The organism is Legionella sp. PC1000 (assembly GCF_014109805.1).
GTDB classification, from domain to species: Bacteria; Pseudomonadota; Gammaproteobacteria; order Legionellales; family Legionellaceae; genus Legionella; species Legionella resiliens.
Map to the genome: position 1 here is coordinate 2,067,814 of NZ_CP059400.1, position 57,671 is coordinate 2,125,484.

A 57,671-nucleotide genomic window follows, 5' to 3' on the forward strand; every position below is an offset into this window, starting at 1 on the left:
ATGACGCGGATCTATAATGTGTTCCGCCTCACTGAAATCGTAAACCTGCCTCCCCTCTGGGTTAAGAAGAATTTTTTCATTTCTCAAAACTTGCAGCGCTTGGGAAAAGCCGCGTTCTTGTAATCTTAAAGCTTCTATTTCACGTGCATGGTATGTGGGTGATTCATGTATCTGTTCCGGTTCATTTAATCGAACCCTGACCCGCTCAAGTAATTGTTGGAATAATTGTTCAGAAGTCTGAGGAGGCTGCTGGAGTTGAGTTTGATGAAAGGAAAGCCGATCTTCCAACATGCGAATTCTTCTATCAATACGTTCTTTAGTCAGCTGTACTTCTGTGGTATCACGTGAAGTGGGAGGAATTAGTGCTGTTTGCTGTACTCTAAGAGCGGCAAGTTGTGTTGTCAAGCTTGCTATTTGTTGATTTGCATGGGCAACATAGTGAGTCATTGGCTGATTATTGAATAGAGGTACTAGCAGATAGGCGTTAAGCTGATCCAGATCGTCCGTGAGATAAGCATGATTTTCTTCCATTAACAACACTTCTTCTTCAAGGGCTTCTAACTCTGCTTCTACTTCAAGTAAGTCTTCTTCTAATTTTCTTAGCTCTTTATCAAGCTCTTGAATCTTATTGGCACGTATGTTGGCGTCAACCATATTCGTAGCAATGGAGTTGTTGCCTTTTTTCCCTTCGGCTCTTGCTTCCTTAAGCTTTTGATCGATTTGTTGTTGTGTTTGTTCGCTCACATGTTCTGTTTGTGCTTTACTCTTAGCAATTAATGACATAAGAAGGAAAAGTAAACTTTGCTGACGGAGCAGTTCTTCTGCATTTTTTTCCCTGATAAATTGAATTTGTGCCTCTTCTTTCATGATTTCTTGAGCGATCATATTTATGGTTTCGTTACCGCCAGCTGTTTTAAGAAATTCAAGTACCTGGGCGGCATCTTTTAGTCCAAAACGAGCAAGAAATTGAGCTGCTAAAGAAGAAGTTGTTTCTGTAGTGGACCTATTGCCTTTTTCTATGTTTGCAAACCATTGTTCAAGCTGGCTTGAAGTCAACGCCATTGGGGAAGATTGAGTGGGTGAGGATGTAGTTGCCACGAGGAACTCCAGTATATAAGCCTGTTCAAATTATAAACTTTTTTGAACTTAAAGTAAAGCACTTGCTTTAGTAATAACCAGAGAAATCAAGATGTTAATTTATTGATACATAATTAGCGAAAGCTGGTTGCATTTTCCAGCGATTTTTCTATATCCCTTTGAAAAAGAAGTTTCTTCCATAAAATAGATAAGAGAGTAATAAACACCAAACACCCAATAATTAATGAATCATACTGAAGTAGTGATCCATATTTTAATGAAGCAGGGGGGGTAAAACTTACTGTAAGCGAAATGATGATCCCAATAAAACCCATAATAGAAAATAAAATAATGAACTTATAAAACTGCTTTTTTTCTTTCCATGCTAAACGTATTGCCCCTGCAAACAGGAGTCCATACATAAATAAATACATTTGTGTGGCCAGAGTAATCATGAACCAATAGGAGGTATTAATACTGGGAAATAGCAAAAAAAAAGTACTAATAAGGGATACACCACATGCTTGCATAACCAGGAATTTAGTAGAAGATTGATTTGTTGAGTTATCGAGTTCATTGCTCGCAAATAAAAGACCTTTAAGGGGCGCAATAAGCCAGTTATTCGCGCAACCAATACACCCGAGAACGATTAAGAAATTGACAACCAAACTCAGTTTTGCAAATTGGATTTGGGTAAAAAAAACTTGAAATAACTCAGGTATGCCGCTAATAAAATTCAGTTGCTGCGGGGAAAGCAATAACGCTAAAGTTAATGAGCCAAAAAGCATTGTAACAAAAATAATAATCACCGAGATTGCAATGGCTTTAGGCAAAGCACCGGGTTTGCAATCTTGAGCATGAACACAAGCAATTTCAATACCGCAAAAAGAAAGAATGATTGCGGTTAAAGAAGCCCATGAATCTTGATGAGAAGGTGTGATAAGTTTTAGGGATTGAGGATGGTAAATGATCCAAATAAGTCCTATACCCAAAATTAAAAGGAATGGAAGTAAAAGTCCAACTATGGAGCAAAAAACTGTTAATCGATTGGATAAATGAAGTCCTTTTATGTTAATCCAAGTTAAGCACCAAATAAGAAGATTGATCATAATAAAAAGAAGCGTTTTATTTCCAATAAGACTGGGGTCAATGCAAAACAAAAATGTCCCTGCTATAAAGCTGAAAAATGTAGGGTAAATAAGAATGTTTTGCATCCATTGAAACCAAATGGCGATAAAGCCCGGTTTTCTGCCCAGACTATTTTTTACCCACCCATAAATTCCTTCATGAGACTTAGAGGAAAACCATCCTGAAACAATGGCACTGGGTAATAAAAAGAAAAAAAATGCCAGACCAAAATACCAAAAAATTTCTGTGCCAACTAATGCTGCAGCAGGCAAATTACGAATGCTGTCTACTGAGCCGACAGTCATTAGGGTCAAACTAAAAATGGTCAGCTTTTTATTCATTAGAATCTCAATGATAAACAGCTTAAACCACCATCAATTTTACGAAACTCACTCACATCTACGAGGCTAATTTGAAAACCTGAACTCCGAACCATTTCTATGGATCGAGGGAAACCTTGAGGCATAATGACGCTGTTATTAACTCTAATGCAATTGGCTGCATAAGCTTCACTTTCCTCAACAATTAATTGTTCATATGAGGTAAAAGCAGAATGATTCACTAATTCACCATGGACCAGCAAGCATCCATTACCCAGATAGGAAATTCCTGTTTTTAAATGCAGAAATTTTTTAAGTTCTACGAATGTACTTTTATAGCCATACTGAGTCAACAAGGCAGACAGTTGACTTGCCCCCTCTCTGTTGGTACGTTGTGAAATACCTATATAAAAATGATCTTCAACTTGCAAGACATCTCCTGCTTCCAATGTTCCAGGAGCTTCTATGATATGGATTCGTTCTTTATAAAAGGTTTGGATACATGGTTCAATTAGATTAACCTCTCCTTGTCTTGATAGGGCTCCAGGGCGCGTAAGCAGTGCGAATCGATCTGTAAGAAGTGCAGCATCTTCAACAAAACATGAATCAGGGAACGTATCTGCTGCAGGTAAAACAGTTACTTCTAGACCACACTGGATCAATGTATTAATGTAATGTTGATGTTGGTTCAGAGCTTTTGAATAGTCAGGTTGACCTAACTCCGTTGTAGAGGTTAGCCCATGAATCAAATTAGGTGATGGTTTTCGCACTATTGCTTGTTGAAACATAATAATTCCCTTTAATAAAAAATAGAGAGCACTGCATTTGGATAGTCCCAAATCTTATCAATCAAATCAAGAAATATGTCTGTTTTTTAAGTCGAATGATATTTTGATTGAAGGGCGCTACACTCTGCTTCAACCTACATCGATTCTATTCATTCCTTAGCCAGAACTCGTTTTAGAGCGTAATAACTGCTGCTCCAGTAAACCGTCCGTGACGTAGATCTGCAAGTGCTTGATTCACTTCAGCTAATGGATACGTATGAACTTCCGTTTTAACGGGGATTTTCGGAGCTAATGACAAAAACTCTTCGCCATCCTTTCTGGTAAGGTTCGCGACAGAACATAGAGTTCGCTCCCCCCAAAGAATACTATAAGGAAAACTAGGGATGTCGCTCATATGGATTCCAGCGCAGACTACGACTCCACCTTTGATTGTGTTACGAAGAGCAAGAGGAACAAGAGCCCCTACAGGAGCAAAAATGATTGCGGCATCCAGTAAATTTGGCGAGGGCTTATCTGAGTCACCTGCCCAAGTTGCACCTAATTTGTAAGCAAATTCCTGGGCTTGTCTGTCTCCTGGACTGGTAAAGGCATATATCTTTCGATCTTGTTTTTGTGCTACCTGAATAAGAATATGAGCTGCTGCGCCAAAACCATATAATCCCAAATGTTTGGCCTTGTTTGTTTTCATTAAAGCGCGATACCCAATTAATCCAGCACAGAAAAGAGGGGCGGCTTGATCGTCGGAATAACCATCGGGTATAGGAAAACAAAATTGGTGGTTTGCCACACAATATTCTGCAAATCCGCCATCAATTTGATAACCCGTAAAACGAGCCTCATCACATAAGTTTTCACGTCCTGATAAACAAAATGCACATTTTTGACAACTTCCACCTAACCAGGGAACTCCGATTCGCTGTCCAATTGCAAACTGACTGACTGAAGCACCAACTTTTTCAATGATGCCTACGATTTGATGACCGGGAATAAGAGGTAGTTTGGGATTATTTAGTTCTCCATCGACAACGTGAAGATCCGTTCGACAAATACCGCAGGTTCGCACTTTAATGAGCACTTCATTTTCTTTGGGTTCAGGTTTTTTTACTTCCTTATAGATTAAATTTTGTCCTGATTTTTCCATAACCATAGCATGCATCATAATCATCTCTTCCTTAAATCATTTTGAACAATAAAATAAAATTATATTGATTATAATGTAGACTAAATATTGGAAATGATTTGACTTGACAATTTACTTTTGTATATCAAACTATACGTTGGTGTATTTTCAAATTTTATTAATGGATAAAAATTACATTCGACGGAGCATACCATGAATACGCTACTAAAATGGAAAAAAGGAAGCCCTTTTTTAATCGAAAATCCCCATAATCCTTTTTTAAATCTTCAACAGGAAATTGATAAAGCATTTCATGATTTTTATGATGTGTTTGCGTCAAATAAGAATTTATCACAATTTGAGAGTCTGAATCTTATGCCGTCAATGGATGTTGTTGAGGATAAGGATCATTTTACCATTCAAATGGAAATGCCCGGTATGGATGAAAAAGACATAAAAGTGTCTTTTAGCGGGAATGTACTTACGATTACAGGTGAAAAATCTACTTCTAAAAAAAATGAAAATAAAAAATATATTTCTCGAGAAATTGGTTATGGTAAATATGAACGCTCGGTCTCATTACCTTCTACAGTAGATATTGATAAGACTAAGGCTACTTTCAAAAAAGGAATGCTTTGGATTGATCTGCCTAAAAAAGCAGAAGCTAAGGGAAAATCTCGAGACATAAAAATCGAACATATAAAATAAATCTGTAAATTGTGCCTCAAGCCAAATATGAGGCACGCTCCTTTCATTTAAATGCAATAATTTTTTTAAATTGTTGCATCAACTTTTACATAGTGCAGGCAAACAGATGAGCTATATTGAAAATCATGTCTTTGACGAGCTTAAAATCGGCAAATCAGCGCAACTCATACGCACATTAACCCTAGAAGATATTGAGCTTTTTGCTATCGTGTCAGGGGATGTGAACCCGGAACATGTTGATGCAGAATATGCTAAAAGTCACATGTTTCATAAAATTATTGCTCATGGAATGTGGGGGGCATCACTTTTATCTACTGTTTTAGGAACTGAACTACCTGGGCCTGGAACCATTTATTTAGATCAAACTTTAAAATTTGAACATCCAGTGAGTCCTGGCGATACAATTACCGTAACACTGGAAGTGGTGAAGAAAATACCAAAAAACAATATTGTTGAGCTTGATTGTAAGTGTGTCAATCAATTGGGAAAAATAGTGATTCGTGGCCTTGCAACAGTTATTGCACCAACAATTAAAATAAAGAGAAAACGTATCGAGCTATCCACAGTAGAGCTGAAACCAAGACGGGAGCATTGGTATCATCGCTTAATTAATGCAAAAAACTCACTAAAACCCCTTAAAACAGCTGTAGTACATCCTGTAGATGTATTGTCACTTAAAGGTGCAATTGCTTCTGCCGAAGAGGGTTTAATTATTCCTGTTCTTATTGGTCCGAAGCAAAAGATTCTTGATGCTGCAAAAGAAGCCAATATTGATATTTCGTCATATGAACTCATTGCAACAGAACACAGCACTGAAGCAGCAGAAAAAGCAGTAAAATTGGCTATAACACAAAAAGTTGAGGCGATAATGAAAGGCAAACTTCATACCGAAGAATTGATGAAGCCAATTGTCGCCAAGGAAAATGGTTTGCGCACTGGGCGCCGTATGAGCCATGTATTCTCTCTCGAAGTACCGAATTATCCAAAGCCTATTTTTTTAACCGATGCGGCAATCAATCTATTCCCCAATCTCAGTGAGAAGCGTGACATAGTGCAAAATGCAATTGATCTTTTCCATGCACTCGAATTAGGTACTCCTAATGTTGCAATTCTTTCAGCAGTGGAAACTGTAAATGAAAAAATTCCATCTACACTTGATGCTACTGCTCTATGTAAAATGGCGGAGCGTGGTCAGATAACTGGGGGTATCTTAGATGGTCCATTAGCATTTGATAATGCTATTTCTATGGATTCAGCACGTGAAAAAGGTATTTTTTCACCAGTTGCTGGTAATGCGGACATTTTAGTAGTCCCTGATGTTGAGTCAGGTAATATGCTTTACAAACAAATGACTTATTTATCCCATATTGAAGCTGCTGGTATGGTATTAGGAGCCCATGTTCCTATTATTCTGACCAGCCGAGGCAGTGATGAATTATCGCGTAAAGCATCATGTGTTATGGCTTTATTATACGTACGAAGAAAAAAATAATAAAAATGAATCAATTTTTCAAACATTCTTAAAACAGAGTTTTTGAGGCTTATTAAGACAAATGAATAATATTTTAAACTTACATGGAGTGTAATTTTAAGCACATGAATTATTTGGAGAATGATGTATGCTTCAGGGGCTTTTAAGATTGTTTTTTGTGATATCAGGAGCTATTGCAAGTTGGTTTGTGGGACGTGAGGAACTGAAGTTTCCTGTTGTTCAAATGGTAGTTGCGGTTATTTTGTTTACCCTTATTATAAGTGTAATTGCTTTTTGGCCTGAGTTAAAAAGTTGGTTTAAACGAATCCGCAAGTAACCCATCCTAATAATTAAGTTGTTTATCATAATGACCAGTTTCTGGAAATTGATAATGTGATATAACTAAAGCGCCAGGAGAAGCAAATGAAACAACATTCACAGGGATTTTTAGCATTGGTAACAGAAGCAAAAAAACATATTAAAGAAATAGCCCCCAAAAAATTAAAAGAAAAAATTGATCGCCATGAGTCCATGCAGCTTGTTGATGTGCGCGAGATGAATGAATGGGAAACAGGTTATATTTCAACTGCAATGCACTTAAGTAAAGGCGTTATTGAACGAGATATTGAAAAGAAAATTCCTGATTTGAATACTCAAGTGATTGTGTATTGTAGTGGCGGTTTTCGAAGTGCACTGGTTGCAGACAACTTACAAAAAATGGGCTACACGAATGTTTCCTCATTGGAAACCGGTTTACAAGGCTGGCTTGATGAAGGGTATTCTTTACACAAATAAATGAGCCTTGGCTACTTTGATTCAGTATGGAGACGAGTAAATCCTAGCCCTCTCATGAGAGGGCTTTTCTCTTGAATATATTTCCTTAATGGGCAGGAATATGCTTAAAATTGATGGCATAAGTATTATTCCAATGCCAATTGTTTCTCTGACATGTGGTAATAACCATGGATCTTACTCTTTTTGTCTCTAATTTATTATTTTCCTTATAAAGTAATGAGAATTCAACAGTATTTTCAATAAGGGGTGAGAGCAGAAAAGTTGATTTAGCCATGTTGGAAACAAGACGGTAGTGGTTTGAGGTGCCATTGCCTAACTTCAGAGTGATTTGCAATTGTTGTGGTTTAAAGAGAATAGCTGCCACAACCCCCAATACCGTTGGTTTTAATTCAATTTCAGCAAACAGCAGCTGTTTGTCGGGTATATCAACTTGTTCCCCAAGGACATGGGACTCTCTTTTTAATAAAGTGAGGTTTGTGTGATGAGGATGATCCTTTTTACGGAGAAACAAAAAATGATTAGTTGAATGAGTGGGCTGATAAGCAGTTAGTAATAAGGGCCAGCTTGCACCATCCTCCAGTGAGGGAATTCGTTGGTCAATGGGTTCAATCTTAAAAATGATATTATCGGGTTTATGTTCTCCTTGAAGATGTTTTTTATTGTCTTCAGCTAAGCCTCGACTGAACACCGAGTAACTCTGAAAGATTGGACGCGGCGACCAAATATTTTGTGAGGATATTAGGTAGGTTTGATTGTATGAGTAAATGTCAGTAGTTCCCTGTAAAATGGGGAAGCCGGCTTGCTCCCGCAAGAAATTCATCGTGAAAGTAAAGTTCTTTTCTAGCCAGTAAGGGTCTTGTATTCTGCTTTTTAAACCATGCCAGGCAGTGGAGTAAGTAGAAATGAAATTATCGTGAATTGATATGTGGGTATACTGACTATTAATATAATACCAGCTGCTTAATGATACAAAAATAAGTAAATAACTGGGCCATGAATTAAAAATAAAGAGTAAAAAAAGGCCTGCAAGCAAGATAGAGGTTCCAGGTATAAATGCATGGCCAGAATGACGCGTAAAACCTGTTTTAAAAGAAACAAATAAAAAAACAAAATACATGCTCAGTAAGAATATTTTTGTTCCTCGTGGCATTTGTTTCCGCCATGAAATGGCTAAGAAAATTAATAAACAAGTAAGCAAATAGAAAATGACCTCATTTATATTTCCATCGGAAGACATTGCTTCAGTAAATCCTGATGCAATAAAGAAGGAACTGGTGAGATACTTAGGTAAAGAGGATAAAGGTTGTCCTGCTACAAGCCAAAATATAACGGTTGAAACTGCAGGGGCGACCAGGCAACTCAAAGCCAGTTCTTTTTTATTGTGCGCAAGAAAAAAGATAAAGCAAATAATAAGCGTAAGAAGGCAAATAATGAGCATTGAGCCTTTGATTAATGTCATTAAGCCAAATGGGGCAAATAGAAAAAAAGTAAATACAAAAAGATAATGATTTTCAATTTTATTCTTTAAAAAAAAGAGGATCTTAAAGCTGACTAATCCTGCAAGTAAGGGGTAAGAAAAAAATAGAGAATCTCGAGCATACATCATACCTAAAAAAGGCACACAATAAATTAGAGTCCAGTACCATCGACTTGGTTTCATTAAAAAAAGGAGATATACCCAGTAGGATAGAGCTAAGTAAAGACATCCAGTAATCATCAAAAAATCAGTTGCTGGGTGATAGGTTTTTGTATAAAGAGATGAATAAGGGCCTAGAGTAAATATTATCTCTTTGCCGAAAGCTAACCCTTGAGCAACTGCTTGATTTAAACCCAGTGCCCATGAAGGGTCAATTCCCGGAGCTGGCATTTTGGGGGAGAAGGGAACAAAAATACATACGATAATAAGCAACAGGATAAACTTACTGAACACATCAAATAATTTATTTGTAGTTTCAATGAGTATTCCTTGTGTATTCCTCAATGTAGACATCCATAGTTCCAATTTTTTAAACGTAGTTTAGCTGCTCTCAATCTTCTACACAATTCACCGAAAAGCTATTTTCAGCTAAATATGTCTCTCTCCCAAGATTCTTTACTTGAGCTAAGAGACTGAGAATTAAAAGAGGAAAGAGGCTCCTAATGAAACTGTATTGGAGATATCTGGAGAAGTACTTGTATCTTCAAGGGTTTTAAATGCACCGTAATCATGCTCATTTTCATATTCAACATATAAATTGATACCGGGGATAAGACGGTAATAGGGCCTTACAGTATAACGCATTTGATTCAAGCCACTGCCAATTTGGGCGTTAACTACCGTTTTGGTTGCTAAAATGCTGCGAATACCTGCTCTGATCAAGAAATTATTGGTAATTTGGGTATCCCGCGATAACTCAATATCAAATTTAGCGCTGCCACCATAAAAATAAGTTCTTATATCTGTATCAATAAAAAATGGCATTAACCCTTCAAGACCAAGGCCTGCTTGCCAATAAGGTCGCGTGGCAGGTTGATTAAAATAGTTCACACCCCCTTTTACTGCCCAAAATTGACTGATTAGATGCCAGTAAAATATATCAACATCAGCGTTTTCGACTGTGTCCTTATAAATTTCAGCGTCATTGATGAATAATTCTAATTTATTGTAGTCAGGACCATACATACCCTTGTAAGTAAGCTGTTGCGCATTATGCAAAGGATCGGCACTTACATCGACTAAAGTTGCAAACCAAAAACCTCCTCCATGGGCCATGGGATGCTTTAGTAAATGCAAATTAATCGGCCTCATTGCTTCATCGACCCGTATAATGGGGCGGTTATAATAATCAGTATTTTTCTCAATGTCTTCTGGTTTGGCTTTGTGTTCAGCGATTTCAACTATGGTTGTATATTGAAAGACTCGATTCATTCCAGTCATCATGTGATAAAGCATATGGCAATGGAAGAACCATTGGCCGCTTGCATCAGTGTCTACATCAGCAGTTATGGTACCTCCAGGGGGAACATCAAGTGTATGTTTCAAAGGATCAAAGGCATCCTTTCCCGTGCGTAGAATAAACCAATGGCCATGAATGTGCATTGGGTGATGCATCATGGATGTATTTGTAAATACAAAACGATACCGTTTGCCAGGTTTTAAGTGTATGGGCTTCGCCTTATAACCAGGAACTCCATTAATAAACCAAATAAATTGGCCCATGTAGCCAAATAATTCCAAATTAATTACTCCTTCTACAGGTTTATTGGGATTATTGGTTGGGATTGCGGCAGTTAAATCACGATAATTTGTTTCCAGTGAAGTCATATAGGATGAATCAGAAGGGGCTATGGTATCTTTAAATCGAGTGGGCTCAGTGGGCATTTTCATGCTCATGGAATGACTCATATTCATACTATGGTCCATTTTCATATTCATAGAGTGATTCTTATGCATTCTATGGTCCATTTTCATGGACTGCATTGGTTTCATTGAAGATTTTGCTTTATTTTGCCCTTGTTGCGTCATAGGTAGAGTGCCGTGATGCATGCCACCCATCATAATATTCATCATTTCTCTTGTGACCGGAATGGGTTCTGGGAATGGTTTTACTTGACTGTAGTCAACGCTTTGATTTGCTCCTGTTTTTAAAGCACCATAGACAGTTCCTACAGTATCTTTTGAACCTGCATAAATAATGTAGGGTTCATTTTTTTCTATTTTAACTAAAACATCATAGGTCTCAGCAGGTGAAATTGTTAATTCCTTAAGGGAATAGGGCTTTACATCGTTTCCATCAGCTTGCACGACTCTCATTATCGAACCAGGTATTTTGACTCGGAAAATCGTACTGCTACCTGCATCAATAAAGCGCAAGCGAACGACATCACCTACTTTAACGGGTGCGGTCCATGGATCTGCGTTAGGATGACCATTCATTAAAAACGCATCGAAAGCGACATCACTTATATCATAGAGACTCATACGCATTTGTTGCATGCTTTTATAATCATCAAGAAGGCTTCGTCGTTCTTTTTTAGATGCCATTTGATAATCATGAATAAATTTTACCAGCGATGGTTGTAGTGGGAAACGAGGAGAATAATAATCCCCATCTTTTTTAAGATTAGCTAAAACGTGCTCGGGTTTGGTATTAATCCAATCTGATAAAACAATCACATAATCTTTAGTATAAGCATAAGAAGACGGTTTATTGGGATCAATCAAAAAAGCGCCGTACAAACCCTGTTGCTCTTGTAAGCCGGCGTGGGCATGGTACCAATAAGTACCGGATTGCTTTAAAGTAAATCGATAGTGAAAAACACCACCCGGAGGAATCTCAGTTTGAGAGACACCTTCCACACCATCCATTTGCCAAGGAACCAAGACACCATGCCAATGCAGGGCCGTTCCTTTATCAAGGTGATTGTAAACATTAATCGTTACCTGATCGCCTTCTTTAAAATGTAAGGTAGGTGCAGGTATTTGATTGTTTACAGCAATCGCTTTAGCGGGCCTATTAGCGAAATAGACTGTTTTATAAGCGATGTCTAAATTAATGACTTTATTTATTGCGGATGCAGGAAAAGGGAGTAAAAGTGAAATGAAATAGAACAGAACAGTAAAATGATAATTTTTAATCTGTATGGCATGAACACTTCTTATCATTGCTTCGTCCCTTAAGATAAGGCTGATGCTTTGAACTTAAAACCAGTCCTAAAGTATTATAGACTTGTACAATAGCATTTGCACGATAAGGAAAACAGAGGAATGTTAGTTGTTTTTTTATAAGGAATTCTGTTTATGCATCTTTGGGTCTCATAATTATAGTGTAATACCGAAAGGAGGATCTGTCCTAACCACTTCAACAAGGGATTCATTTTCAAAGCCGTGTGCTTTTTTAATTGAAGCTACTTCGGTTATTGCATCATTTGTAGCAATTTCTATCTCTTGTGGGGATAATCGCAGATGTTGTTGTAACCTCAATAATCCTTGTGAAAAACTGCTTATTCTTCCGTTAGTTGCTTCTGTTAATGTTTTTCCTTGGAACGCGTTGTTAAGCATAGGAACAGAGTATTGTTCTAATCTTTTTGCAACACTCATTGCTTGAAATGATTGAAGACGTAAATCCAATCCAACCAAGTTAGTTTGATTTTGATATTTAAGAAGTTCTTGATAGACATTTGATAAGAGTAAGTAACCTGCAGATAAATGATAATTTGCGGCAATTTTGGCGTAGAGCATTATCTTTTCAGCAATTTTCTCATCAAATTTATGTTCTAATAAATCCAATCCACCTTTGCATAAAGCGTTTAAAGCAAAAAAACATCCATATAAACCTGAAGCGAGCAAATATTCTTCTGCATCCTTATAAAATTCTTCCGAATGCTCTATATCCTTATCCTTGAAAGTTCCCCTGAAAATCTCATAAAGATAAAGTCCTTTTAGTAAATCAAAACATGAGGGGATAGTGATCATCGGTTGATATTCGTGTACGGGTTCATGATTTAAGCCAGCAGCCTCTTTGGGATTAATGCCACAAAGACGCCATATGTCCTGCCAATAAGCTTCTAATTCAGATGATTTACATGCCTTATCGATTTCCGAGTTTATCATTGCAAGTCTAAAGACTAACGCTTGATCTAAGTTTTTAATTATTTCATTAGAAAAATCAGAACCAAATCGTTTTTGTATACTCAAAATCTTAATTTGCTGAACTCTTTCTTGAGTATTTAACTCAAGAAATTTAGCTAATTTCATGCCCGCATCCAAGTTGAGTTATGATGATCATAAGTATCAATGTCTAACAAAACATAAGAACTCAGCAAGTGAGTTCTTATGTCTTCATTCCGTCAACTAATTGTACACTATGTTCTGGAGTTTCCATAGCATCAGTTTTCAAAGATCCTTTATCTCCTACAACTGATGAAATAAAGACAGTTGCGTCATCGGTTCTTCTTTGTGTGCCAAGCCAGGCTAAGAGTAGCGGTTGCTTGGGTATCGGTGAAGCAATAGGCGTAGTCGTTACACTAGGTTCCGTGAACCAATTTTCTAGCGCATCCATATAAGCGCTCCGGCCAAATGTAAGAACCCGGAAAAAGCGGTCGTTGTTTTATCAAAACGAGAAAAAACACGCCGAAAGTGTTTGATTTTGGAGAAAAAAGCTTCAACTAAAAACCGCTCTTTGTACTGCTCTTTATCGATTTTTCTTGGGTTCTTCGCATTCTTTTTTGACGGAATGGTTGCAATACAGCCTTGACTCTCCAGTGTGTCAACAAGTGCCTGTGAATCATATCCTTTATCTGCAAGAACTATCGTGTCACGCTGCTCCTTCAATAGCTCTGCTGCTTGAGTAATATCGTTTCGATGTCCCCCGGTCAGGATAAACTTAATCGGATTCCCCAGTCCATCCACCAAAGCGTGAATTTTAGTGGTAAAACCTCCTTTACTGCGCCCCAATGCCTGAGCATCATTCCCTTCCTTGTCGTAACCAGATGCACACGCATGCGCGCGCACTATGGTGGCATCAATCATGACGGCTTGATCATCAACATCGCTAACTGAAGACATTAAGCCAGTCCAAATGCCGCGATCTGACCACATTTTATATCGCTTGTGAATTTTACGCCAATGTCCGTAATAGGGCGGGAGCAGGCGCCATTGACAGCCTGTACGTAATACATACCAGACTCCTTCCACAAAGCATCTTGTCTTCTCATTATTCTTAATGTGCAATCCTTTTACTCCTTGCAGAAAAGAATAAATTGTATCCCAGACTCGTTCTGATATATTATTATACATGTAGGCAGTTCCATTAGTGTTGTTAACGATCGCAATCGAATTTCACTATAAAAACTGCCTACTTTTCAAGTAATTAAAAAAATTGGTTCACGGAACCTAGGTGTTTTCAATACCAGATGTACATGTCCTTTGATCTCGATAATTTGATCCAGTTTATGAGTTTTCAAAAGTTCTGAAATTATTGAATGTGGAGCACCACAAGTACTTGTTTTTCTCCATTGTAATAATTCTTTTACAAATTGCTCTGCTTTTGTTTTTTCAACTCCTCCGCGCTCGAGAAATTCGATGATCAAGTGGTGACCGTCTATGTTCGCATTGATGCTGGTTGGCTTATGACCGCTCCAAAAGGAATAACATTTGATTTGTGCTCTGGATGGAGGCATTGAGCCAGGACCTACATCGCCCCCGATGTTCTCTGATTGGAGCCATTTCCATGTTGCATCCATATATTCTTTTTCCCGAACTGCCATTGCTGCTGCTCCAAAGAAAATAACTTTTTTATCTGCAGAGCACACATTAAGGAGCATGCCATTTTTATCGTAAACAAGTGACAGATCACCTTCTACTTCTTTACAAATGTTTCTCACAAGACTGTCATCTTGTCCAATAGAATAAATTAATTGGTCGCATTCCATATCAAATATTTTAATAGCTTGGCTGTCAGGCGATACACTTCTAAATGTTAATAATAATGTACCATTTGTTTGGAGTTCAATTTTGGTTAACTCAGCCTGTATTAACTCGTCACGTTTTTTAGCCGTAGTTAATGCTGTAGTAGCCAGTTTACCAGTACCTGCCTTGTCAAATTGCTTTGCTATCCAGACGACAGAGTTTTTTTGGGTTGTTTTATTGAATTCCATTGTTTCAGTATGCACATCATGGCCAAAAAAGCCTTTTCTATAGCAAGCAGCAGCTGTTCCCCCACCTCCGTAGATCACAATTTTTCTTGATGTCTTACTGTGTTCCTCTGTATCCGTTAAAATAAATTGATTGCCATCTACTACAGGCGTAAACCCTTTCGTTGGATTAAATTTGTTTAAGGACTCAAATTGCTTAGTAGGGATTAATGATCCTGAAATGGTGTTTCGTGCAGGACCAAGGCCTGTGCAAATATTTAGTTCATTGGCATAGATACTTTTTATTCCCTCAGGTGTTTTCACAATTAAGCGATATTCTTGTTCTGGAGCTTTCCAATCCCCTAAATGATTACTCCTTTTTTCAATTCTGACTATGGATGCACGCAATAACGGTGCTTCGGTAAAAGCAAGATTCACTTGATTTGCTTGATAGACATGTCGACCATTAGCATGAGGATTTTCTTGGTAATAATCTGTTGACAAATAAATAGAGGCATTTTCTTTTGCTGTTGGTCGCTCAAGGATACTATGAGGTTGCGCCAATGTGTAATCATGTCTCCAACTCCCTGCGTCTGAGCCGATTATTAAAACAGGAGGAAGTTGTCCTTTTTCTAATTGGCTTTGACTGGTCCCATGATGCTCTTTGAATTTCTCAAGCCAAAGGGTAGTCCCAGTATCACCAGACCCGATGATAATTTGTGGAACCACAGCAAAGTCTTTACCCTTCAATACATGCAAAATATCCTTACTGATTCGCTTTTCATTCTCTAATGCTATTTCAAGTCGATCATAACCCATTGTTACTTTAGATAAATCATCTTTGGGAAGAGGGGGAGATTCAACTTTATCTTTCTTTAGCGCTGCTGTCAGCGCAACTTTATGTTCCTCTTTTAAATTGATCTTATAAGCATACACATTGCTGTAGGATACAATTGCTTTTTTGAGTATTTCAAAACATTCTTCGGGAGTATAATTTTCTTTAAATATTTGTGGGTTTTTACGGATTTGTTCAATAATTTGGTCAAAATTAATTGTGAGGTCTTGAGTAGTGCGAACTGAATGATGATTTAATACGGTACAAATGCAATTTATTTCATTTTGACGTATATCTTGGGGAATAGCTGTTTTGCCCATTACTTACCTCTGTAAATAGGATTTAAATTGAACATAATGGGCTATGATTGTATCATTGAAATATTAAGAGATTATTAATTGATCATTTAGGATTGTTATTTTCCTTGGTACAATGAACGATTGTTTTACCGTTTTAATTATGAAATTTTGAAACTGTTGATATTTAAAATTTATCTTGAATAAGATAACCCTAAATTTTTAGAGTGGTTTTTACTAATGTCACGAACTGAGCGATTATTGGATTTAATTCAGCTATTAAGATGTCATCGTTTTCCAGTAAGCGGGGTATCACTTGCACAAGAGTTAGGGATTAGCCTTCGTACTTTGTATCGCGATATTTCAACTCTGAAAGGGCAGGGAGCTCCAATTGAAGGGGAGGCCGGTATGGGGTATTTGTTACGTTCAGGGTTTACCATCCCTCCGCTTATGTTTACTGCTGATGAAATCGAAGCCATAGTTCTTGGCTCACGTTGGGTTGCAGACAGGACAGACACCCAACTTAAATTTGCGGCACAAAATGCCCTGGCTAAAATTGCAGCTGTGCTTCCAAATGAATTACGTGAACAATTAGAAATCTCTGGGCTTCTCATTGCTCCTGGAAATATCGCTGAAAGCAAGGATGCTGATTTCATTCTGATTCGAAAAGCAATACGATTGGAGAAGAAACTTCAATTGACCTATCAGGATGTAAATGAAAACTTCTCCCAACGAATGATTTGGCCATTGGCTCTTGGATTTTTTGACCAGGTCCGTATTCTTATTGCATGGTGCGAACTAAGGCAGGATTTTCGACATTTTCGAACGGATCGCATTATTGAATTAAATCTCACAGAAACGAATTACCCTGAGCGTCGCCAAACCCTTTTACAAAAATGGAAGGCGCTGACCATGAACAAGTCCCCTTAATGGGTGATATAGAACAAATTAAGGTTAACCTTTCGCCGATGTACCGTGCCTAAGGCGACGCGGGACGTAGAAAAATTTAAAGCAGTACGTAGAGAAACTTAAGTGGTACATGATAAATTTAAAAAACTGACGATCGTTCAGGGCTTGTCCGCGTGATCCAGAAGATCTTTGCTAAAACACTGGACCCCGCGGACAAGCCGCGGGGCGTAGGAGCAAACAGCTGCTGAAGTGAATGAATCACGGATTCCTAAACAAATTCACGATGCTTTTTGCTTTAAATTAGGAATTTGAATTTTTTCCATACAATATCCCTATTTATTTTCCTCTCATGAAAGTATATATCATAAAAATTTATTTATTCTTTTTGATTCGATGTGTTTTAAAAATAGAAAACACAGCGCCGGGTCTTAGTTTTTAAATAAAAATAGAATAAGCTGCTTATTCAATATTCGATTGCAAGCGTGTTATTTCAGTGATCCCGCTCCAATCTTTGTTTTCCATGTGATGAGCTAAGGCGATAATAAATTTATCTTTGATAATGTTGGCTATATCAGGAACAACTCCTACCTGAGCAAATGCCTGCTGAAATAAATTTAAGTCTTTCAACCCTCCTTTCATATCAAAATTCACATCATCAAAGTTACGTTCTTTAATTTTATCGACATAAAGTTGAAATGCGGGGTGAGCAAATACAGAATGAAATAATGTATTAAGAATAGAGGCATCCACCTCGCTTTTTTCAGCAAATGCGTAGAGCTCTCCCATAGCCTCTATTGCTGTGACAAGAAAATAATTCATGCATATTTTAATAACATTCGCTTGAAAAGGTTGTGAACCTACAGAAATTACTTTGATGGAGTAAGCGGCAAATACGGATTTACATTGTTCAATTATTTCTTTCTGACCTGCAACAAGCGTAGTGAGTTCGCCCCGTGCAGCCACTTTTGGAACACCTAAAACATTCGCAGCAAGGTAGATACTGCCTTGCTTTTTATGCAACTCACTTAATTTTTTTGATGTTTCCGGCAATATAGTCGATGTGCCCACATGAATAGCCTCAGGATGCAACTTAGGAATAAAACTTTTAGTAGTTTCTAAAACTGCATGATCATCAAGAAGGCAAGTAATAATAATTTTTGCATCTTTTACAGCGTCTTCAATGGTGTTTGCTCCTTTAGCGCCCGCTTTAACTAACGGTATCATTTTTTCGGCTGTACGATTAAATACAGTTAAATTAAAATCGGCTGCTAATAATCGTTGAGCTAAAACTGAACCCATTTTGCCTAGACCAATCAACGTAATATTCATGACTACTCCTTGTTTTTATTAGGTGAGTACTAATTGATTTATTTGTAAAAGAATACTATAAAACTATTCTTATCATCATACATTTATTGGCCAATATCATGCTTGAAGCATTTAAACATAACCTGAATCATGTTAGCGTTCCACCTTTTATATATGGTACTGCCTGGAAAAAAGAGAAAACCCAAATACTAACTCTTCAGGCATTGGAAAACGGATTTATTGGAATTGATACAGCAAATCAACTGAAACATTATTTTGAAGAGGGTGTTGGACTTGGGATCCAGCAATTCTTAAAAAATACAGGGAAAAGTCGTAGTGATTTATTTTTGCAAACAAAGTTTACTCCAGCTCATAGTCAAGATCACAACAAACCTTACGATGAAAAAGCTTCTTATGAAAATCAGGTGAGACAGTCGTTTTTAAGTTCTTTAGAGCACTTGCAAACAGATTATATTGATTCGTATATTCTCCATGGACCCACCTATAATTCTGGGTTTGTACAAGATGATTTAGATATTTGGAACGCTATGGAGCAGTTGTATTATGAAGGAAAAATCAGGTTGCTTGGTATTTCAAATGTGGATCTGAAACAATTGGAAACTCTTTATAATGCAGCTGTTATCAAGCCCTCACTGGTGCAAAATCGATGTTTTGCAAGCAGTCACTGGGATTACTCAATCCGATTATTTTGCAAAAAGCATGACATACTTTATCAGGGATTTTCCTTATTGACAGCAAATCAATCTTATTTACTGTCTAACACGATTTATGAACTGGCTAAACAATATAAGAAATCAATACCCCAAATTATTTTTCGATTTGCATTGCAAATTGGGATAGTGCCTTTGACGGGTACAAGCAATCAGCAGCATATGAAAGAAGATTTAGATTTGGATTCATTTGAACTTTCATCAGATTCATTAAAACTCATTGAAGAAATCAGCATGTGATACTCCCTCTACTGACAGAAACTGTCACTAAGCTGGATTAAACTTGTAACTCATTTAATGAATTGATAAAGAATGATGAGTAAAAATTGGCTCGCTGTAGCTTGTGTAGAACATGTTCGTTTAGGCAAATACATAGGTGTTATGCAAGTTTGTCATGGCAAGCTTGCGCCATTAAAGCGAATAAAACCAAATGACGTTATTATTTATTACTCACCAACAACCAGTTTTCAGGGCAAAGACACTTTGCGCTCGTTTACAGCTATAGGAATTGTTAGCCCTGGTGAGCCATATCAAGTCACAACGAATCCAGATTTTCGTCCTTTCCGGCGCCATGTACATTGGGCTAAAGCGCTTGAAATACCCATTGCTCCTTTACTCAATTATCTTGATTTCACCAGAAATAATAAAAATTGGGGTTATCAATTGCGGTATGGATTAATTCAGATGAGTGAACACGATAAGTTAATTATAGCTTCTGCCATGCAGACTCAATGGTTATAACCTAACAAGAGAGAGTATTATAATGCAAATTACACCAGAACTTATTAAAGTCGAAGCGTTTCAAGTATCAGGATTATGCGAACGAACCAAAAATGCCAATGAATTTAATCCTCAAACAGCAAAATTACCAACTCTTTGGCAAAGATTTTATGCTTCACAAATAGCCATGAACAAACCTGATTCACCGATCTATGGGGTATATTCTAATTATGAATCAAATACTAAAGGGTTTTATACCGTAACTGCTGGAATTGAGACTAGGAATTCGGAAATAATAAATTCTTTTTATACTGTCATTATAAATAAAGGGAATTATCTTGTTTTTAAAAACTCAGGTCCAATGCCCAAAGCAATCATCGAAACCTGGCAAGCAATTTGGCATTTTTTTGATACTCAATCCGATATTTCCAGGGTATATGAGACAGATTTTGAAGTGTATTTGGGGCAAGAACAATGTGCTGTCTATATTGGTGTTAATATGTCTTAGCAGTAAAGTTTATTGTGTTCATTACTCACTTGTGATAAATCATCTCCTGTCTTAAAAATTGGCGGAGTAACTATGATTATTGCAGTATTTTCTTTAGGGCAATTCATTTCTTCAAAACTGGATTTGTTAAAGTTAGGATTTCAGGAATGGTTTAAAACACAGAAAAAAGAAGATGTTTCTGGTGAGATTGTTTGGAAATGGATGGCTGATAATTTGGCGCCTTTAAGAGTGGGAGAAATAACCCTCAAGCAATTTTGTGATAAATTCAATGAACATTTTCAAGTGAATATGACATTTACTGAATTCAGTAAGATTTTTAACTCCATGTGCACTCTGGATAAAGCATCCTTAGATCGAGTAGCAAAGTTTAAAGGATTTTTAGAGGAACATGATGGTGTTAAATTTGTTCTAGTGTCGCACACAAATTACTCTCATTTATATTATATTTTGTCACAACTCCCAAAGTTAATTCCAGAAACTGCAGTTATTAGTGATGATAAGTGGAGTGAGAGTGAACAAATTTTATTTGCCCCATCAATGTCTTCAAAATGTACAGAGCATCCTGATACACTCAAGTATGCATTGAAAAAACTTAAAATAGATAAAGAGGATCATGTTATTTCTTTTTTAAATACTATCAAGGCATATGACCATCCCCATTTTAGCTATGTTGATCCAGGTAAAGATTTGGAAAAAGTTGCTGAGACTGTTGAGAGTTTGCAGGAATCAAAAAAAACTGTCGTTTATAGTGTATAAATAACTCATTATTTTAGGTGCAGGGAAACAGGCCAGTTAAGGAAGGTATCTCTGCCCCAGTTTCACTTAATGACCACATGTGACTCTTCATGAGCCTGCACGAAAGGATAAACAAATGTTGCCTCATGTTTGTTATAAAACATGTTGGTGAGAAAAGAGTTGGGTATTTTTTGAAATTGCTTTAGTGTAGATAACTCAATTTTACCTTGCAATTTTATGGTAAAAATCATTTGTTTTGCCTTCCCAGACTCTATCCATTTCATAATGAGTGCATAAGCGCGATCGGGATAGCAGGCTACATCAGATAAAACCCAATCATAGTTTTGTTCCAATTGCGCTGGTTCGAGAGCAAAAGCACTTTGTTGCAAGGAAGTAACGCGGGGTAATTGTGCAATTTTAGGATCTAATAACGCTTTATCAACAGCAGTTACGGACGCGCCTAATGAGTGCATAACATAAGTCCATCCTCCTGGTGAAGCCCCTAAATCCAGGGCTTCATCGCCTGGTTTGGGATATTTTCCTAAAAGCGTGAGCGCCTCCCAAAGTTTTAAGTAAGCCCGATTGGGAGGATTTATTTTATCTTCGATAAAATAGCATTTTCCTTGAGGCCATTTTTTCTGACGTTTTACACTATAAATCAATGTATTATTATCTAACAGAGCAAAGGCACCTATTGACGGAATTTCAGACTCAAAAGGAAAATGACGTTCGAGCGGGGGAAGCTTACGCAATTGCTCTTCGATTAATCGAGAACGTCTTATATGAGAAATAGGATGTAAGTACCAGAATTTCCCAGCTTGGCGCAAAATTCTTACCGCTTCTGAAATGGATTGAAAACTTACTTTTTGTGGTTCTAACCAAATATCTTGTGCAAAGCATACATCCAGTCTTTTATGGGATGAAAAAATTAAATCTTCTGTTTTATATAAAACATCGTCCAATTCTTCTGAAAGAAGGGAAAGAAACTCAGGTTTGGACACATACACAGCAGCAATTTTTTTTTCCATAAGTTCGGATGCCTAAATTTTGTTAAAAGAGGCGATCTTACCATTATGAGCTCATGGGAAACGAGTCCTATGCAGTTAAAAATAATAGTATGGTAAATAGAGTTTGTACTATACTGAATAAAATTATAATGCTGACCAATAAAGGGAATTAATAATGGAAAAAAAAACTGTTCTTATTACAGGGGCTCTTACTGGAATTGGTAAAGCAGTTGCTTTTGCTTTTGCCCATGAAGGTGCAAATATTGTAATTTCTGGACGTAAACAAGAAGTTGGGGAGTCTTTAGCAAAGGAACTGCGCACGCTTGGCGTAGATGTGGTATTTATTCGGACTGATGTACGTTACGATGATGAAGTGAAAGCGCTTATAGATGACACAGTAAAACGTTTTGGTCATTTGGATGTAGCTGTTAATAATGCTGGAACAGAAGGAATAACTGGGCCATTTATAGAGCAGACCATAGAAAATTATCATTCCATTTTTGATACAAATGTATTTGGCGTTTTTTTATGCATTAAGTATGAGCTCAAAGCGATGATGTCGCAAGGCTCTGGATGTATCATTAATCTCTCATCCATCGCCGGTCAAAAGGGGGTGCCTGGGGCATCAATTTATTGTGCCTCGAAACATGCGGTTGAAGGATTTACAAAAGTTGCTGCGCTCGAAGCAGCTGCAGGCAATGTTCGAGTCAACGCAGTAGCTCCTGGTCCAATTAGTACAGATATGTTCGAGCGTTTTACAGGCACTGAGGAAAATAAAGCCGCTTTTCTTGAAATGGTGCCTTTAAAACGGGCAGGTCATCCTGAAGAAGTGGCTCAAAGCATTGTCTTTTTGGCTTCAGATAAGGCATCTTACATTACTGGAAAAGTGCTTGGAATCGATGGTGGTATGTTCTAAATAACACTATAAAATTCCTTTAAGATTCGTGCTGCTGATAATGCCGTGCTATGAGTGCGATCCAGCGATGGAATCAGTTCACTTATATCCATTCCAATAAAAGTAAAATGGTGCTGGAGGAGATGCAGTAAGCAAATGATCTGATTAACATCAGGACCTCCAGGATAAGGACTTTCTACTGCGGGTGCACATGCAGGATTTAACCCATCAAGATCAATAGAAAAATAGAGGTATTTAAGTCCATAAAATTGAGTGATAATTTTTTGAGCCATTATTTCCATATTGGTATTGCAAAATTCGCTCCCCATGATAATACCTATGTCGGGATGATAACGGGATAACCCAGACACCTCACTTTCAGTAAATTGCCGGATACCCAATAACATAATTTGACGAGGAATTAATGAGGGCAGTAGGAAACCATGATGTAATATAGAGCTGTATGAGAGTATGTCTTGCGCTTCACAATCAGGATGCGCATCAAGATAGATTACCCCATACTCACCAGGTATTGCTTGATCTAAGGCTTTGAGTGCAGCATATTTAATTACATGATCGCCACCCAGACAAATGGGTTTTTTGTTGTTTTTTATTAATTTATAAAAATGGGTTGATACAATTTCTATTTCATTTGCTAAGTTATGGTTTGCTACTTCCAGATTTCCTGCATCCAACAGTTCATCTCCTGGTTTGAAATTTTCTGGAAAGGAGTACAAGCGATTATCCACTCTACGAATAAAATCTGCTGAAAATTCGTCTTGAGTTGATGTACCGGAAAAGGTAGGGGCGGTCCCAGCGCTTTGGGTATTGACACCAAAAATTACAGCTTTAGCCTTTTCATAATCATAACACGTAGCATAGCTCAATTGAGGCATTTTAAATCTCCACTAGTTTAAGCCGTTATTGTAATTTGAGATTTTTGATATGTATAATTCATTATTTTAATAAATTGATAAATAATTTTGATATTACTTGATCCGCAATTAGTAGCTTTTGAAGCAATTGTTCGTGAAGGTACAGTGCATGCTGCTGCAGAATCGCTTTTTCTAACCCAAACAGCAGTCACTCAGCGGTTACGTCAGTTAGAGCAAAAGCTAAAGACCACATTATTTATTCGTAGTCGACGCGGTATGCTATTAACTGCAGAGGGAGAGCAGTTGCATCGTTATTGTCAACGTGTAACAGAAATGAGCAGTGCTGTATTAACAAGTATTCAGGGAGCTGGAACTTTATCGAATTTGCGGATCAAAATTGCAGGTCCAGCAAGTGTAATGCGCTCACGCATTATTCCTCAATGTAAGGAAATAATGAAAGAATTTCCTAAGTTACATATGACATTTCTAATTGATGACCATATGGATATAAGTCATCAGCTCAAGTCTGGAGCCTTTGATCTAGTTATTTTATCCCCAGAACAAGTGACCCAGGAAATGGTAAGCAAACCGTTACAACCAGAACACTATTTATTGGTCTGCTCGGTGCAATGGGAGCATCGTAAGTTAATTGATATAATCTCGAATGAAAAAATAATTGATTTCGGACAAGACGACCAAATGACTTTTTCTTATTTGAAAAAATATAAATTATTAAAATACATTCAAACAGAGCGACATTTTATCAATAATACAGAAAGTATTGCGCAATTATTTATTAATGAATTGGGTTATGGTGTTCTTTCCAAAGAGTTTGCTGCTTCCTATATTAAGTCAGGGGAGCTACTTGTTATTAATGAGGGTAAATCGTACCTTAATCCTATTTCATTAGCTTGGTATCCAAGATCTGAACAACCAGCCTACTTTTCTGCTATAATACATGCCATAAACTAACTAATTATATGTTTTTTAATTGTTTATTATCAGAGTTCTCCATAATAGGTCATGGCCTGAAGACCTAAGGCTGCGCCCAATTTTTGGGCGGCAGAAATGAAACTGCAAAAAGCGATTAATTCCGCAATTTCAGCTTCAGAAAAAAAATTTTTTAATCGTGTTATCTCGTTTTTATCGACAGACTCATGAGCTATTGAAAATAGATTTGCAAACCTTAATGCTTCAATGAGGCGCTCACCTTTTGGGTTTTGATCAGGTGGTCCCGCCTTTGCCATACAATAATGACATTGATTATTAAAGGCTAGGACCCGTCTCACTTGCTCTAAAAAATCAGCTTCGAATGTCTTACTTTGACAAAAAGCGGCCTCCAATTTCTCCCATTGATTCAGTATCTCAGGAGCGTGCCCCAAAAGACGTTCAAAAGGAGTTGTTCCATGCCTTGATAATTGGATGAATGACATATTAAATTTTCGCTTTATTTCTTATTCGATGTAACCAGTATATCCCTACAGGGAGGATTTTAAAATTTAGATAGGATGAATTAAAGATCTATCAGATACGATGCTGATGAAAAAGACAATGAGTCTTTTTCATCAAACGTTATTTATTCTACATACACAGTACTTGCGGCCGGGCCATCATTACTTTTTGCTTCAACAAAAGAAACTCTTTTTCCAACCTCCAATTTATTAAAATCATAGTCGATGACACTTTTACTGGTAAAACGAAGTCTTCGACCATCAATTGTTTCAATAAAACCATAGTCAGCAATAGGGGCGATTTCGCGAATAAATCCCTCAGGAGGTTGTTCGTGATGTTTTACTTCACCCCGTTGTTTATGAACGTATTTTTTAAGTTGACGTGTCATAGCAAGAAATTTATCTCTTATTGCAACATATACGTCTTCATGAGCATGATTTTCTGCAAGATCTCGATTGACTACCAACTCTGCATTGGGAACCATAAGATCAATACGTACATGATAAATTTTCCCTTTATTATGATGCTTATGTGTTTCAATACTTACATTACAATTTATAATTCCATCAAAATACTTCCCTAATTTTTCGGCATGTTTGCGTGCATTATCCTCAATAGCTTGAGAGTGCCTTAGATTATTAAATACTATTTGTATAGGAAAATGTACTGAATTCTTCATTGTGTGCTCCTTATATCGTATACATCAATATCGTTTTTAAAGCTATGTTCTTTGTCTTGCTTCTTTTTTTTGTTGAAGCTTAACCACATCAACTACGTTGACCATTGTTTCAGCCAGAATTTCAATAAAATCATCCAGAGTAATTATACCTATGAGGGTTTTATCATTATCAACAACTGGTAAGCGGCGGATTTTTTTTGAATGCATCATTTCAAGCGCATCAAAAAGACTGTCATTTTCATAGACATAGGTAAAAGGTTCTGTGAGAATATCTCGGACTAACAATGAGTCAGGCTTCACTCCTGCTGCCATGACTTCAATAACCAAATCACGATCAGTAACGATGCCTATGGGTACTTTTTTGTTCTTTTGTTCTTCAAGTAAAATCAAGTCACCAACATGATAGGAGCGCATGAGTTCTGCAGCATTTTTTACTGATTCATTGCCGTTGATAACAACTACATTCCGGTTACAGTATTCGCCAACTCTCATAAAGGTCTCCCAAAATAATAGTTGTATTAGTTTTTCTTCGTAAATAAAGTACTTTACCAAGCAGAAAAGTACTTCATAATCACTACGTCGAACTACGAATTGACCGCAGGGAAAACGAAAAGTTAAATAATTTATTATCTGTTTTTAGTATAGTATATAAAACCCGAACCCGGGTTGATTCAAGCGAATTAGTCTTTATTTAAGCTGATATAGAGGAAATATGCGGTTGATTCTTGAGAAATTTATAATGAAACAAGTAAAGATTAACCAGTAAAAATAATAGCGTCAAACCCAAAGAAAAAAACAAATTACTTCCTAACAGGATAAGAATAGATAAGGCTAAAATTGAGCGTATCAACTCAGGAATTAAGATTTTCTGTTTGCCATTGGCGATTGAGCCAAGTATATAAAGAGTAAATAGAATAAATACTCCAATAAACCAAGAACTTAAAGCGCTTGATGTGAATGTAAATGAGAGATAAGCATATAAACTGATTGCAAGTGCTATGTTTAATAGCATATAGAGCTTAGGAGATGTTCTGTTTTTGGCATTAACAATTCTTTTTGGGAGGTGTTGATTTTGGTTTTGCAGATGATGAATTATCCATTCTGGAGGCATAAAAAACGCTTTAATTACATCCAGTTTTTTTAGATTTTTTCCATAATACACTACATCTTTAATCACTTTAATATTGGCATAAAAGGGATTCCATGAGTCTAAGGGCTCGGTTACTCCGTATTCTACAGGAGCATTTTCTGGTTCGAAGGTTCCAAAAAGTTTATCCCAAATAATTAAACTTCCTGCGTAGTTTTTATCTATATATTGTGGGTTTTTACCGTGATGTACTCTATGATGAGAAGGTGTGTTAAATATTTTTTCAAACCATCCCATTCGGTTAATCGATTCGGTATGGATCCAAAATTGATAAATAGTATTTAACGAGGAAACTATGACAAACATCCAAGTTGGAAAACCAATTAAGGCCAGGGGCAGATAAAAAATCCAAGACGTTAGCGTTTGCCAATACCCCTGTCTTAATGCGACCGATAGATTAAAACATTCACTTTGGTGATGAACAGAATGTCCTATCCAAAAAAAATTACACCGGTGACTTGCCCGATGATACCAGTAATAACAAAAATCAGCACTAAGCCACAGCATAAGCCAGGAACTAATCGAATGAGGGTTAATAGAAAAAAAAGCGAAGTGCTCGTATAAATAATAATACCCGAATATTATTAGCCCTCTTACCGGCAGAGCGGCAATTTCCTCAAATATACCCGTAGTGAAATTATTAATAGAATCATTGAATTGATATACATTTGATTTTTTATAATAGGCAAAGGTCCATTCAATACCTATTAAAATCAAAAATATAGGCGCAGCAAATACGATTAAACTAATTTCCATATCAATCCTTTAGCTTAATGTGAGCTAAATAAAAACATTCTTTATTTTGTTTCAATTATATTTAGATTGTAAATGCTGAAATTAATATTTACCAATATTTTAAAGTATTAAGCGTGAGAGCTAAGTATTTTTGCTATGAGCTCAAGAACTTGCGAAGCTCTAAGCAAAAAATATCAATTTCAGTTTCAGTATTGTAATAGTGTACTGAGGCACGCACCAAAGCAGGTAAATTTCTTTTCGCCAGATCAAGTCGGGCATATTCTTGCAACGATACTGAAATATTAATGTGTTTGCTGGCTAAGTGTTTTTGAATTTCATGTGGTTCTTTTGCCAAAGAGGTAAACGTGACGATACCGCATTGATGCGTACCCAAGTCATGTAATTTTATTGAATTAATGGTACACAAGTTTTGGCGTAGTTGAGTTGCCAAATAGTTGATGCGTTGCCAAATTAAAGGTAAGCCAAGTTCTAAAGCATATTCAATAGCAGTTCCAAGCCCAATTTTTGCTGCAATATTTTGTTCCCATGTTTCAAATCGTAATGCATCAGGTCTTATTATATAGTCATTATCCGCCACCCACCGCGCAGAGTGTAAATCAATAAAGGGAGGATCGCAGCGTTCTAAAATTTCTTTTTTTGCATATAAAAAGCCAGTCCCTCTAGGACCACGCAAAAATTTTCGACCGGTTGCACATAGAAAATCACAGCCTATTTCCTGTACATTAACGGGTAGTTGTCCTAAAGATTGCGTAGTATCAAGAAGATAAGGAATGTGGTGGGCATTGGCTATTTTACCTACCTCTACGGCAGGATTAATTAAACCTCCTTGCGTTGGTATGTGGGTTATGGCAATTAATTTGACATGATGATCTATTTTTCTTTTGAGATCTTCCAGATCCAGTTGGCCAGACGGGTCATTTTGAATTATTTCAATGGTAACCCCTGTATGCTTTGCCCGATGTAAAAAGGCTAAATAATTGCTTGCATATTCGGAAATGCACGTAAGTATTTTATCTCCTGGATTAAATTTAAAACTGTAAAAAGCCATATCCCATGCCCGAGTTGCATTTTCAAGAAAAGCGATTTCTTCTGGCAGGCAATGAATCAAATGTGCGGCAGTTTCATAAAATTTCTGTGTTTTATCTAAAGCGTATTGCGCTGCTTCATACCCTCCAATTGCAGCTTCTAAATCAAGATGATTTTTCATTGCTTGGAGAACGGGTAGGGGAGGTAATGCGGCTCCTGCATTATTAAAATGCAAAACATGCTCGCATCCAGGAGTTTCATTTCTAATTTGCTCTATGTTCAATTGTTCCATTTTTTAACTCCATCTTTTTACTATTATGTGATTAAGTCACCTCTTCACGTTTGTATGATTTTAAAAAATGGATGTATTCAGTTTTATAGCCTATGCAAGCAGGTAAATGGGCAACAGAGCTAATGCTGTATTTAATAGGAGTCTCTGAGGATACACCATTTAATGCTTGGGTATTAACAAAGCAGTAATCGATGCCAAAATCTCTTGCTCCATAACCGTCATTAATAATGGAGTCGCCTACCATTAACATCGAATGCTTCTCAATAGATTGTTTGCGCCTGTTCGAAATTTCCTGAACGGCAATATTAAAAATTTCTACATTGGGTTTTGCTACACCGACCTCATCAGAAACAATATAACAATCAAACCAATCATTTAACTGCAGCCGATGCTGTTTTTTTCCCTGAACTTCGACAAAACCATTAGTAATAATACCTAAAATATGTCCTTTTTGATGTAAAAACTCAATGGCGGTTTTCACATTAGGTATCCAATGAGCATGGATACAAAGGTTGATATCGTACTCATTTGCTACCTCTTCCGCAGATGCAGTGCACGAAAGTTTTTGATTTAATTGCACAAATCGTAGCAATCTCACTTCGCTAGGCCTGAGTGTGTTTTCTTTAGCCCCAACGTGGCTCCATAGATGATTGTTAATTTCCTTATAAATCTGCTCAAAAATAGCGTATTCAATTGTGGAGTAAAATTTTTTATAAATATTTTTTAAACCCATCCGTTGGGAATAAGCAAAATCGATTAGCGTATCATCGAGGTCAAATAAAATAACTTGATAGGGCATTTATGAGTCCCGTTGTTCAATTTATATCCAAAAACGCAAGTACCAATTCACTATATAATGGCCCCAAAATAAAGAAATGAGTCCGCTTATGCATAAAAAAGGGCCGAAAGGAATCGTGGTATCTTTGGATTTATCGTGTAAACGTAAATACAATAGGCCAATAATTGTACCACTAATTGAAGAAAGAAGGAGAATTAATGGTAAAAATATCCAACCAAACCAAGCTCCAAATGCAGCAAACAATTTAAAATCGCCATTGCCCATACCAATTTTACCCGTGAATAAATAAAATATTTTAATAAACATCCATAATCCCATATAAGCTCCTGCAGCACTTAGTACCGCTTGAGGCAAAGGAGTGAACAGATTTTCGGTATTTGCAATAAGGCCTATCCATAATAAACTTAAAGTGAGGCAGTCAGGTAAAATTTGATGATCTAAGTCAATGAAAATTAAGCAAATTAAAATCCAAATCGCAATCAACGCAAAAATCAATTGTACCGTGAAACCAAAATGCCAACTCGCATATAATGACAGGAGCATTGTGATTAATTCAATTAAAGGATAGCGAATAGAAATAGGGGCTTTGCATTGGTAGCAGCGTCCACGTAAAAACAAATAACTTAAAATTGGAATATTTTGCCAAGCCTTAACTGTTGTGTTACACGATGGGCAAAATGATCTTGGAAAAAATAAATTAATTGGTTGTTGCGTGTCTTCCTTGATTCCAATCAAATCATTGTATTGCTGCTTCCATTCTCCTTCCAACATAATAGGCAGGCGGTAAATAATAACATTAAGTAAACTGCCCACCGCAAGCGAAAATAGAGCGATTGCAGTGTACATAAACCAAATATGATTCGTGATGAGGTCGTTTATCATTCAATGATCCTGCTGAAAAATGTAAGTATTTATATTGCCGTTCCCAGTTTAAAGATAGGCAGATACATTGCAACGACAAGTCCGCCTACCAAGATACCTAAAATACTCATAATAACAGGTTCTAATAAACTGCTGAGTGAGTCGACTGCGTTATCAACATCTTCTTCATAAAAATCAGCAACCTTACTTAACATTTTCTCTAATGAACCTGATTCCTCACCAATTGAAACCATCTGGACCACCATATTTGGAAATAATTGGGTATTCTCCATCGCCTTATTCATTTGTTGACCTGTAGATACCTCTTCCCTAATTGTGTCAGTGGCTTTAGCAAAAATAATGTTTCCTGTAGCGCCTGCTACAGATTTAAGTGCCTCAACTAGAGGCAAGCCAGCAGCAAAAGTAATTGATAGCGTCCTTGCAAAACGAGCGATCGCAGCTTTCTCAATAATAGGACCTATTACAGGTAGTTTTAACAACGTTTTATCAACACTTTGCGCAAATTGAGGCGAGTGTTTTAATGCATAAATAAACGCATATATACCACCAGCCAAGGCTCCAAAAATTAAATACCAATAGGATTGGACAAATTTTGACATACTCACAACTGCTTGAGTCATAGCAGGCAACTCCGCGCCAAAGCCCTTAAATAAAGACTCAAATTGTGGGACAACGAACATAAGTAAGCCAATTGTAACGATGAAAGCAACAACCATTACCGCCATAGGATAGGTTAAAGCTTTTTTAATTTTCTTTTTTATTGTTTCTATTTTTTCTTTATACGTAGCGATCTTATCCAACATAATATCAAGAGAGCCTGATTTTTCACCAGCTTCCACTAAATTGCAGAATAAATCATTAAAATGTGCAGGATATTTCTTCAGTGCCTCAGAAAGTGTTAATCCTGTTTCAACATCACTTTTAATATGTTCAATTAATTCTTTAAACCGTTTATTCGATTGTCCTTTCGCAACGATATCAAAGGATTGCACTAAAGGTATCCCAGATTCAATCATTGTCGCTAATTGACGACTAAATACCGTAATATCTCCAGACTTCACTTTTTTGCTCTTTAAACTGACAAGAGGTGCACGTTTTTTAGCAATTTTATTAACGGTAATTCCTTGTCTGCGCAACTCAACTTTAGCTAAAGCAAGACTTCTGGCTTCAATATCCCCATTTATTTTTTGAGCCGCTTTATTAACGCCTGTGTAATGAAAGGTTAAAGTAGTATTGGCATTTTTTTTCATTTTTTCGTGGTTAATCAACGGTTACCCGATTGACTTCCTCTATAGTGGTAATGCCTTGTTTCACTTTCTCAAGCCCCGATTGATAAATAGTAATCATTCCTTCTTCTTTGGCAATTCTTAATATATCCAAAGAATTTCCTCCCGACATGATGATTTGACCCAGTTTTTTAGTCATAGGCAATACCTCAAACAATCCTATTCTCCCACGGTATCCATTGGTACACTTGGCGCATCCTCCAGCTTTATATAATTTAATTTCCTTTAAATCAGCTTCTGCAAAGCCTAATTCCAACAAACCCGGTTTGTTGAAATCATCTCTTAAGACTTTACAATGTTCACATAGTTTTCGGGCTAAGCGTTGTGCGATAATAAGCGTTACTGAGCTTGCGACATTAAAGGTTGCGAGTCCCATATTGACCAAACGGTTTAATGTATCAGCAGCGCTATTCGTATGTAACGTTGAGAGTACCAAATGTCCTGTTTGTGCGGCTTTAACTGCTATTTCAGCTGTTTCCAAATCACGTATTTCCCCAACCATTATGATGTCAGGGTCTTGCCGTAAAAATGACCGTAATGCATTGGAAAAAGTGAGTCCCGCTTTGGGATTGATATTAACCTGATTGATTCCTGGTACTTTAATTTCAACAGGGTCTTCAGCAGTGGAAATATTTACTTCTTTAGTATTGAGGATATTCAATGCAGTGTATAAGGTCACGGTTTTACCACTGCCTGTTGGTCCAGTGACCAGGATCATTCCTTGGGGACGTTCAATTGCATGGACAAATTGTTCTTTTTGAAGTGAACTGAAACCTAAGGCTTCAATACCCAATTTTGCTGAACCTGGATCTAATATCCGCATCACGACTTTTTCACCTGAAGTAGTAGGGCAGGTGCTTACACGAAAATCAATGGATCGGGTTTTGGATATTTTCATCTTAAAACCACCATCTTGTGGAATTCGTCTTTCTGAAATATCCAGACTGGACATGATTTTTATTCGTGCGGTAATGCGTGTGGATAAGCTTCCAGGAGGCGTTGCGATTTCATGCAAAATACCATCTTGTCGATACCGTATACGATATTCTTTTTCATAGGGTTCAAAATGGATGTCTGAAGCTCCTTGTTTAATCGCATCAAGAAGTATTTTATTAACGAATTTAACTATAGGAGCATCTTCTGTTATTGAGGGAGCAATACTTGTTTCATGGTCTTCTTCCTCATTAATAATAATTCCATCAAATTCAGTAGTATCCCCAACAAATTCAGATAAGCCCTGAGTTTCTTGTACTGTAAGTAAATGATCAATTAATGTGCTAAGTTTATCTGCTTCAACTATAATTGCATGGGTATTGAGTCCGGTATGGAATTGGATTTCTTTTAAAGAAGCTTGTTTGCTTGGGTCTTCTGTTGCAAGATATAAATTATTTCCACGATAAAATAAAGGAACCATGGAGTGGCGACGAATTAGCTTTTCATTGACCAAATTGATAGGTATGGAATCGATATCAATACAGTCCAAATCAAGCATAGGAACGCCGAAATTATGTGCTGCTGTAAATGCAATTTGTGTGGCTGATAAAATGTTATTTTTGACAAGGTATTGAACTAAGGATATTTTTTCCGCGGAAGCATTCTTGCAGAATTCAAGCGCCTCTGTTTTATCCAAAAGCTTTTCAAGAACAAACAACTGTCCTATCCCATGTAATTTGAATTCATTGCTTCCTAACATAAGTTCCAATCAGCTTTTGAGCATAATAGTAACTATAGTTAATCTAATGCATAAAATCACGTGTTTTATGCACATCAGAATTTCTATCGTGTTATTTTTTCATTTTAGACCGAAGGGGTTTATGTAATACAATGATCTCAAATTCTTTTATTTAGAAATTCTAAGCTATTTAAACTCAAAAAATGGATTGTATGTATGTGAAACTCGTTGTATTGTAGTTTAATTCAGGATTAACTATTTTAAAGGTATTATTTTGTTGATTGAACGGCAATTAAAACAATATCGCGCCCTGAATAAATGGTTTCAATCGCCCCTGGGGCTTTTTGCTGCGCATGAATTTTTAGTTAATCTTGAACTTGAAAGCAAGAATCTACATGGCAAGACACTGCTGCAATTAGGTAATTGCGGTGATAATATTTGGTTAAAAAAATTTAATTATGTCCATAAATGGATTGCATCTCCTTTTTCTTTAGCCAATAAAATTCACATTAAATGTGCTTTAAACCAACTTCCACTGGATCGCAACAGTGTGGATTGTATTGTAGCCCCCCTCACATTGGAACCTTTTGCTAACAGTTTTAGTTTGATTGACGAGATCGATCGCGTTCTTAATCCCATGGGTTTTGTTATTTTGTTAAGCATTAATCCCTGGAGTCTTTGGGGAGGAGCAATGAAAATCGGGCTGTTGCATTGCTATAGTGATCAAAAGGTTAAAATGCGTACTCCCTTCAATTTAAATCGAATCTTTTTGCAAAGAGGTTATAGACAGCATTCTCTTAGCAGTTTTTGCTATATACCTCCAGTAAATAATTCATCATTAATTAAAAAATTTACTTTTCTGGATGAAATAGGCAAGATGCTTTGGCCTTTTCCTTCTGGTTTTTACTGTTACATTGCCCAAAAGTATCAAATTATAGAACCCAACCTGAACATTAACCCCGATGAGTCAATAAAAGATTATGAAGCGCCATTGCAACCGGTTATTTTTTCTTCTCAAAGCCATGAACTGCATTCATCCGATAAAATAAAAAATAATAGATATTAGGGTTTGTCTTCAATTCACTAGTTTGAGTCAATCTCGCCTGATTTTCGAGTACCGAAGTAGAGGAGCACATCAAATCAGGATGTTTTCCCCACGATTGTTCTTACTGATCCTTGGGTTTGAATGTCATATCAAATGGATTAGGGCTTTTAACTTCTGTTAACGAGGGAGATTCTATTTCAACAGTAGCTGATGATCGGGTTCGTTCGGTAACGGTTTTATCAAAGCCGGCTAAGCCATCCATTAAGGCTTTTTGGCTTGGGCTGCCGAATTGTTCTTGATTCATATCTTCTTTTATGGTGTTACCAATCGCTTTTTGGCTTCCTTCATAAAGCTGACCATTCCCCGGAGAAAATACATAGTCGTCTTTAGGTGTAAAAATAATATCGCTCACAAATGAAGAACTAATAGGTGTCATTCCGCCACAACAAAATTGTTTACAGTTCATCGCTTCCTGTTCATAAAATTGCTCTTTTTGTTTTTTACTCACAAAAGAAAGAATAGGTGGGAATTCCATGAGCAAGGCTTCACGTTGCTTTTTAAGCGATTCATCATTTTCTTTATCAAGACATTCTGACCTAAAGCGATTAACTAATGGAGATTCTTGCAAACCGGGAACCAGATTTTGAAAAAAAATCATTTTACCTAATTGGATAGGAGCTTGTTCCTGTTTATTTTGTGACATGATACATTTCCTCATTAACTAAATTTGAACAGGGTATGAATACCAACAAACCCTAATAGTTTAAAGATTAGCATTTATGACATGAAATGCGAGTTATAAAGCAATTCATACCAATTTAATTTGAATAGATACCCATTGTTTTTGTATACTTTGTTTCGCCATAAGAACAGGTTTAATTTTATGAATAAAAAAACGATATTCAGAATCACTTTTGCCAATCAAGAAGCAATTTATGAGATTTATGCACGTTCTGTCAAAGAAAGTGATATTTTTGGATTTCTCGAAGTTGAAGAACTGGTGTTTGGTGAGCAAACTGCATTGGTTGTAGATCCCTCTGAAGAGCGATTAAAGCTTGAGTTTAATGGAGTAAAGCGGACATTTATTCCCATGCATTCAATATACCGTATTGATGAAGTCACAAAACAAGGAACAGCTAAAGTAAAAGATAATCCGGGCTATGGAAGTAAAGTTAGTCCTTTTCCTGGAACAGGAAAAATAAAAGATTAAATGAATGTTCCCCTATAACCCACTCCTTAGTCCCGAGGATTTACAATGACTATTCCAGATAAAATCAAAGAAGTTTACGAAAAATCAACTTGCTTGTTTACTACTAATGAAGTTGAAGCCGCTCTTGATCGAATGGCAATTAATATACATAAGGAATTGCAAGATCAAAATCCAGTACTTGTCTGTGTAATGGTAGGGGGCTTAGTCCTTCTAGGTAATTTACTACCCCGCTTGGACTTTCCATTGGAAGTAGACTATGTCCACGCAACTCGTTATCGAGGTGATATCACAGGTGGAGAGATTGTTTGGAAAGTGAAGCCGTCAGCTAATTTGAAAGGAAGAACGGTTCTTGTTGTCGATGATATCCTGGATGGAGGTGTTACATTGGCAGCTATTATTGATGCTATGAAAACTTTGGGAGCAGAAAAGGTATACAGCGCTGTTTTGGTTGATAAATATCGAAAACGTGTTCCTAACGGATTGCGGAAAGCTGATTTTGTAGGTTTACAAGTAGAAGATCATTATATATTTGGTTATGGAATGGACTACAACGAATATTTAAGAAATGCACCAGGTATTTTTGTGGTGCATCCTGAGCATGAATAGTACAGTTATTTTTATTTATCCCCACCGCCTACGTGCCGCGACTTGTTCGCGGCATCCATGAGATGGTCAAAGTTAAAAATAAACCTAAGATATTACTCTAATCTATGCCATGTTCCTATATTTGGCTGCCTATGTAATCAGCGCAACTTAAGTGATATCATCATATTGAGTCCAATATGCTACTCAAAACAAGGAAGCGAGATGAAATCATTTTACATCTATATTATGGCAAGTTGGCAGAATGGTACACTATATGCCGGTTCAGCTTCAGATTTAATTTAACATAATTCCAGGATTTACAGCCAAGTATTACATAAATTGGTTTATTATATGGAGTTCATGAAACCTATGTAGAAGCTGCTCAGCGTGAAAAACTTTTCCAAAATTGTTGCAGGCAGTAGAAGTTAAATTTGATTGGGGATCTTAATCCAGAATGGGTGATCTATATGAAGAGATTTGCCGTTGAGTAAGAGAGGCTGGATGCCGCGAACACAAGTCGCGCCACGTAGGATGGGGATGAAATTGTCAACACGATGAAATGGATTTGATTTTGATGAGTATGCAAGGAGCTTAGAATGCGATCTGTAGTGGTTACTGGTGTTTCATCAGGAATTGGATATGCCATTGCAAAGGAATTGATTGTGCATGGCATTCAAGTTTTCGGCAGTGTGCGTAATCAAAAAGATGCACTCCGTGTAACTTATGAACTCGGCCCACTTTTTTCTCCTCTTATTTTTGATATAACTGATGAAATTGCAGTGAGACGTGCAGCACAAGAAGTAGGTGAAAAATTACAGGGAAAAACACTATGGGGATTGGTTAATAATGCAGGGGTTGCTGTTGTAGGTCCATTAATGGAAGTGCCGATTGAGGAATTTCGTCGTCAATTTGAGGTAAATGTTATTGGACAAATTCAGGTAACCCAAGCTTTTTTACCCTTGCTTGGCGCGGATAAGAATCTGAAAGGCTCCCCAGGGAAAATCATTAATATAGGTTCTGTTTCGGGTAAAATCTGTAAACCATTTTTTGGTCCCTATTCCATTTCAAAACATGGCTTAGAAGCATTCTCAGATACGTTACGCATTGAATTGATGATGTACGGCATTGATGTAGTGCTTGTTGGCCCAGGAATGGTTAATACAGAGATTTGGCATAAGAATGAGGATCAAGTGAGTGAGGAGAAACTGCGTCAATCAGTTTATATGAAGTCTCTACTTAAATTTAAAAGTTATATTTACTATAAGGTTGCTCAATCTGCTTTACCCGCAAAAAAAGTAGGAGAACTTGTATATCTGATCTTATCTCATCCTCATCCCAAAACACGTTATGTTCTAGTTCCTAATCTCTTCTCCGACTGGATACTACCGAGGTTATTGCCCAAACGTTTTTTGAATAAGAAAATAGCAAAAGCACTTGGTTTTTTAACAAAGAAATCAAATGATAGTAAATCCCTCCTTTAATATTTTTATCAGTCGATTATAAATATGATCTAAATAGAATTGCCGATTCGTTGGCGAAACGTTTAACATGTAATTGAGCGTTATGCCGAAAAAGGTGACGGACTTTTTATTTTTGCTATCATTGTCCATTTAAATACTTAATTTGGATGTATTTCATGAAACTGGCTTTTTTTATTAGTAGTGCTGGGGATACGGATTTAGCATTAAGCTCGATTAAAGCGATAGAGGCTCATGGTCAACATGAGATTCTTCTAATTTCATTAACTAAAACAGCCCAAGATCGTATAGCGAGTTTTAATTCGACATTAAAGACGACTAAGATAACATTGCCAGAGCTACTTGCCGATGAAAACAAATCTTTAACGGAGGGTTCTTGTAGTAAAGAACAGCTCGATAACCTAAGGAAATATTTACAAAAGGAAAAGATTGATCAAGTCTATTGCGGCATCCCGTCGGTAAGCAGTAACATTCCGTTCCAAATCGCTGCAGCACTAGAAGATATTCCTGTACTTATGGCTTATGAATTTATGTTTAAGCCTGATAATCATAAGTTATGGGATCATTTATCTACTTTAAAGAACAGATCTAACATCCGGTGGGTATTGCCATTAAGCCAAGCAGCAATTGATTTTGGAGTTATAGACAAAAGTAAATTGCACATTATTGGACATCTGAGTATTGATAATGCTTTTGCAGTCAAACCTCCAGCAGCTGCAAGTGATGAAGAATTGGCAAAAATCTTAAAAGCAGAACAAGATAGGTCAGGTAAAACAAGAAAAAACTTGCAAATTGCTGAAGACAAATCTTTTGCTTTTGTAAGCAGTACTACCCAACCTGTTTCTGTTGATAGTACTTTTTTAAATTGTGTACTCGATGCACTCCCCCAGCATCCCAATATTGATGTTCGTCTTGGCCTTCATCCCGGCATTGAAAATCTTGATGCTTATTTAACTGAACTACTTGCAGTTTATAAAGAACATCAAGATGCATGTAAGAATCAATTTAAAATTATTTTAACTGATGACTTATTTGTAAAACTTAAAAAGCCAGAGTTAACAGCTACTAATGCGGAGTTTAAACACGTATTTATACGGGTGAATGTCAGTGGTAATGAGGCGTCTGCAGCAGCCGATCGTGTTGCCCAGGCTGTACCTGGCGCTTTATTAAATCAAGGCATATTGGAAGGAAAACCTGCTTACACTCACTTTGGAAAAGCTTATCTCCCAGAAAAGTATTTTTCACGCAATATGGCGGCTTTTTTTACCGAAAAACGGCAGGAAGCACGGAGTAAAGAAGAACTGGGTTTGAGTAAGAAGACTGCTTCAGAGTGTTGCGCCGAGGTTCTTTTAAAATTATAGGGACATCAAAAAAACAATATCGATTCATAAACTTGGAACCTAGAGAAAAAAGGGATAGGGTTCTGTGCAGTTCTTAACCTGACCTCTTTATTTTTTATTGTTAATAATCAGTTAATTAAATTTTACATTCTAGCTTTTTTGGTATATTTTGGGAAATGGAAAAATCTTCAAACTCAGATTTTTTCAATGCTGTAGTTTTCCCAATTAATCATGGTAAAGAAAGGAAACAACAACATGAAATACCCTCTGCTGGGTTTGATCTCATTTATAACAATAACGCAGGGAGTTATTGCCCAGCCAGTTAAAATGGCGGCAATGGCACAACCAACAGCATGTATTACTTCGCAATTTAGTGCTATCGGCGATCAGCATTGGAAAACAGTCACTTTGAAGTTGACCAATAACTGCAGCCAGGCGGTAGATTTCCAAAATTCGACGATTACATTTAAAAGCAAAACGTCGATTTCCACATCATTTTGGGGTGATTTTTCGCCGTTATCTTATCCCGATAATGCTTTAAATATTGCCTCGCAGCTACAAACTGATGGCGCTTTTTTGGCGACATTTACTTTACATTTTCCATCTTATCCTGGCGCCAATTCTAAATTACCGGTAGGTAGTTCATTTCAAATCAAATACGGTGTCAGTTCGGATAACCACATAGAGAGTAGCGTTAATGTTTACACGGGCTCAGTGATTGAATCAGGTATTCTAATCCTTAATAATGCTTCTTCCAAACCCGCGAATGTTTCCCAAAATTATGCTTTGGTTCATTTATCATTCAATGGGCAGATAATTAATAATATACAATTACCCTGGGCTACGGCGACAACGCTTACAGGATTGGCTGCTGGTAATTATTCACTTGCTCCAGAGAGTGTCTCTGGAAGTAATGGTGATATTTATCAGGGTAGTGCCGTTCCAAGTACGTTTACTCTAACCGCGAATCAAACGGTGAATGCTGCAGTAAATTACACCTTGATGCAGTCGACTGGAAAATTAGCAATTAATTTACAGGCTTTACCTAGCGAACTGTCCGGTTATGGGAGTAATCCAACCGCTTTGATTACACAGAGCCAAACTGGTAGCTCCGTGACGCAGCCCTTAACCTGGAATACATTAACTACAGTTCCTCATTTAAAAGAGGGAGAAGCTTATACTTTTTCCACACCATCAATCAATTATAATGGCTATAACTGTGTTCCCAGTTTTTCACCAACAAGTCTCGTCGCCAGTTCTGCAACAACCCCAAGCACGAATTTAACTTATCAGTGCGTTCAGGTGGTTCAAGATACGGTTACTATTAACGTTAGTGGTGCACCAGCTCATTTAAATACTTTGACGGTCGTCATGACACCTAATGATGGTTCCAATGTTATTTCTAAGGTGATTGATTTAAATAATGGCAATGGGTCAAGTACCGTGCAGTTAACCGATGGGGTTATTTATACATTTGCTGCTGAGGCGGTTAGTGGGTATTCCATTAACTTTTCTCCACAGCCGTTGACTGCAACAGCCAGTGCCGTAGAAACAATTACCATGGTACCGATCGATGCCAATACACCGGTAGGCTTGAATGGACAATTAACTGTTTGTGGCACCAAATTATGTAATGAACATGGCACTGCCATTCAATTAAAAGGAATGAGTACTCATGGTTTACAATGGTTTGCCCAATGTGCCACTCCTGCTTCCTTGGATTTCTTAACCAATAATTTTAAAGCAAATGTAATCCGGCTCTCTTTATATGTTCAGGAAGGGGGATATGAGACTAACCCGACTAAATTCACCAATGATGTCAGTCAATTGATTGATGAAGCATCTGAACGTGGCGTTTATGTCATCGTTGATTGGCATATATTAAACCCCGGCGATCCTAATTATAATTTGAACTCGGCTAAAAAATTCTTTACAGATATTGCTAGCATCCATAAGAATAAAAATAATATTCTTTATGAAATTGCCAATGAACCTAATGGAGTAGGGTGGAATACCATTAAAAGTTATGCCAATGAAATTATTCCTGTAATTAGGGCAATTGATCCCAAAGCGCCCATCATTATCGGTACACGTGGATGGAGTTCTCTTGGTGTGTCGGATGGCAGCTCTTATCAGGAAATAGTTAATAATCCAGTGCAGTTCTCTAACATCATGTATGCATTCCATTTTTATGCAGCGTCACACCGCGAGAATTATCTGAATGCTTTAGATAGTGCATCACAGGTATTACCGATTTTCGTTACAGAATTCGGTACTCAAACATATACAGGAGACGGAGCTAATGATTTCGTTATGTCAGATCGTTATATGCAACTGATGGCAGTTAAAAAGATTAGCTGGGCTAACTGGAACTATTCAGATGACTTCCGTTCCGGGGCTATTTGGAAAACCAACACGTGTGCTAGTGGTGCATGGGTTGACAGCAACTTAAAACCGGCTGGCGTATATATTAAAGGTCAAATTCAGACATCCCCTGCCCATCAAGGAATGCTGGAACCCGGGAGGGGAAGAGCACGATAGGGTAGGCAGATGAAAGGATGTAGAATGAATCTTAATGCAGGCCGTTAAGTTGTTAGTGAACGCATACGCTTTGCTCGAACGAGCAAAGCGTATGTTAAACAGGAGCTTACGGCCTTTTTAATCACTCAAGTTTTGTTCATCTTGTGTCAGCGAAAATCATAGTTTTTAATAGCAAGAATTAGTTTTTTCTTCTTTTTTATCCAAAATTTCTGAATCTGTCAGAGAAAGAGTTCCAAAGAACATTTGTTGCATGAGAAGAGGTCGATCAAGCTTCCTCTTCTCTAACTCCTTTTTTGCCATGTTTCTCACATCAGCAGTTGCGGCATTTGTACTCATAAATTCCAATTGGCTTAACATCAGCTTTTGTCTTTTCTCATCATATTTATCCCAACTATTGAATTTTTCTGTCAAATTCGCAGCCAACGTTGGATTGATTTTTTCTAATTTCAGAATTGCATCGACAATTAACTGATATCCTTTTCCTGATATAGAATGGAATCCGTAAGGATTTTTAATGAATGTTCCTAATAAAGCATTCACCTTATTGGGATTAGACAAATCAAAGGCAGGATGTAGCATTAATTGTTTTACTAATTCCACTACATGTTCTGAATGGGCTGCTGCCTGAACACTAAACCAATAATTAACAGCGCTTGGATCGTTTTGCCAAAGCTCATAAAATGATGCCAATAATCTACCTGATTGACTGCAGTTATTACTTAGCAACAGGTTGAGTGCTGAGATGCAGTCAGTCATATTTTTACCTAATGAGTTAGCGAATTGCTCAATTAACTGTTGCTCCGTTTTTTCGGACTGTATCGAAACCAAAAAAGCGTGACAAACTTGTCTTAAACGTCGTGCACCCGCAGACAAGATATCAAACGACTTAAAAGGGGAACTCTGAGATATAGGCAGTGTATCCAGATTTTTTTGTATGCGCACAAGATCTTCTTTTAATTCTTTAGCTAGTTGATTTTGAATCAATTGACGTGCTTCTGCTATTTTTTCAAAATCCTGATTTTGCATACTGGAAAATAAGACCTCTTCTGATGGTATGGCTATGAGTTCGGCAAGTAACCAATAGTTTAAAGAAGAATTTTTCTCATTAAGTATACTTCGGTATACGTTAAAAAACTCATGCGTAAGGGTCATACTCTTCCCTGAACAATAATCCTTGACCTTTTGGGTGATCAGTTTATTTGCTGCTTCGCAGCGGTTATAGATATTACTATCATGTTGCATTAGTAGCAGTAATTGTTCTGCATTGTATGCAAAATCAAGAGTTACAGGAGCAGAAAAACTACGTAATAAAGAAGGGACAGGACGTGTATCAACATGATCAAAATGAAACTCCATGTTCGATTTATCAACCATTATCATGGTATCGCCTTGAATCTCCTGACCTTTATTATTCAGTAATCCAACAACAATGGGTATGGGTCTTTCTTTTCTGTCTATAGTTTTAAACTTTAAAGTATAACGTTTTGCTTCTGCATCATATTCATCAGTAACTGTTATTTGTGGAATACCAGATTCAGTAAACCAATATAAAAAGGAACTCATATCGTTTTTTGTTGATTTACTTAATGACCGCAATACATCTTCTAAAGTTACTGCGCCGCCATCATTCTCTTTTAGAAATTGGTGCATTCCCCTATAGAACGCTTCTTCACCAAGGAAAAGCATCATCATACGAAAAATATCCGCACTTTTTTCATAGGCTGCAGGTGTATAAAGGCTTCTAACATTGGTATAGGTATCTTGTCGTGGAGCACGTTCATCAAGGTTTTTACCATCCAGTATCCGAATTAAATCAGTACCAAATAAACGTTCACGAAACATTGCAGCCCTAAATGTGGTTAATCCTTCTTTAAAGGGCAAGTTAAACCATTCTCGAATCGTAACGCGATCACCTGACCAATAATGAAAGTATTCATGGGCAACCACTTCCAAAACTCGTAAAAAATCAGTATCAGTCCGGGTTTCAGGGGTAGTAAATAAGTTTGCAGTATTGAATAAATTTAAGCCTGTCGGCTCAGAAGCACCTGAGGCATACTTATCAACACCGGCTACCATATGCTGGGGCAGCTCACATTCGAGGTCAAAGGTTTCCTCTTCCCAACGCATCGCCTCTTTTAAAACTTCTTTAGCGAAATCACATTTTGCTGTCGCTGCAGGAGGGACATAAAATTCAATTGGCAATTCACGTTTTGAACGTGTTTTGAAATAAGCTACTGATTTTTGCAGCTTTCCAGCAACTAATGCAAATAGATAACTGGGTTTAGGAACTTTATCTACCCAGGTTACAGAGTGAAGTCCTTCACCTAGATCGTTTTGCTCAGCTAGTGAACCATTGGAAAGTAATACAGGGTAGTCTTCTTTTTTAGCAATAATTGTTGTTTTGTAGGTAGCTAAATTATCAGGACGGTCATGGCAGTAGAGAACGCGGCGAAGTCCTTCAGTTTCAGCTTTCACCAAAATGGTTCCTTCTGTTTCGTATAAACCAAATAAATCGGTGTTTTCACCCAAACGGGTTGTTGTTTCGAGTGTAAACGCCCGATCCTGAGGAAGATTTTTGATAATTAAAGAATCTTTTGTTATTTCGTATTCTTCTAGAGATAGCTTTTTGCCATCGAGTGAAATGGATTCTAATATCATATTTTCGCCATCCAATTCCAAATCAGTAGAATAAGATTTGGATTTTGGATTGGGTTTAATAGTCAATAAAGCTTTTGATTGAACAGGTTTTTTAGAAAGGTCTATTTCCAAATCAATATGCTCAATCAGATAATCAAGAATCTTATAATCACTTAACCTAAATATCCCTGAATGGTTTTTCATGAAAACTCCCTAATTCATGCATGATTAAGAAGCAACAATATAAGATCAAAATGTTTATTTCAACTGAAATAATGACTTAAATGGTAAGCATTGTCTCGTGATCATGTTCTTGGCGTTCATCTGTAACTGTTCCATCTTCTTGTATGAAACGTAGATCGTGTTGCGGCGATTGCGTTTGGGTAAACGGGTTATTTTCTGCATCCCATAAGGGGAACGCGGTCATGTCATTAAAATAGCAAAGCGTGTATTCTGCAATTTCCAATGGAAATTTAATTTTTCCAATTATTTTATTGAGTTCTTTGGTAATTTCTGCCTGCAATTGTTCTGAAATTTCTATGTATGGTGCTCTCTTGAAACGTGAATAAGCTAATGTAATATGGAAAATTTTAGGTATTGTTTCTTCGATATTTAAAAATGTGGCTATTTTCTTAATTTGTGCTTCTTGTTCTTTTGGTAAAGATAAAGTGAGTGAAATGGTTCTGCCAATGCTGACTTCCATTTTTTCAATTGAAGGACAAAGAGGGTTTTTCTGTAGTGCTTGCTGGATTCTTTTATAGTGAGGCAAATTATTAGTTATAAATTGACTCCATGAGCTTCCTATTTGTTGTTCTGTTTCCAGGCTCATTGTAGTCATGTGATAACTTTTTGCGGGTAGGGGTAAAAAATGATGCACGATCAGTGGATTATTTACTAAGAATTGATATATCGTTTCACAAAACTCCTTTTGCTTGGGATAGCAGGCCGATATTACTGTAACTCCCGGAAATGGCGCATACTTGCCATGCGCATCAACCTTGCTTAATTGTTTGGCGAGCATCTTTTCATTTTTTAATGTAAACATTTTTATAAGCCAAGAGAGCATAAAGTAAACAAAGAATACCATGAGTTAATCGTGATGCAAAAGAAGCGGCTTATTTAATCTATAATGACTATATATGAAGGATACTTGGCTATTAGTTTTTCTTGCTAATTTAGAAGGCCAGGATAAGCGAGCTATTATGAAAGCCAAAAAAATTGAAACCTCCCACCTGTTAGAGCAGAAAAGACTCGATGCACTTCAATCATTGAAAATTATGGATACAGATCCTGAAGAAAGCTACGAGCGATTGGTGCGGCTTGCGATTGATTTATTTAATATTCCCATTTGCTTTATCTCTTTTCTTAATGAAGAAAGACAATGGTTCAAAGCGCTTCATGGCTTAAATTTAAAACAAATACCACGACGAATTTCTTTTTGTAATGAGACAATAAAAAAGGATGATCCCTTAATCATTAATGACTTGCTTCATGATAAACGATTTGCAAATAGTCCTTTCGTACAACAAGATCCATATCTTCGGTTTTATGCGGGCGTTCCTTTGACTGATCCCCAGGGCTATAATGTAGGTACCTTTTGCTTGGCTGATACCTCTCCAAAAGAGCTTGATTCAAGACAACTAGAACTTTTATTAAGCTTGGCCAATATAATCAAAGATGAGTTAACCCTACGAAAGACCAATCTTGTATTGAAAAAAGTAAAAAAACAACTTGAAACACGTAATAAGTTAATTCATAAGATATTTAGCTTTTATATGTCTGATGAAGTAGTCAATACAATTCTTGAGTCCCCTCATCATCAAAAATTAGGCGGATATGAAAATAAAATAACCATTATGTTTAGTGACTTAAGAAATTTTACGCCTTTATCTGAATCAATTCCTGGTGAAACTCTTGTTTCGCTTCTAAACTCTTATTTCAGTAAAATGGTTCCTGTAATCGAAAAGCATCAAGGCGTTGTTGATGCATATATTGGCGATGCCATCATGGCTATTTTTGGTGCGCCATATTCCTCTGGAAATGACTCACTTCGTGCAGTAGCTTGTGCTTTGGAAATGCAAAAGGTATTAAAAAAACTGAATCATACCAACAGTAAAATACATTTACCGCATATCGAGATGGGCGTAGGGCTTAATACAGGCTTGGCTGTAGTTGGGAATATTGGCTCCAGGAAGCGAATGCAATATAGTGCAATAGGAGCGCCAGTGAATTTATCATCACGAATTCAAGATCTAAGTCTTGGAGGACAGATACTGATTTCCGAATCCACTTATCAGGAAGTTGCAAAAGACATCGAGGTTAACGGACATCTTCGGGTAAAGGTTAAAGGAGTTCAGTCACCCATTACTATTTATGATGTTGCACGATTAAAGTCGAATAATGAAAAGGCACTTTAATGCAGTGTGTTCCTAATATTCTAAAAATTAACTTAGCGCATGGTAAGTTCTTTTACTGAGTCAAAATAGCCTGATTTTCGAGTACCCAAGCACAGCATGCAGCATACCCATAGTAGAAATGGAAACAGCCCTAAATTTTAGGCCTGTTATTTTCCATTTCATCAGATAAACCATTCGGAGTCACTCCCCAAGGTTTTGTCTTTGAGGATTTGACAGGCAATCCACCCTTATTTAACGTTTCAGTAACAAATGAAGTACAATTATGTACCTCATGGTTATTTGTTTTTTTCTCAGATGCCCTTCGATGCATTTCGATATCAATGGGGTCTTGGGCGATAAATGCGGAACTGTCTTTCAAAAGTCCAAGGAGATTCACATTTGGAAATAACTGATAACCCATCTTACCCGTTTTTACTTTTTTATGAGCTTGCTCAATGTGCTTATGCATTTCGGATGCGTTCAGATTTTTATAATGATAAACATGATCAGGGGGTAGGGGACCTGTATCTTTAGGTATTATCTTTATTGGTTCACCTATATCAGTAACAGAAATAGGCGCTGCAGCACCTAATGTTTGCATGTCTTCAGATAAATTGGTAGCAATGTGTGCTGGTAAGGGTAATACTGAGGTTAATCCTGTGGATGGAATTTTATCGGGATGAATGCTTGCATATTCCCCCGGATCCTCGTTTTTCATTTTTGGCTTAGATCCACCTACTTGTATCGCTGCGTGACCCACTTTCTCAGAGGTCATATTCCAAATAAATACCCAAGTATCTTTTCCGGTTTCAGGGGATTTTTTTTCTTGTAAATCAGGAGTATCAAGATTGGGAGTTGAATTTGAAGCGGTAGGAGTAATTCCGTTATTTTTTTTAGATTTTAAAAATGAAAACATATCAATCCTTTTACTTTGAGAAATTACTTATACAGCATATAGATTATAACAAGCTATTAATTTTTTAATCAAACAATGGATTGTACGCCATATCTAATCTTATTAAATACAACGTACACCCTGTGATTTTTATAACTTAATCTCAAGTTTCTTCGCAAAGTCCACTTTATCTACTTTTTGGAAACCATTTTTTTCTAGCTCAGAAGTAAAAAAAGATGGTATCTTGGGATTCTTAAAATCAACAAATCCGCCTTTCTTCACTACAAGTGAAACTGAACTTGAGCAGTTATCTAGTCGTACTTTTTCAAATTTTGGATGATCATCATCAAATACAGGGACACCACACATATCTTCTGGGGCAAGAGACCCACTGGTTTTCAAATGTTTTTCTGTAATTAACTGCGCACCTTTACACCCGTTAGCCAGTCTATTCAAGCCTTTTGCTATTGGATTTGATTTGCCAAAAACAGAGTAGGCGCGTTGACCAGTCTCTACTTGCTGATGAAATTCTTGTTGTCCTTTTTTTGCACTTTTATATTGTTCTTTAGATACAGAGGCCACTAAAACATGGTCGGCTTCTTGTATGTCTTGTACATGATCTGGTGCTAATTGTCCTTTAACAGGTACAGAGCCCAAAGTTAATCCATTGATCACACTTCCAAAGGGGCCTGGAAAAAAACTTGTGTGAGAAATAGTAGTTGAATTACCTTTTTTCTTAATAAGTAGGGCTGATACATGCCCAGGTCCGTTTTCTTGATTTGTATCTTTTACACAAACACTAATTTGATATTCTACTTCTTTTTTACACGGTTCTTTTTTAGACGGTTCGCTTTTAGATTGCATCTTATAACCTCATATTTTAGACAGCATACGAGGCATCCATACCCTGTTTATCAAATTCACTTTGATTGATAGTATAAAGATCAAACATTAACAAAATATTAAACTTTGTGCAAATTCTGAACAATGGTGAAACGTAAAATGAATTCTATTATTCTGCTCATTAATTTTGCTATGATTAGCTATCTATCTAGAGGCGTGAATTTAGGAGTAAAAAATGCATTCTGAGATGCTATCAAATAAAGAAATTACCAAAGTGAGTTATGAAGCAACAGCTGAAGTGTTTGCGCATCGTGTGGCGGAACTTGCTCCTCTTGCATCCATAGAAAAGTTTATTGAGTTACTGCCGCCTCATCCGCACATTATTGATATAGGCTGTGGTTCTGGAAGAGATGCAGTTCTTTTTACAAATAAAGGTGCACGTGTTTTGGGAATTGATTATTGTGAAAACTTACTTGAGATTGCCAAACGTACTGCACCTTGTGCAGAGTTCCACCTAATGGATATTGAATCAATTACTTTACCTTCATTATCTTTTGATGGTGCATGGGCTGCCTGCTCATTGGGACATATTGCCAAAAAATCTTTCCCTAAGGTACTCGATAAAATTCATTTTATTTTAAAGGAAAAAGGCTGTTTCTATCTTACTATTAAAAAAGGCGAAGGTGAGGTACTAGAAAAAGATACTCGTTATGAGGGGGATTTTAAGAAATTTTTATCACTCTATGAGGAAGAGGAGTTAAAGGAAGTGCTCAGTGATGCATGTTTTAATATACTTGAATTTACAGGGGTATTGAAAAAGAACGCATATCAATCGCATGATGCCTTTAGAGTCTTTTGTCAAAAAGCTTAAGATCCATTCTATATCTTTTTTAATAAAGGGAGTTTGGTTTGCCCAAGGAACGCAGCAGAAAAATATTTTCAACATATTTTTTTAGAGGTACTTTAGGTAAAAGTACATGATTTAGAACTGGAAAAAGCATTTATCTATAAATGCACTTTCGCTATATAAAGAATTTGATGCGTACCACGTGAATTAAGATTTGCTTTGCATCCATGCAGGTCCAACCTTTAATGCGTTTTACTTTGTACAAGCATTTTATTAGTAAATGCAATTGCCAAAGCTGAAATGAGCAAGGTCAAATGAATTATTACTTGCCACATTACAGAAAAGTTACTGAGTTTATTTGGATCAATAAATGTTCTTAACAAGTGAATCGAGGATATTCCAATTAATGAAAGAGCAAGTTTCACTTTCATAGCGCCCGCATCAAGATGATCAAGCCATTCAGGTTGATCTGGATGGGAGTCCAGAGCAAGAGGAGAGATAAAAGTTTCATATCCTCCCATAACTACCATAATCAGAAGATTTGCAATCATAACCACATCAATCAGATCGAGCACACCTAACATGATGAGCGTATCATTAATCTTGTTGAGATGAATTACCAGCTCAAACAGTTCATGAATAAAGCGATAAACATAAACAGCCAGTATTAAAATAAGGCCAAAATAGAGCGGAAGCTGCAGCCATCTTCCCATAAAGATTAACCTACTAATGCCTTTTTTTAAATTATTCATGAAATACACCATTCTAATAGAAACAATTCTTATCTGGCCACATCAAACGATTTGTGTGCGTTATTTACGGAAGTGCTAAATCTAAACAGATCCATTTATAAATGCAATTAAATCCGCTAAAGTTTTTATTATTGCTACCATTTTTTAGGCGCTTTGATTCCGATTTTTATAAAAAATAGCATGGCCTTGGAGATAGAACAGAGTTTTTACCGTTATCTGAATGCCACAACGACTCTGGTACTGAATATTAGACACGTCTCTGAAAAGCAGCCAGCTCTTATCTAACGTTCCGTCTCTCACTACTTTTTCGCGGGGTTGTGTGATCCAGAAACTCTTCGCTAAAATAATGAACCCCGGGGACAAGCCGTGGGGCGTAGACGAAGAGATGCCCAAGAAACAGTTGCTTGCAATCAAGCATCATTTGCTAAACTGATACTGAAAGTATTATGGTGTTTCAGTAACTGTAATTTCTGAGGGAACACCTTGTGCTTTCGTATTCGGATTGTACATGGCTTCTGCATAAGCTGGTGGAACAATGTATTTTCCTATATTTACTGCTTTGATTTTATAAACTATTTCTTTGGCAGCAGACTCAACCCCACCAAAGAAATTGACTCTATCCTCGCGCACATCGACAAAATCCATTGTATTATTTTTTACAGAGTCGTTTACCACTTCAAAACCACCAGGCAATAGATCTTCAATAGCAATATTCGATAAATAATCACTACCTAATGCACGAATTTGAATATGTACTTCAATTTCACTACCCAAGGTTGTTGAATGAATCACATTTCCTTTCGCATCTTTATATTCTCGGAAGATTTCTAATCCTTGTTTTAATGGAGCTTTTGCACTTGTGCGATTAAAACCTGATTGCATAAGTTGATAGAAAAATGTTTTTTTATCAGGATTGTTAAAGCGTATTTTTTGGACATCAGGATCAATATCAGTTTTTTGGTAGTTTGGATTTGTAGAAGGGACATTGATTTCCTTATTATTGGCCATGATTTTTGTCATTGACAAAGCTGATGTTGACTCACTGGGCAGATTCGGATGATATGCTCCTAAAGCCAAGCTAGTAAATCCGGATAACACGGTATTGATTTCATTATCATTGATAGCCTGAATTAAGCGCTTCAGCAGTTCATCACCTACCTGTGGCAACAAATTAGGGAAATGTTTGGCGACAAGATATAAGTACTGAGCATCAGCAATCGCACTACTATAAAAATCAGTGACATAAGCCTGCTTATTTTGTGGCTTGTACAAACCAATTAATTGATTTGCTTCATCATGACTTTGTAGTAACTGATAGGAAGCAGCAATATACGCTGTGGTAATGTCTGTTTGCCATACTTTTGTTTTATCTTTTTCCAGGTACAATTGCAGGTTCGCCAGATAATTGGTTGTTACTACTTCATTGCGGGTTAAAATATAAATGGCATAAGCTTGAACTCTTGCTGCATCCATATCCGCTACATTTTGACCTGCTAAGGTTTTAAGATAGTTAATACCATTAAAGAACAGATCACTAGGGACATTAAACCCTTGGTTTTTCGCCTCGGTCAGGAAATGCATTGCATAAACCGATGCAAAATCATTAGCCTGATTATCACTTAGCCCTGGCCAATAACTAAATCCGCCATTAGACATTTGCCGTTGACTCAGCATTTGAATTGCAGCATTTACTTTTTCATGAACTTGTTTCGTTTCTTCACCAAAACCAGTTTGATTGTTCATTGCCAACAAGGGGAGGGCTTTACTTGTTAATTGTTCGGTACAACCGTAAGGATAATTATCCAGATAACGTTGTAAACCAAATACCAGAATCATCGGGCTAGTAGAAAGAGTTGCTGTTACTTTACGATACTCTGGATAGAATGTTTGCATAATATCTAAAGTTTTTTGAGCTTCTGCTGATTTGCCACTATTGATGTAGGTGCTAAGAGGTGTAGCGGGCCTGACACTGAGTGTCGCACTCATTGTACTGGCTTTATCTCCTAAACTGGCTTTAAAGTTTAACTTGGCTGCCCCTAAGAGTGATTTGGCTTTTAATTTAAAATGAACTGTTTGTTCGTGGCCTTCAGCAATTTCCAGCGCTTGGGTTGGTGAGCCGATAATTTCGATTTCAGGAGAAGCTTTTAAATGTATATTAATCAGTGCATTCTCCCCAGAACCTTTAATGTTATTTGCTACAGATGCAGATATTTGAAATTCATCACCTGGCGCAACAAATGTTGGAACATTGGGATTAATAATGAAATCACCACGAATTTCAGCAGATGCTTCACGCGAACCTACTGAATCAGGTGATACTGCTACTGCCATGACACGCAATGTTCCATTAAAGTAATCAGGAACTTGATATACTAATTGACGATTGTTTGAATCGGTATCAATAATTCCAGACCAATAAGCTACGGGTAATTCAGTTTTTCGTTTAAAAGGATTAAGCCGACTTGCCATTCCTTCTTCACCGCCATCTCCTCCAATCGCAGAAAGCTCCCGGTCTTGAATAAATTTCGGCATGATTTGATCTACAGTTTGTTGAGTCAAAACCTCAAGAGCATGCTTTTGGAAGAAGAAAGATAAAGGATCTGGGGTTTCATAGCGTGCAACTTGTAGAATGCCTTCATCCACTGCAAAGACAATAATTTTGCCGGGCTTATCCGTATGATAATCTATAGTGAACGGTTCGCCTGGACGTGAGACTGCTGCGGTTTGCAGATCAATTTTTATGTTATGGTTCTCATGGTTGACAGTAAATGGAGCAACACTATAACTGAGTGGACTTATGAAGATTTCAGGGGAGCTCCAATCGCGTATAAAGGCGACATTGATGTATCCATCCCCTTGAAAATCAGCAGGTATATGAATGGTTTGTACCGAATTAGTTGTCTCTGTTTTAAACCATTGTGATGCATAAACCTTATCACGTTCTATTGTGATTAAACCTGAGCCGGTATAGGGAGCAGTAATTTGTATTTCGATATCCTCATTAGCCTGGTATTCAGTTTTATTGAGTTTAATCGATAATTCAGCGTTCTTAGCTAAAGGTTGTTGGCTTGCACCTACGACACTGAATTTTAACTGATTCAGTACTGTATTATCTTTCCCAAGGATGCTTAATGAAAAATCACCAATTTGGTCTGTGGGCAAAGTGTAATCAGTTCCTTGCTCCGAAATACTCAATGGGGTGGTGCTAACTATTGTAGATTGAATAACTGATTGATATTGATAAGTACCATCAGCTTTTTTAACTAGAGTTGTGACTGGATGTAATGAAACCAGCTGGATCTTTAATTCCTCTACTTTTTCTTTATTCAATTCAGGATTAATAGCAATATAATTAACACTTCTGGCACTGTTTTGCTTAATAAATGATAAGTCACCATCAGGTTTGTATCCTACAAAAAAGGGTAGAGGACTGATCAAGGTTTTGGTTTGAGTTGTTACACTACGACCGCCTTCAGACTCAAAACCCTCAGCAAAAAATGTTAGTTGATAAGTTGCCTGTTCAAAACGGTGAAGATTTAAATCAAACTCTGCCTCGCCATTATCATTTGTTACAGCATCATTAAGTGTTTCAGTGAACACTTTGGGTGGTTTTTTGGGATCCAACAAAGGGTCAACAAAGCTATAGTCAGGATATTTATCGAATTCAACTTTTTGTGGTGCTAACAGGATTTTAGCGCTAACTTTTCTATCGGCAGCAGGAGCCCCATATAAATTCCAGAGATTTACTTCACCTTTTAACCCAGACGGTGAGCTCCAGCCAGCAGATGGCTTTGGTGACAGGCTGCTCGTGATTCGCATCCTATCTGGTAAAAACTCAGAAACGCGAATCGTAGTAGAACCCAGAAAGTTTTGAGGGTATCCATCTTTTACTAAATACAAATTAATCATGTACTGACCAGTAGGAGAATTGGCGCTTGTTGTGAAATCAAGGTCCATGTAGCCGAGATCATTGAGCGTAATTTTTTCGTCTTTAATTGTTGTTCCTCTTGAATCAACTACAGTTACCTGCAGAGGTAATCCTCCTGGTTGTGGCTGGGCATAAGCTTGCTTGACTATCATACCGACATGAACGGCATCTCCTGGTCTGTAAATTCCTCTATCTGAGAAAAGATACGCGCTTAAACTATGTAATTCTTGATTGGTAGTATAAAGACCACCAATGTCAAACTTAGAGAAATTTAATTGTCGATTGGCATTGTTGAAGGGAATAAATGAAACGTCATTATTCAATTGGGCCAAATACACAGTAGGCTCTCTATCGTCAACAAAGTCTTTTAAAGGCGGGAAACTAACACGCCCTTGGGCATCACTGGTACGTGATAAAATGGGCAACCCATTTTTACCTAAAACAGTTACTATTGTATTTGCAACTGGAGTTCCTTGGGTTATGGAATTTACGAATACATCGTGGCTACCGTCTTGATTATCTTTTACTAACAAAGCCAGATCAGTAATCAATATCATACGGCTTGCTTTTACATCCAATGCAGTTTTGTTCGGGACATCCCAGCCAGTAGCTTGTAATAAAAATAATCCTTGCGGGCCAAGAGTATTCGTATTCATGGTCAGATACTTGCTGAAATCAAGTGCAGTATATTGCTGCTTTGCTAAATCCGAAATATCAAACTCTTGAATCTCTGAAGAGATTTGGCTGATATTTTGTTGATTAAATGTGGGATTAATAAAATAGGGATTATTAAAATCACCTTGGGTTTGAGTTATTAATTGGTTGATATTTTCAGGCAACACGCGCGCGAAATCGAACTTCACTGCCGGGACGCCTCGAACCAGTACAGAAAGCTTTTTCTCACCGCTTAAAGCAAGCAGCGAACCTTTATGTAAGAACCCGATCTCTCTAGGTATCGCTGGGACAGGAATCACTGCTGCATAATCATTCCCTAAAGTAAAATCGCCAAAGCCTTGCAATCCTTTATCAATTTTAATGTATAGATATCGAGGAGTGTCAGCTTTAAATTTAAAGCTGTGCAGTGTGGAATAATTTTGCTCAGTGGGAATGGCTTCTTTTGTCAAGGGTGAGGCTAGAGAAAGGACTGTTTGGGTCACTTCTCCTGGATTTTGCCATTGATAATTTTCTTTGGCAGCTTCAGCTACAGTTGCTGGGCGATCTTTGGGCAATAAAAAAACATGTACTGACCTATTAAATTCATTCTCTTTTATTCCCAGCGAAGTTTCGACAGTAAGGACTTGCTCAGGCCTATCTCTATCATTGCGAACAATTGCGGCAGAAGCAGAAATCACTTTAAGAAAATCCTGCGCACTAGGGATCAACAGATTTTTTGATAATTCGTGTTGCAAATGGTTAGAATCCGTAGATGAAGTAACGTTTTTGTCTAAGGTTAAACGTAAATAACGGGCTACATCGTTTATTTTTACTGTTTCAGAATTCAGGTAAGCAACACGTTTATTTTTATCATAAGTAAACGTAATTGGAAGTTTTTCACCCGCTGAACCCGATTTTGTTTGATATGCTAACGAGGTGTTTTTTTCCAAGCTTTTAGGATTAACTGGATAATTAAACTCTACTGTGGCTACGGCATTTCTTATTTCAGCATGGACTGGATCTTGATAAAGCTTAAATTCAGTGATTTTTCCAATAAAAGGATGGGTGGAAAAAGAATATACATTGCTTTCCATATTTGCACTGGGGGCAAAGAACTCAGGAGCAAAATGAATTGTAAATTTTTGTCCTGCAGGCCAATCTTCTGAAGGTGTAAAGACTAATTGGCTGTCGGAATTCCACGTCCATGTCCCAGGCATTTCAGGAGTCATTTCTATGCCTTCAGTTATGGTTTTCCCGACTTGGCTCAGTGGGGCGACTGATTGATTGATAAAGCCGTTATTTTTTATCCCAAAATCAATAATTAAATTGTTAGGAACTAATTGTTCTTCAGTATTCGGTGTTATATCTGGAACTGTAATTTGGGCAGTGGTATAAATTGGTTTTGGTAAATTTTTATACCAATAGACAGAATAGCCTGCGGCAATTAAAATGAGAAAGATGAAAAGACCGCTTCCCCAAAACATTTTGGGAGACGATTTTGATTTAGTGCATAAGTAATTCACCCATGGCGGACTACGCCAATTTAATTTGCCAAATACAGATGAAAATGCTTTGAGTAATAAAGAGAGCGGGTTTTTAGTCATCATTTATCTCAGATGGTGAATTGGGAGAAAATTTTTTGCGTATATTTTATTCTATTTAGTGCATAATAGCGACTATGAACAAAATATTTAAAAAACTAAGCATAATTCTTATTACACTCCTTGTCAGTGCCTATTTAATATTATTTTTTTTACCCAAACCTATATTATTAGAAGGGACAAGCTTTTCTAAAGCGGTTTACGATGAGCATCATAAGCTTTTAAGGTTGACATTAAGCAAGGATGAGAAATATCGACTATTTACTCCTCTATCGCAGATATCTAAGCAGCTTATTGAAGCAACTTTATTACAAGAAGATCAATACTTTTATTGGCATTATGGTATTAATCCTTGGGCAACACTAAAAGCAGTATGGCAAACTTATGGAGCACAATCACGGAGAATAGGTGCCTCAACAATTACCATGCAAGTTGCCCGGATGCGCTATGGAATGAATTCAAAAAAAATATCAGGGAAGTTATTACAAATTATTCGTGCCATACAAATTGAAATGCACTACAGCAAAAAGGAAATTTTGGAAGCCTATCTAAATTTGGCACCTTATGGCGGAAATGTTGAAGGCGTAGGGGCTGCAAGTTTGGTTTATTTTGGTACATCTGTAAATAAAATTACGCTGCCACAATCTTTGACGTTAAGCATCATTCCGCAAAATCCTGGTAAAAGAACTCCTAATAATAAAGAATTAAAAAAAATTAGGGAGCACTTATTAGGAAGATGGTTAAATAAACATCCAGAAGACTTCAATAAAAAAGGCATGTTTGCTTTACCTTTGGTAATGCAAAATACGCATATGCTTCCTTTTGATGCACCACATTTTACAAACGAAATTTTGTCTGATTCAAAAACGAAAAAGCAAAGCATTGATACAACATTGGATTCTCGTATCCAAATAATTATTGAGCGGATTACACATCATTATCTCGCTAGAAAAAAAGGCATAGGAGTAAATAATGCAGCTGTTTTACTCATAGATACTCGAGATATGGGCATTAAAGGAATGTTAGGATCGGCCGATTTTTTCAATCAAAATATTAGTGGACAAATTAATGGCTCAGAAACGAAACGC

Annotated in this window: 49 protein-coding genes (2 of these 49 only partly in view); 20 read left to right on the plus strand and 29 right to left on the minus strand. The window is 37.0% G+C overall.

The genetic code is table 11. The annotated features are described in order from the left end of the window. The 4 genes from FOLKNPGA_RS09070 to FOLKNPGA_RS09085 form a co-directional block, all read right to left on the minus strand. On the minus strand, positions 1-1,098 hold the 5' portion of the coding sequence (locus FOLKNPGA_RS09070; protein WP_182349613.1) for a hypothetical protein. It extends 579 nt beyond the left edge of the window; 1,098 of the gene's 1,677 nt are visible here — the first part of the coding sequence; the start codon lies at positions 1,096-1,098; the stop codon falls past the left edge of the window. Positions 1,099-1,211: 113 nt separating this feature from the next. After that, positions 1,212-2,546 carry an APC family permease gene (locus FOLKNPGA_RS09075; protein WP_182349614.1) on the minus strand — a complete coding sequence of 445 codons (1,335 nt, stop codon included), beginning with the start codon at positions 2,544-2,546 and terminating at the stop codon, positions 1,212-1,214. Beyond that, positions 2,546-3,313, minus strand: coding sequence for a dimethylarginine dimethylaminohydrolase family protein (locus tag FOLKNPGA_RS09080; protein WP_182349615.1), 768 nt, complete (start codon positions 3,311-3,313; stop codon positions 2,546-2,548). The genes FOLKNPGA_RS09075 and FOLKNPGA_RS09080 overlap by 1 nt, the downstream gene beginning before the upstream one ends. Before the next feature lie 172 nt (positions 3,314-3,485). After that, positions 3,486-4,469 carry a zinc-dependent alcohol dehydrogenase family protein gene (locus FOLKNPGA_RS09085; protein ID WP_182352812.1) on the minus strand — a complete coding sequence of 328 codons (984 nt, stop codon included), beginning with the start codon at positions 4,467-4,469 and terminating at the stop codon, positions 3,486-3,488. Between the two features lie 177 nt (positions 4,470-4,646). Between FOLKNPGA_RS09085 and FOLKNPGA_RS09090 the strand changes: the two genes are divergently transcribed. The 4 genes from FOLKNPGA_RS09090 to FOLKNPGA_RS09105 all read left to right on the plus strand — a co-directional run bounded on the left by FOLKNPGA_RS09090 (position 4,647) and on the right by FOLKNPGA_RS09105 (position 7,407). Further along, positions 4,647-5,141, plus strand: a complete 495-nt coding sequence (locus tag FOLKNPGA_RS09090; protein ID WP_182349616.1) for an Hsp20/alpha crystallin family protein — start codon at positions 4,647-4,649, stop codon at positions 5,139-5,141. Between the two features lie 106 nt (positions 5,142-5,247). Beyond that, on the plus strand, positions 5,248-6,633 hold the full coding sequence (locus FOLKNPGA_RS09095; RefSeq protein ID WP_182349617.1) for a bifunctional enoyl-CoA hydratase/phosphate acetyltransferase: 1,386 nt from the start codon (positions 5,248-5,250) through the stop codon (positions 6,631-6,633). A gap of 127 nt (positions 6,634-6,760) precedes the next feature. Beyond that, positions 6,761-6,949, plus strand: a complete 189-nt coding sequence (locus FOLKNPGA_RS09100) for a hypothetical protein (RefSeq protein ID WP_182349618.1) — start codon at positions 6,761-6,763, stop codon at positions 6,947-6,949. Positions 6,950-7,035: 86 nt separating this feature from the next. Beyond that, on the plus strand, positions 7,036-7,407 hold the full coding sequence (locus tag FOLKNPGA_RS09105) for a rhodanese-like domain-containing protein (protein WP_182349619.1): 372 nt from the start codon (positions 7,036-7,038) through the stop codon (positions 7,405-7,407). Between the two features lie 85 nt (positions 7,408-7,492). On the opposite strand, the gene FOLKNPGA_RS09110 is transcribed toward FOLKNPGA_RS09105, so the two are convergent. From FOLKNPGA_RS09110 to FOLKNPGA_RS09135, 6 genes are all read right to left on the minus strand, one after another. After that, a complete protein-coding gene (locus tag FOLKNPGA_RS09110; protein WP_182349620.1) occupies positions 7,493-9,397 on the minus strand; it encodes a hypothetical protein in 1,905 nt (634 codons plus the stop codon). Positions 9,398-9,523: 126 nt separating this feature from the next. After that, entirely contained in the window at positions 9,524-12,052 is a 2,529-nt protein-coding gene (locus FOLKNPGA_RS09115; RefSeq protein ID WP_182349621.1) for a copper resistance system multicopper oxidase, read from the minus strand. Between the two features lie 156 nt (positions 12,053-12,208). Beyond that, complete coding sequence (locus tag FOLKNPGA_RS09120) at positions 12,209-13,144, minus strand: DUF5630 domain-containing protein (protein ID WP_182349622.1); 936 nt, start codon at positions 13,142-13,144, stop codon at positions 12,209-12,211. 76 nt (positions 13,145-13,220) lie between these two features. Next, positions 13,221-13,448 carry a hypothetical protein gene (locus tag FOLKNPGA_RS09125; protein WP_182349623.1) on the minus strand — a complete coding sequence of 76 codons (228 nt, stop codon included), beginning with the start codon at positions 13,446-13,448 and terminating at the stop codon, positions 13,221-13,223. Next, complete coding sequence (locus FOLKNPGA_RS09130) at positions 13,436-14,185, minus strand: IS5 family transposase (RefSeq protein ID WP_058441825.1); 750 nt, start codon at positions 14,183-14,185, stop codon at positions 13,436-13,438. Before FOLKNPGA_RS09130 ends, FOLKNPGA_RS09125 begins: the two co-directional genes overlap by 13 nt. 65 nt (positions 14,186-14,250) lie before the next feature. Further along, complete coding sequence (locus tag FOLKNPGA_RS09135; RefSeq protein ID WP_182349624.1) at positions 14,251-16,176, minus strand: hypothetical protein; 1,926 nt, start codon at positions 16,174-16,176, stop codon at positions 14,251-14,253. A 216-nt stretch (positions 16,177-16,392) separates the two neighbouring features. Between FOLKNPGA_RS09135 and FOLKNPGA_RS09140 the strand changes: the two genes are divergently transcribed. After that, complete coding sequence (locus FOLKNPGA_RS09140; RefSeq protein ID WP_182349625.1) at positions 16,393-17,082, plus strand: YafY family protein; 690 nt, start codon at positions 16,393-16,395, stop codon at positions 17,080-17,082. Between the two features lie 438 nt (positions 17,083-17,520). Here FOLKNPGA_RS09140 and FOLKNPGA_RS09145 read toward each other — a convergent pair whose 3' ends face one another. Then, complete coding sequence (locus tag FOLKNPGA_RS09145; protein ID WP_182349626.1) at positions 17,521-18,390, minus strand: NAD(P)-dependent oxidoreductase; 870 nt, start codon at positions 18,388-18,390, stop codon at positions 17,521-17,523. A gap of 98 nt (positions 18,391-18,488) precedes the next feature. On the opposite strand from FOLKNPGA_RS09145, the gene FOLKNPGA_RS09150 reads away from it, so the two are divergent. The 4 genes from FOLKNPGA_RS09150 (at position 18,489) to FOLKNPGA_RS09165 (ending at position 21,084) form a co-directional block, all read left to right on the plus strand. Then, positions 18,489-19,340: an aldo/keto reductase gene (locus FOLKNPGA_RS09150; protein ID WP_182349627.1), complete on the plus strand. Its 852-nt coding sequence runs from the start codon at positions 18,489-18,491 to the stop codon at positions 19,338-19,340. Positions 19,341-19,412: 72 nt separating this feature from the next. Continuing rightward, positions 19,413-19,841, plus strand: coding sequence for an EVE domain-containing protein (locus FOLKNPGA_RS09155; protein ID WP_255465945.1), 429 nt, complete (start codon positions 19,413-19,415; stop codon positions 19,839-19,841). A gap of 22 nt (positions 19,842-19,863) precedes the next feature. Beyond that, a complete protein-coding gene (locus FOLKNPGA_RS09160; RefSeq protein WP_182349628.1) occupies positions 19,864-20,328 on the plus strand; it encodes a GyrI-like domain-containing protein in 465 nt (154 codons plus the stop codon). A gap of 72 nt (positions 20,329-20,400) precedes the next feature. Further along, the gene (locus FOLKNPGA_RS09165) at positions 20,401-21,084 is read left to right on the plus strand and encodes a hypothetical protein (RefSeq protein WP_182349629.1); all 684 of its coding nucleotides are present in this window, start codon (positions 20,401-20,403) and stop codon (positions 21,082-21,084) included. 62 nt (positions 21,085-21,146) lie between these two features. Here the strand turns inward: FOLKNPGA_RS09165 and FOLKNPGA_RS09170 are convergent, their stop codons facing one another. Then, positions 21,147-22,091, minus strand: coding sequence for an SAM-dependent methyltransferase (locus FOLKNPGA_RS09170; RefSeq protein ID WP_182349630.1), 945 nt, complete (start codon positions 22,089-22,091; stop codon positions 21,147-21,149). 154 nt (positions 22,092-22,245) lie between these two features. Between FOLKNPGA_RS09170 and FOLKNPGA_RS09175 the strand changes: the two genes are divergently transcribed. After that, positions 22,246-22,986 carry an SDR family NAD(P)-dependent oxidoreductase gene (locus tag FOLKNPGA_RS09175; protein WP_182349631.1) on the plus strand — a complete coding sequence of 247 codons (741 nt, stop codon included), beginning with the start codon at positions 22,246-22,248 and terminating at the stop codon, positions 22,984-22,986. Here FOLKNPGA_RS09175 and FOLKNPGA_RS09180 read toward each other — a convergent pair. Beyond that, positions 22,983-23,861 (minus strand): arginase family protein, encoded by an 879-nt coding sequence (locus FOLKNPGA_RS09180; protein ID WP_182349632.1) that lies wholly within the window; start codon positions 23,859-23,861, stop codon positions 22,983-22,985. The two genes, FOLKNPGA_RS09175 and FOLKNPGA_RS09180, sit on opposite strands and share 4 nt — an antisense overlap. 87 nt (positions 23,862-23,948) lie before the next feature. On the opposite strand from FOLKNPGA_RS09180, the gene FOLKNPGA_RS09185 reads away from it, so the two are divergent. Continuing rightward, positions 23,949-24,812 (plus strand): LysR family transcriptional regulator, encoded by an 864-nt coding sequence (locus FOLKNPGA_RS09185; RefSeq protein WP_182349633.1) that lies wholly within the window; start codon positions 23,949-23,951, stop codon positions 24,810-24,812. Between the two features lie 29 nt (positions 24,813-24,841). Here FOLKNPGA_RS09185 and FOLKNPGA_RS09190 read toward each other — a convergent pair whose 3' ends face one another. The 9 genes from FOLKNPGA_RS09190 to pilB all read right to left on the minus strand — a co-directional run bounded on the left by FOLKNPGA_RS09190 (position 24,842) and on the right by pilB (position 33,852). Then, complete coding sequence (locus FOLKNPGA_RS09190) at positions 24,842-25,273, minus strand: carboxymuconolactone decarboxylase family protein (protein WP_182349634.1); 432 nt, start codon at positions 25,271-25,273, stop codon at positions 24,842-24,844. Between the two features lie 143 nt (positions 25,274-25,416). Further along, positions 25,417-25,971 carry an HPF/RaiA family ribosome-associated protein gene (locus FOLKNPGA_RS09195; protein WP_182349635.1) on the minus strand — a complete coding sequence of 185 codons (555 nt, stop codon included), beginning with the start codon at positions 25,969-25,971 and terminating at the stop codon, positions 25,417-25,419. Positions 25,972-26,013: 42 nt separating this feature from the next. Next, entirely contained in the window at positions 26,014-26,463 is a 450-nt protein-coding gene (locus FOLKNPGA_RS09200; protein WP_182349636.1) for a CBS domain-containing protein, read from the minus strand. A gap of 199 nt (positions 26,464-26,662) precedes the next feature. Further along, positions 26,663-27,874 carry a sterol desaturase family protein gene (locus FOLKNPGA_RS09205; protein ID WP_182349637.1) on the minus strand — a complete coding sequence of 404 codons (1,212 nt, stop codon included), beginning with the start codon at positions 27,872-27,874 and terminating at the stop codon, positions 26,663-26,665. A gap of 133 nt (positions 27,875-28,007) precedes the next feature. Further along, positions 28,008-29,192 carry an aminotransferase class V-fold PLP-dependent enzyme gene (locus FOLKNPGA_RS09210; protein ID WP_182349638.1) on the minus strand — a complete coding sequence of 395 codons (1,185 nt, stop codon included), beginning with the start codon at positions 29,190-29,192 and terminating at the stop codon, positions 28,008-28,010. 31 nt (positions 29,193-29,223) lie between these two features. Further along, positions 29,224-29,991, minus strand: coding sequence for an HAD family hydrolase (locus FOLKNPGA_RS09215; RefSeq protein WP_182349639.1), 768 nt, complete (start codon positions 29,989-29,991; stop codon positions 29,224-29,226). A gap of 21 nt (positions 29,992-30,012) precedes the next feature. Beyond that, positions 30,013-30,873 (minus strand): A24 family peptidase, encoded by an 861-nt coding sequence (locus tag FOLKNPGA_RS09220; RefSeq protein ID WP_182349640.1) that lies wholly within the window; start codon positions 30,871-30,873, stop codon positions 30,013-30,015. A gap of 29 nt (positions 30,874-30,902) precedes the next feature. Beyond that, positions 30,903-32,123 (minus strand): type II secretion system F family protein, encoded by a 1,221-nt coding sequence (locus FOLKNPGA_RS09225; protein WP_182349641.1) that lies wholly within the window; start codon positions 32,121-32,123, stop codon positions 30,903-30,905. Positions 32,124-32,133: 10 nt separating this feature from the next. Beyond that, on the minus strand, positions 32,134-33,852 hold the full coding sequence (pilB, locus tag FOLKNPGA_RS09230; protein WP_182349642.1) for a type IV-A pilus assembly ATPase PilB: 1,719 nt from the start codon (positions 33,850-33,852) through the stop codon (positions 32,134-32,136). Positions 33,853-34,105: 253 nt separating this feature from the next. Between pilB and FOLKNPGA_RS09235 the strand changes: the two genes are divergently transcribed. Further along, a complete protein-coding gene (locus FOLKNPGA_RS09235) occupies positions 34,106-34,897 on the plus strand; it encodes a methyltransferase domain-containing protein (protein WP_182349643.1) in 792 nt (263 codons plus the stop codon). Between the two features lie 100 nt (positions 34,898-34,997). Here FOLKNPGA_RS09235 and FOLKNPGA_RS09240 read toward each other — a convergent pair whose 3' ends face one another. After that, entirely contained in the window at positions 34,998-35,579 is a 582-nt protein-coding gene (locus FOLKNPGA_RS09240; protein ID WP_182349644.1) for a hypothetical protein, read from the minus strand. Between the two features lie 180 nt (positions 35,580-35,759). Between FOLKNPGA_RS09240 and FOLKNPGA_RS09245 the strand changes: the two genes are divergently transcribed. The 5 genes from FOLKNPGA_RS09245 (at position 35,760) to FOLKNPGA_RS18805 (ending at position 42,030) form a co-directional block, all read left to right on the plus strand. Further along, positions 35,760-36,086, plus strand: coding sequence for a DUF1820 family protein (locus FOLKNPGA_RS09245; protein WP_182349645.1), 327 nt, complete (start codon positions 35,760-35,762; stop codon positions 36,084-36,086). A 45-nt stretch (positions 36,087-36,131) separates the two neighbouring features. After that, a complete protein-coding gene (locus FOLKNPGA_RS09250; protein ID WP_182349646.1) occupies positions 36,132-36,692 on the plus strand; it encodes a hypoxanthine-guanine phosphoribosyltransferase in 561 nt (186 codons plus the stop codon). Between the two features lie 575 nt (positions 36,693-37,267). Continuing rightward, on the plus strand, positions 37,268-38,152 hold the full coding sequence (locus FOLKNPGA_RS09255) for an SDR family oxidoreductase (RefSeq protein ID WP_182349647.1): 885 nt from the start codon (positions 37,268-37,270) through the stop codon (positions 38,150-38,152). 155 nt (positions 38,153-38,307) lie between these two features. Next, positions 38,308-39,510 (plus strand): hypothetical protein, encoded by a 1,203-nt coding sequence (locus FOLKNPGA_RS09260; protein ID WP_182349648.1) that lies wholly within the window; start codon positions 38,308-38,310, stop codon positions 39,508-39,510. A 234-nt stretch (positions 39,511-39,744) separates the two neighbouring features. Continuing rightward, positions 39,745-42,030 (plus strand): glycoside hydrolase family 5 protein, encoded by a 2,286-nt coding sequence (locus FOLKNPGA_RS18805; protein ID WP_220471035.1) that lies wholly within the window; start codon positions 39,745-39,747, stop codon positions 42,028-42,030. Between the two features lie 165 nt (positions 42,031-42,195). On the opposite strand, the gene pepN is transcribed toward FOLKNPGA_RS18805, so the two are convergent. Then, complete coding sequence (gene pepN, locus FOLKNPGA_RS09270) at positions 42,196-44,871, minus strand: aminopeptidase N (protein ID WP_182349649.1); 2,676 nt, start codon at positions 44,869-44,871, stop codon at positions 42,196-42,198. Between the two features lie 76 nt (positions 44,872-44,947). Next, positions 44,948-45,712 (minus strand): DUF1868 domain-containing protein, encoded by a 765-nt coding sequence (locus tag FOLKNPGA_RS09275; RefSeq protein WP_182349650.1) that lies wholly within the window; start codon positions 45,710-45,712, stop codon positions 44,948-44,950. 94 nt (positions 45,713-45,806) lie between these two features. Between FOLKNPGA_RS09275 and FOLKNPGA_RS09280 the strand changes: the two genes are divergently transcribed. Then, positions 45,807-47,084, plus strand: coding sequence for an adenylate/guanylate cyclase domain-containing protein (locus FOLKNPGA_RS09280; RefSeq protein ID WP_232890982.1), 1,278 nt, complete (start codon positions 45,807-45,809; stop codon positions 47,082-47,084). Between the two features lie 130 nt (positions 47,085-47,214). Here FOLKNPGA_RS09280 and FOLKNPGA_RS09285 read toward each other — a convergent pair whose 3' ends face one another. Beyond that, a complete protein-coding gene (locus tag FOLKNPGA_RS09285) occupies positions 47,215-47,979 on the minus strand; it encodes a hypothetical protein (protein ID WP_182349651.1) in 765 nt (254 codons plus the stop codon). A 129-nt stretch (positions 47,980-48,108) separates the two neighbouring features. Continuing rightward, the gene (locus tag FOLKNPGA_RS09290) at positions 48,109-48,822 is read right to left on the minus strand and encodes a hypothetical protein (RefSeq protein WP_182349652.1); all 714 of its coding nucleotides are present in this window, start codon (positions 48,820-48,822) and stop codon (positions 48,109-48,111) included. A gap of 214 nt (positions 48,823-49,036) precedes the next feature. Here FOLKNPGA_RS09290 and FOLKNPGA_RS09295 point away from each other — a divergent pair, with 214 nt between their 5' ends. Next, positions 49,037-49,672: a class I SAM-dependent methyltransferase gene (locus tag FOLKNPGA_RS09295; protein WP_182349653.1), complete on the plus strand. Its 636-nt coding sequence runs from the start codon at positions 49,037-49,039 to the stop codon at positions 49,670-49,672. 218 nt (positions 49,673-49,890) lie between these two features. Here FOLKNPGA_RS09295 and FOLKNPGA_RS09300 read toward each other — a convergent pair whose 3' ends face one another. Further along, positions 49,891-50,400: a TIGR00645 family protein gene (locus FOLKNPGA_RS09300; protein WP_182349654.1), complete on the minus strand. Its 510-nt coding sequence runs from the start codon at positions 50,398-50,400 to the stop codon at positions 49,891-49,893. A gap of 444 nt (positions 50,401-50,844) precedes the next feature. Further along, positions 50,845-56,586, minus strand: a complete 5,742-nt coding sequence (locus tag FOLKNPGA_RS09305) for an alpha-2-macroglobulin (protein ID WP_182352816.1) — start codon at positions 56,584-56,586, stop codon at positions 50,845-50,847. A 74-nt stretch (positions 56,587-56,660) separates the two neighbouring features. Here FOLKNPGA_RS09305 and pbpC point away from each other — a divergent pair, with 74 nt between their 5' ends. After that, positions 56,661-57,671: the 5' portion of a penicillin-binding protein 1C gene (gene pbpC, locus FOLKNPGA_RS09310; protein WP_182349655.1), read on the plus strand. Its footprint extends 1,296 nt past the window's final position; the window shows 1,011 of its 2,307 coding nt (coding positions 1-1,011); its start codon is at positions 56,661-56,663; its stop codon lies off the right edge, out of view.

Coding starts and splice junctions, on each gene's coding strand:
- FOLKNPGA_RS09125 (WP_182349623.1), bottom strand. CDS start 13,448: ATGGATGCGCTAGAAAATTGGTTCACGGAACCTAGTGTAACGACTACG.
- FOLKNPGA_RS09160 (WP_182349628.1), top strand. CDS start 19,864: ATGCAAATTACACCAGAACTTATTAAAGTCGAAGCGTTTCAAGTATCA.
- FOLKNPGA_RS09260 (WP_182349648.1), top strand. CDS start 38,308: ATGAAACTGGCTTTTTTTATTAGTAGTGCTGGGGATACGGATTTAGCA.
- FOLKNPGA_RS09165 (WP_182349629.1), top strand. CDS start 20,401: ATGATTATTGCAGTATTTTCTTTAGGGCAATTCATTTCTTCAAAACTG.
- FOLKNPGA_RS18805 (WP_220471035.1), top strand. CDS start 39,745: ATGAAATACCCTCTGCTGGGTTTGATCTCATTTATAACAATAACGCAG.
- FOLKNPGA_RS09145 (WP_182349626.1), bottom strand. CDS start 18,390: ATGAATATTACGTTGATTGGTCTAGGCAAAATGGGTTCAGTTTTAGCT.
- FOLKNPGA_RS09210 (WP_182349638.1), bottom strand. CDS start 29,192: ATGGAACAATTGAACATAGAGCAAATTAGAAATGAAACTCCTGGATGC.
- pilB (WP_182349642.1), bottom strand. CDS start 33,852: ATGTTAGGAAGCAATGAATTCAAATTACATGGGATAGGACAGTTGTTT.
- FOLKNPGA_RS09180 (WP_182349632.1), bottom strand. CDS start 23,861: ATGCCTCAATTGAGCTATGCTACGTGTTATGATTATGAAAAGGCTAAA.
- FOLKNPGA_RS09080 (WP_182349615.1), bottom strand. CDS start 3,313: ATGTTTCAACAAGCAATAGTGCGAAAACCATCACCTAATTTGATTCAT.
- FOLKNPGA_RS09240 (WP_182349644.1), bottom strand. CDS start 35,579: ATGTCACAAAATAAACAGGAACAAGCTCCTATCCAATTAGGTAAAATG.
- FOLKNPGA_RS09190 (WP_182349634.1), bottom strand. CDS start 25,273: ATGTCATTCATCCAATTATCAAGGCATGGAACAACTCCTTTTGAACGT.
- FOLKNPGA_RS09105 (WP_182349619.1), top strand. CDS start 7,036: ATGAAACAACATTCACAGGGATTTTTAGCATTGGTAACAGAAGCAAAA.
- FOLKNPGA_RS09200 (WP_182349636.1), bottom strand. CDS start 26,463: ATGAGAGTTGGCGAATACTGTAACCGGAATGTAGTTGTTATCAACGGC.
- FOLKNPGA_RS09305 (WP_182352816.1), bottom strand. CDS start 56,586: ATGACTAAAAACCCGCTCTCTTTATTACTCAAAGCATTTTCATCTGTA.
- FOLKNPGA_RS09130 (WP_058441825.1), bottom strand. CDS start 14,185: ATGTATAATAATATATCAGAACGAGTCTGGGATACAATTTATTCTTTT.
- FOLKNPGA_RS09135 (WP_182349624.1), bottom strand. CDS start 16,176: ATGGGCAAAACAGCTATTCCCCAAGATATACGTCAAAATGAAATAAAT.
- FOLKNPGA_RS09110 (WP_182349620.1), bottom strand. CDS start 9,397: ATGTCTACATTGAGGAATACACAAGGAATACTCATTGAAACTACAAAT.
- FOLKNPGA_RS09100 (WP_182349618.1), top strand. CDS start 6,761: ATGCTTCAGGGGCTTTTAAGATTGTTTTTTGTGATATCAGGAGCTATT.
- FOLKNPGA_RS09155 (WP_255465945.1), top strand. CDS start 19,413: ATGATGAGTAAAAATTGGCTCGCTGTAGCTTGTGTAGAACATGTTCGT.
- FOLKNPGA_RS09120 (WP_182349622.1), bottom strand. CDS start 13,144: ATGAAATTAGCTAAATTTCTTGAGTTAAATACTCAAGAAAGAGTTCAG.
- pepN (WP_182349649.1), bottom strand. CDS start 44,871: ATGAAAAACCATTCAGGGATATTTAGGTTAAGTGATTATAAGATTCTT.
- FOLKNPGA_RS09250 (WP_182349646.1), top strand. CDS start 36,132: ATGACTATTCCAGATAAAATCAAAGAAGTTTACGAAAAATCAACTTGC.
- FOLKNPGA_RS09150 (WP_182349627.1), top strand. CDS start 18,489: ATGCTTGAAGCATTTAAACATAACCTGAATCATGTTAGCGTTCCACCT.
- FOLKNPGA_RS09215 (WP_182349639.1), bottom strand. CDS start 29,991: ATGCCCTATCAAGTTATTTTATTTGACCTCGATGATACGCTAATCGAT.
- FOLKNPGA_RS09170 (WP_182349630.1), bottom strand. CDS start 22,091: ATGGAAAAAAAAATTGCTGCTGTGTATGTGTCCAAACCTGAGTTTCTT.
- FOLKNPGA_RS09290 (WP_182349652.1), bottom strand. CDS start 48,822: ATGCAATCTAAAAGCGAACCGTCTAAAAAAGAACCGTGTAAAAAAGAA.
- FOLKNPGA_RS09175 (WP_182349631.1), top strand. CDS start 22,246: ATGGAAAAAAAAACTGTTCTTATTACAGGGGCTCTTACTGGAATTGGT.
- FOLKNPGA_RS09075 (WP_182349614.1), bottom strand. CDS start 2,546: ATGAATAAAAAGCTGACCATTTTTAGTTTGACCCTAATGACTGTCGGC.
- FOLKNPGA_RS09255 (WP_182349647.1), top strand. CDS start 37,268: ATGCGATCTGTAGTGGTTACTGGTGTTTCATCAGGAATTGGATATGCC.
- FOLKNPGA_RS09140 (WP_182349625.1), top strand. CDS start 16,393: ATGTCACGAACTGAGCGATTATTGGATTTAATTCAGCTATTAAGATGT.
- FOLKNPGA_RS09280 (WP_232890982.1), top strand. CDS start 45,807: ATGAAGGATACTTGGCTATTAGTTTTTCTTGCTAATTTAGAAGGCCAG.
- FOLKNPGA_RS09195 (WP_182349635.1), bottom strand. CDS start 25,971: ATGAAGAATTCAGTACATTTTCCTATACAAATAGTATTTAATAATCTA.
- FOLKNPGA_RS09285 (WP_182349651.1), bottom strand. CDS start 47,979: ATGTTTTCATTTTTAAAATCTAAAAAAAATAACGGAATTACTCCTACC.
- FOLKNPGA_RS09225 (WP_182349641.1), bottom strand. CDS start 32,123: ATGAAAAAAAATGCCAATACTACTTTAACCTTTCATTACACAGGCGTT.
- FOLKNPGA_RS09205 (WP_182349637.1), bottom strand. CDS start 27,874: ATGGAAATTAGTTTAATCGTATTTGCTGCGCCTATATTTTTGATTTTA.
- FOLKNPGA_RS09245 (WP_182349645.1), top strand. CDS start 35,760: ATGAATAAAAAAACGATATTCAGAATCACTTTTGCCAATCAAGAAGCA.
- FOLKNPGA_RS09115 (WP_182349621.1), bottom strand. CDS start 12,052: ATGATAAGAAGTGTTCATGCCATACAGATTAAAAATTATCATTTTACT.
- FOLKNPGA_RS09220 (WP_182349640.1), bottom strand. CDS start 30,873: ATGATAAACGACCTCATCACGAATCATATTTGGTTTATGTACACTGCA.
- FOLKNPGA_RS09275 (WP_182349650.1), bottom strand. CDS start 45,712: ATGTTTACATTAAAAAATGAAAAGATGCTCGCCAAACAATTAAGCAAG.
- FOLKNPGA_RS09095 (WP_182349617.1), top strand. CDS start 5,248: ATGAGCTATATTGAAAATCATGTCTTTGACGAGCTTAAAATCGGCAAA.
- FOLKNPGA_RS09295 (WP_182349653.1), top strand. CDS start 49,037: ATGCATTCTGAGATGCTATCAAATAAAGAAATTACCAAAGTGAGTTAT.
- FOLKNPGA_RS09300 (WP_182349654.1), bottom strand. CDS start 50,400: ATGAATAATTTAAAAAAAGGCATTAGTAGGTTAATCTTTATGGGAAGA.
- FOLKNPGA_RS09090 (WP_182349616.1), top strand. CDS start 4,647: ATGAATACGCTACTAAAATGGAAAAAAGGAAGCCCTTTTTTAATCGAA.
- FOLKNPGA_RS09085 (WP_182352812.1), bottom strand. CDS start 4,469: ATGCATGCTATGGTTATGGAAAAATCAGGACAAAATTTAATCTATAAG.